The 55,814-nt window shown below is 38.1% G+C and carries 63 protein-coding genes, 1 tRNA gene and 1 rRNA gene (1 of these 65 running past the window's edge); 35 read left to right on the top strand and 30 right to left on the bottom strand.

Translation table 11 applies throughout. The features are described 5' to 3' along the window. A protein-coding gene (locus tag EM808_RS09655) for an NAD(P)/FAD-dependent oxidoreductase (RefSeq protein ID WP_127738007.1) crosses the window boundary here: on the bottom strand, nucleotides 1–924 show its 5' portion. The gene continues 141 nt to the left of window position 1, outside the view; the window shows 924 of its 1,065 coding nt (coding positions 1–924); the start codon lies at nucleotides 922–924; its stop codon lies off the left edge, out of view. A 214-nt stretch (nucleotides 925–1,138) separates the two neighbouring features. On the opposite strand from EM808_RS09655, the gene EM808_RS09650 reads away from it, so the two are divergent. Then, on the top strand, nucleotides 1,139–1,378 hold the full coding sequence (locus tag EM808_RS09650; RefSeq protein WP_127738006.1) for a YuzB family protein: 240 nt from the start codon (nucleotides 1,139–1,141) through the stop codon (nucleotides 1,376–1,378). A gap of 40 nt (nucleotides 1,379–1,418) precedes the next feature. Here the strand turns inward: EM808_RS09650 and EM808_RS09645 are convergent, their stop codons facing one another. Further along, on the bottom strand, nucleotides 1,419–2,099 hold the full coding sequence (locus EM808_RS09645; RefSeq protein WP_127738005.1) for a DUF2225 domain-containing protein: 681 nt from the start codon (nucleotides 2,097–2,099) through the stop codon (nucleotides 1,419–1,421). 226 nt (nucleotides 2,100–2,325) lie between these two features. Between EM808_RS09645 and EM808_RS09640 the strand changes: the two genes are divergently transcribed. Continuing rightward, on the top strand, nucleotides 2,326–2,691 hold the full coding sequence (locus tag EM808_RS09640) for a HesB/IscA family protein (RefSeq protein ID WP_127738004.1): 366 nt from the start codon (nucleotides 2,326–2,328) through the stop codon (nucleotides 2,689–2,691). Between the two features lie 41 nt (nucleotides 2,692–2,732). Here the strand turns inward: EM808_RS09640 and EM808_RS09635 are convergent, their stop codons facing one another. Continuing rightward, on the bottom strand, nucleotides 2,733–3,731 hold the full coding sequence (locus tag EM808_RS09635) for an NAD(P)/FAD-dependent oxidoreductase (protein WP_127738003.1): 999 nt from the start codon (nucleotides 3,729–3,731) through the stop codon (nucleotides 2,733–2,735). Between the two features lie 330 nt (nucleotides 3,732–4,061). Here EM808_RS09635 and EM808_RS09630 point away from each other — a divergent pair, with 330 nt between their 5' ends. Further along, a complete protein-coding gene (locus EM808_RS09630; RefSeq protein WP_127738002.1) occupies nucleotides 4,062–4,754 on the top strand; it encodes a 3D domain-containing protein in 693 nt (230 codons plus the stop codon). A gap of 37 nt (nucleotides 4,755–4,791) precedes the next feature. Here EM808_RS09630 and EM808_RS09625 read toward each other — a convergent pair whose 3' ends face one another. Next, nucleotides 4,792–5,268 carry a divergent PAP2 family protein gene (locus tag EM808_RS09625; RefSeq protein ID WP_127738001.1) on the bottom strand — a complete coding sequence of 159 codons (477 nt, stop codon included), beginning with the start codon at nucleotides 5,266–5,268 and terminating at the stop codon, nucleotides 4,792–4,794. A 291-nt stretch (nucleotides 5,269–5,559) separates the two neighbouring features. Between EM808_RS09625 and EM808_RS09620 the strand changes: the two genes are divergently transcribed. Then, the gene (locus EM808_RS09620; protein ID WP_127738000.1) at nucleotides 5,560–7,062 is read left to right on the top strand and encodes a leucyl aminopeptidase; all 1,503 of its coding nucleotides are present in this window, start codon (nucleotides 5,560–5,562) and stop codon (nucleotides 7,060–7,062) included. Between the two features lie 53 nt (nucleotides 7,063–7,115). Here the strand turns inward: EM808_RS09620 and EM808_RS09615 are convergent, their stop codons facing one another. From EM808_RS09615 to EM808_RS09605, 3 genes are read right to left on the bottom strand one after another with little or no spacing between them, the layout of a single operon-like run. Continuing rightward, the gene (locus tag EM808_RS09615; RefSeq protein ID WP_127737999.1) at nucleotides 7,116–8,150 is read right to left on the bottom strand and encodes an alpha/beta fold hydrolase; all 1,035 of its coding nucleotides are present in this window, start codon (nucleotides 8,148–8,150) and stop codon (nucleotides 7,116–7,118) included. Between the two features lie 2 nt (nucleotides 8,151–8,152). Further along, the gene (locus tag EM808_RS09610) at nucleotides 8,153–8,671 is read right to left on the bottom strand and encodes a hypothetical protein (RefSeq protein WP_127737998.1); all 519 of its coding nucleotides are present in this window, start codon (nucleotides 8,669–8,671) and stop codon (nucleotides 8,153–8,155) included. 56 nt (nucleotides 8,672–8,727) lie between these two features. After that, complete coding sequence (locus EM808_RS09605) at nucleotides 8,728–9,495, bottom strand: SDR family oxidoreductase (protein WP_127737997.1); 768 nt, start codon at nucleotides 9,493–9,495, stop codon at nucleotides 8,728–8,730. A gap of 207 nt (nucleotides 9,496–9,702) precedes the next feature. On the opposite strand from EM808_RS09605, the gene EM808_RS09600 reads away from it, so the two are divergent. Then, a complete protein-coding gene (locus EM808_RS09600) occupies nucleotides 9,703–9,900 on the top strand; it encodes a hypothetical protein (protein ID WP_127737996.1) in 198 nt (65 codons plus the stop codon). Nucleotides 9,901–9,943: 43 nt separating this feature from the next. On the opposite strand, the gene EM808_RS09595 is transcribed toward EM808_RS09600, so the two are convergent. Then, on the bottom strand, nucleotides 9,944–10,324 hold the full coding sequence (locus EM808_RS09595) for a hypothetical protein (protein ID WP_127737995.1): 381 nt from the start codon (nucleotides 10,322–10,324) through the stop codon (nucleotides 9,944–9,946). Between the two features lie 151 nt (nucleotides 10,325–10,475). Next, nucleotides 10,476–10,655 carry an asparagine synthase gene (locus tag EM808_RS09590; RefSeq protein WP_127737994.1) on the bottom strand — a complete coding sequence of 60 codons (180 nt, stop codon included), beginning with the start codon at nucleotides 10,653–10,655 and terminating at the stop codon, nucleotides 10,476–10,478. A 311-nt stretch (nucleotides 10,656–10,966) separates the two neighbouring features. Here EM808_RS09590 and EM808_RS09585 point away from each other — a divergent pair, with 311 nt between their 5' ends. Next, a complete protein-coding gene (locus EM808_RS09585; RefSeq protein ID WP_127737993.1) occupies nucleotides 10,967–11,521 on the top strand; it encodes a DUF5366 family protein in 555 nt (184 codons plus the stop codon). Between the two features lie 125 nt (nucleotides 11,522–11,646). Here EM808_RS09585 and EM808_RS09580 read toward each other — a convergent pair whose 3' ends face one another. Then, entirely contained in the window at nucleotides 11,647–13,506 is a 1,860-nt protein-coding gene (locus tag EM808_RS09580; RefSeq protein ID WP_127737992.1) for a transglycosylase domain-containing protein, read from the bottom strand. 219 nt (nucleotides 13,507–13,725) lie between these two features. Here EM808_RS09580 and kapD point away from each other — a divergent pair, with 219 nt between their 5' ends. Next, entirely contained in the window at nucleotides 13,726–14,346 is a 621-nt protein-coding gene (kapD, locus tag EM808_RS09575; RefSeq protein ID WP_127737991.1) for a 3'-5' exonuclease KapD, read from the top strand. Nucleotides 14,347–14,408: 62 nt separating this feature from the next. Here kapD and kapB read toward each other — a convergent pair whose 3' ends face one another. After that, nucleotides 14,409–14,789: a kinase-associated lipoprotein KapB gene (kapB, locus tag EM808_RS09570; RefSeq protein ID WP_127737990.1), complete on the bottom strand. Its 381-nt coding sequence runs from the start codon at nucleotides 14,787–14,789 to the stop codon at nucleotides 14,409–14,411. Nucleotides 14,790–14,922: 133 nt separating this feature from the next. On the opposite strand from kapB, the gene EM808_RS09565 reads away from it, so the two are divergent. After that, a complete protein-coding gene (locus EM808_RS09565) occupies nucleotides 14,923–15,435 on the top strand; it encodes a superoxide dismutase family protein (RefSeq protein ID WP_127737989.1) in 513 nt (170 codons plus the stop codon). Between the two features lie 57 nt (nucleotides 15,436–15,492). Here the strand turns inward: EM808_RS09565 and EM808_RS09560 are convergent, their stop codons facing one another. Next, entirely contained in the window at nucleotides 15,493–16,749 is a 1,257-nt protein-coding gene (locus EM808_RS09560; RefSeq protein ID WP_225314795.1) for an Nramp family divalent metal transporter, read from the bottom strand. 259 nt (nucleotides 16,750–17,008) lie between these two features. Here EM808_RS09560 and EM808_RS09555 point away from each other — a divergent pair, with 259 nt between their 5' ends. The 4 genes from EM808_RS09555 to yugI all read left to right on the top strand — a co-directional run bounded on the left by EM808_RS09555 (nucleotide 17,009) and on the right by yugI (nucleotide 19,596). After that, nucleotides 17,009–17,269 carry a DUF1871 family protein gene (locus EM808_RS09555; protein WP_127737987.1) on the top strand — a complete coding sequence of 87 codons (261 nt, stop codon included), beginning with the start codon at nucleotides 17,009–17,011 and terminating at the stop codon, nucleotides 17,267–17,269. 42 nt (nucleotides 17,270–17,311) lie between these two features. After that, complete coding sequence (locus tag EM808_RS09550; protein WP_127737986.1) at nucleotides 17,312–17,812, top strand: Lrp/AsnC family transcriptional regulator; 501 nt, start codon at nucleotides 17,312–17,314, stop codon at nucleotides 17,810–17,812. Continuing rightward, complete coding sequence (locus tag EM808_RS09545; protein ID WP_127737985.1) at nucleotides 17,812–18,984, top strand: aminotransferase; 1,173 nt, start codon at nucleotides 17,812–17,814, stop codon at nucleotides 18,982–18,984. The genes EM808_RS09550 and EM808_RS09545 overlap by 1 nt, the downstream gene beginning before the upstream one ends. 201 nt (nucleotides 18,985–19,185) lie before the next feature. Next, on the top strand, nucleotides 19,186–19,596 hold the full coding sequence (gene yugI, locus EM808_RS09540) for a S1 domain-containing post-transcriptional regulator GSP13 (protein ID WP_127737984.1): 411 nt from the start codon (nucleotides 19,186–19,188) through the stop codon (nucleotides 19,594–19,596). 39 nt (nucleotides 19,597–19,635) lie between these two features. On the opposite strand, the gene EM808_RS09535 is transcribed toward yugI, so the two are convergent. Next, nucleotides 19,636–19,869, bottom strand: coding sequence for a DUF378 domain-containing protein (locus EM808_RS09535; protein ID WP_127737983.1), 234 nt, complete (start codon nucleotides 19,867–19,869; stop codon nucleotides 19,636–19,638). A gap of 247 nt (nucleotides 19,870–20,116) precedes the next feature. Between EM808_RS09535 and EM808_RS09530 the strand changes: the two genes are divergently transcribed. The 3 genes from EM808_RS09530 (at nucleotide 20,117) to EM808_RS09520 (ending at nucleotide 23,312) form a co-directional block, all read left to right on the top strand. Continuing rightward, nucleotides 20,117–21,280: an iron-containing alcohol dehydrogenase gene (locus tag EM808_RS09530; RefSeq protein WP_127737982.1), complete on the top strand. Its 1,164-nt coding sequence runs from the start codon at nucleotides 20,117–20,119 to the stop codon at nucleotides 21,278–21,280. Between the two features lie 210 nt (nucleotides 21,281–21,490). Beyond that, nucleotides 21,491–22,840, top strand: coding sequence for a glucose-6-phosphate isomerase (locus EM808_RS09525; protein ID WP_127737981.1), 1,350 nt, complete (start codon nucleotides 21,491–21,493; stop codon nucleotides 22,838–22,840). 139 nt (nucleotides 22,841–22,979) lie between these two features. After that, a complete protein-coding gene (locus EM808_RS09520; protein ID WP_127737980.1) occupies nucleotides 22,980–23,312 on the top strand; it encodes a four-helix bundle copper-binding protein in 333 nt (110 codons plus the stop codon). A gap of 49 nt (nucleotides 23,313–23,361) precedes the next feature. Here EM808_RS09520 and EM808_RS09515 read toward each other — a convergent pair whose 3' ends face one another. After that, nucleotides 23,362–24,360: a potassium channel family protein gene (locus EM808_RS09515; protein ID WP_127737979.1), complete on the bottom strand. Its 999-nt coding sequence runs from the start codon at nucleotides 24,358–24,360 to the stop codon at nucleotides 23,362–23,364. Between the two features lie 94 nt (nucleotides 24,361–24,454). Beyond that, the gene (locus EM808_RS09510) at nucleotides 24,455–25,333 is read right to left on the bottom strand and encodes a TetR/AcrR family transcriptional regulator (RefSeq protein ID WP_127737978.1); all 879 of its coding nucleotides are present in this window, start codon (nucleotides 25,331–25,333) and stop codon (nucleotides 24,455–24,457) included. A 373-nt stretch (nucleotides 25,334–25,706) separates the two neighbouring features. On the opposite strand from EM808_RS09510, the gene EM808_RS09505 reads away from it, so the two are divergent. Genes EM808_RS09505 through EM808_RS09490 form a run of 4 tightly spaced genes read left to right on the top strand, consistent with a single transcriptional unit; the run spans nucleotide 25,707 to nucleotide 29,286 of the window. After that, nucleotides 25,707–26,447, top strand: a complete 741-nt coding sequence (locus EM808_RS09505; protein ID WP_127737977.1) for a GTP cyclohydrolase II — start codon at nucleotides 25,707–25,709, stop codon at nucleotides 26,445–26,447. A gap of 11 nt (nucleotides 26,448–26,458) precedes the next feature. Next, the gene (ribD, locus tag EM808_RS09500; protein WP_182102010.1) at nucleotides 26,459–27,553 is read left to right on the top strand and encodes a bifunctional diaminohydroxyphosphoribosylaminopyrimidine deaminase/5-amino-6-(5-phosphoribosylamino)uracil reductase RibD; all 1,095 of its coding nucleotides are present in this window, start codon (nucleotides 26,459–26,461) and stop codon (nucleotides 27,551–27,553) included. Between the two features lie 35 nt (nucleotides 27,554–27,588). Then, nucleotides 27,589–28,692 carry an FAD-dependent monooxygenase gene (locus EM808_RS09495; protein ID WP_127737976.1) on the top strand — a complete coding sequence of 368 codons (1,104 nt, stop codon included), beginning with the start codon at nucleotides 27,589–27,591 and terminating at the stop codon, nucleotides 28,690–28,692. 18 nt (nucleotides 28,693–28,710) lie between these two features. After that, nucleotides 28,711–29,286: a 5' nucleotidase, NT5C type gene (locus EM808_RS09490; protein ID WP_127737975.1), complete on the top strand. Its 576-nt coding sequence runs from the start codon at nucleotides 28,711–28,713 to the stop codon at nucleotides 29,284–29,286. A gap of 41 nt (nucleotides 29,287–29,327) precedes the next feature. Here EM808_RS09490 and EM808_RS09485 read toward each other — a convergent pair whose 3' ends face one another. From EM808_RS09485 to EM808_RS09475, 3 genes are read right to left on the bottom strand one after another with little or no spacing between them, the layout of a single operon-like run. Continuing rightward, complete coding sequence (locus EM808_RS09485) at nucleotides 29,328–29,804, bottom strand: Lrp/AsnC family transcriptional regulator (RefSeq protein ID WP_127737974.1); 477 nt, start codon at nucleotides 29,802–29,804, stop codon at nucleotides 29,328–29,330. A gap of 16 nt (nucleotides 29,805–29,820) precedes the next feature. Then, entirely contained in the window at nucleotides 29,821–30,360 is a 540-nt protein-coding gene (locus EM808_RS09480; RefSeq protein ID WP_127737973.1) for a chromate transporter, read from the bottom strand. Between the two features lie 2 nt (nucleotides 30,361–30,362). After that, nucleotides 30,363–30,932 carry a chromate transporter gene (locus tag EM808_RS09475; RefSeq protein WP_127737972.1) on the bottom strand — a complete coding sequence of 190 codons (570 nt, stop codon included), beginning with the start codon at nucleotides 30,930–30,932 and terminating at the stop codon, nucleotides 30,363–30,365. 380 nt (nucleotides 30,933–31,312) lie between these two features. On the opposite strand from EM808_RS09475, the gene ade reads away from it, so the two are divergent. After that, nucleotides 31,313–33,046 (top strand): adenine deaminase, encoded by a 1,734-nt coding sequence (gene ade / locus EM808_RS09470; RefSeq protein ID WP_127737971.1) that lies wholly within the window; start codon nucleotides 31,313–31,315, stop codon nucleotides 33,044–33,046. Between the two features lie 595 nt (nucleotides 33,047–33,641). Here the strand turns inward: ade and EM808_RS09465 are convergent. Further along, nucleotides 33,642–33,962 carry an 8-amino-7-oxononanoate synthase gene (locus EM808_RS09465; protein ID WP_127737970.1) on the bottom strand — a complete coding sequence of 107 codons (321 nt, stop codon included), beginning with the start codon at nucleotides 33,960–33,962 and terminating at the stop codon, nucleotides 33,642–33,644. Nucleotides 33,963–33,977: 15 nt separating this feature from the next. After that, on the bottom strand, nucleotides 33,978–34,883 hold the full coding sequence (locus tag EM808_RS09460) for an HD-GYP domain-containing protein (RefSeq protein ID WP_127737969.1): 906 nt from the start codon (nucleotides 34,881–34,883) through the stop codon (nucleotides 33,978–33,980). Nucleotides 34,884–35,221: 338 nt separating this feature from the next. Here EM808_RS09460 and EM808_RS09455 point away from each other — a divergent pair, with 338 nt between their 5' ends. From EM808_RS09455 to EM808_RS09440, 4 genes are read left to right on the top strand one after another with little or no spacing between them, the layout of a single operon-like run. Continuing rightward, nucleotides 35,222–35,833, top strand: coding sequence for a flavin reductase family protein (locus EM808_RS09455; protein ID WP_127737968.1), 612 nt, complete (start codon nucleotides 35,222–35,224; stop codon nucleotides 35,831–35,833). A 34-nt stretch (nucleotides 35,834–35,867) separates the two neighbouring features. Next, nucleotides 35,868–36,473 carry an alpha/beta hydrolase gene (locus tag EM808_RS09450; protein WP_127737967.1) on the top strand — a complete coding sequence of 202 codons (606 nt, stop codon included), beginning with the start codon at nucleotides 35,868–35,870 and terminating at the stop codon, nucleotides 36,471–36,473. 26 nt (nucleotides 36,474–36,499) lie between these two features. Next, nucleotides 36,500–37,213 (top strand): pirin family protein, encoded by a 714-nt coding sequence (locus EM808_RS09445; RefSeq protein WP_127737966.1) that lies wholly within the window; start codon nucleotides 36,500–36,502, stop codon nucleotides 37,211–37,213. After that, entirely contained in the window at nucleotides 37,213–37,482 is a 270-nt protein-coding gene (locus tag EM808_RS09440; RefSeq protein WP_127737965.1) for a hypothetical protein, read from the top strand. The genes EM808_RS09445 and EM808_RS09440 overlap by 1 nt, the downstream gene beginning before the upstream one ends. 67 nt (nucleotides 37,483–37,549) lie before the next feature. On the opposite strand, the gene gsiB is transcribed toward EM808_RS09440, so the two are convergent. Next, nucleotides 37,550–37,921: a glucose starvation-inducible protein GsiB gene (gsiB, locus tag EM808_RS09435; RefSeq protein ID WP_127737964.1), complete on the bottom strand. Its 372-nt coding sequence runs from the start codon at nucleotides 37,919–37,921 to the stop codon at nucleotides 37,550–37,552. 154 nt (nucleotides 37,922–38,075) lie between these two features. Here gsiB and EM808_RS09430 point away from each other — a divergent pair, with 154 nt between their 5' ends. The 6 genes from EM808_RS09430 to EM808_RS09405 all read left to right on the top strand — a co-directional run bounded on the left by EM808_RS09430 (nucleotide 38,076) and on the right by EM808_RS09405 (nucleotide 44,239). Then, complete coding sequence (locus EM808_RS09430) at nucleotides 38,076–38,453, top strand: type III secretion system effector protein (protein WP_127737963.1); 378 nt, start codon at nucleotides 38,076–38,078, stop codon at nucleotides 38,451–38,453. 169 nt (nucleotides 38,454–38,622) lie between these two features. Then, nucleotides 38,623–39,594: a glycosyltransferase family 2 protein gene (locus tag EM808_RS09425; RefSeq protein WP_127737962.1), complete on the top strand. Its 972-nt coding sequence runs from the start codon at nucleotides 38,623–38,625 to the stop codon at nucleotides 39,592–39,594. Then, a complete protein-coding gene (locus tag EM808_RS09420; RefSeq protein WP_127737961.1) occupies nucleotides 39,591–40,019 on the top strand; it encodes a GtrA family protein in 429 nt (142 codons plus the stop codon). Before EM808_RS09425 ends, EM808_RS09420 begins: the two co-directional genes overlap by 4 nt. Continuing rightward, a complete protein-coding gene (locus EM808_RS09415) occupies nucleotides 40,016–42,163 on the top strand; it encodes a glycosyltransferase family 39 protein (RefSeq protein ID WP_127737960.1) in 2,148 nt (715 codons plus the stop codon). The genes EM808_RS09420 and EM808_RS09415 overlap by 4 nt, the downstream gene beginning before the upstream one ends. A gap of 162 nt (nucleotides 42,164–42,325) precedes the next feature. Then, entirely contained in the window at nucleotides 42,326–42,997 is a 672-nt protein-coding gene (locus tag EM808_RS09410; protein WP_127737959.1) for a response regulator transcription factor, read from the top strand. 12 nt (nucleotides 42,998–43,009) lie between these two features. Then, entirely contained in the window at nucleotides 43,010–44,239 is a 1,230-nt protein-coding gene (locus tag EM808_RS09405; RefSeq protein ID WP_127737958.1) for a sensor histidine kinase, read from the top strand. Between the two features lie 33 nt (nucleotides 44,240–44,272). Here the strand turns inward: EM808_RS09405 and EM808_RS09400 are convergent, their stop codons facing one another. Both EM808_RS09400 and EM808_RS09395 read right to left on the bottom strand, forming a co-directional pair. Further along, the gene (locus EM808_RS09400) at nucleotides 44,273–45,016 is read right to left on the bottom strand and encodes an NADPH-dependent oxidoreductase (RefSeq protein ID WP_127737957.1); all 744 of its coding nucleotides are present in this window, start codon (nucleotides 45,014–45,016) and stop codon (nucleotides 44,273–44,275) included. A 161-nt stretch (nucleotides 45,017–45,177) separates the two neighbouring features. After that, the gene (locus EM808_RS09395) at nucleotides 45,178–45,960 is read right to left on the bottom strand and encodes an SDR family oxidoreductase (RefSeq protein WP_127737956.1); all 783 of its coding nucleotides are present in this window, start codon (nucleotides 45,958–45,960) and stop codon (nucleotides 45,178–45,180) included. A 144-nt stretch (nucleotides 45,961–46,104) separates the two neighbouring features. On the opposite strand from EM808_RS09395, the gene EM808_RS09390 reads away from it, so the two are divergent. Both EM808_RS09390 and EM808_RS09385 read left to right on the top strand, forming a co-directional pair. Continuing rightward, on the top strand, nucleotides 46,105–47,103 hold the full coding sequence (locus EM808_RS09390; RefSeq protein ID WP_127738340.1) for a zinc-dependent alcohol dehydrogenase family protein: 999 nt from the start codon (nucleotides 46,105–46,107) through the stop codon (nucleotides 47,101–47,103). A 264-nt stretch (nucleotides 47,104–47,367) separates the two neighbouring features. Next, nucleotides 47,368–49,086: an ATP-binding protein gene (locus tag EM808_RS09385; protein ID WP_164849618.1), complete on the top strand. Its 1,719-nt coding sequence runs from the start codon at nucleotides 47,368–47,370 to the stop codon at nucleotides 49,084–49,086. Nucleotides 49,087–49,124: 38 nt separating this feature from the next. Here EM808_RS09385 and EM808_RS09380 read toward each other — a convergent pair whose 3' ends face one another. Then, nucleotides 49,125–49,451, bottom strand: a complete 327-nt coding sequence (locus EM808_RS09380; protein ID WP_127737954.1) for a FlxA-like family protein — start codon at nucleotides 49,449–49,451, stop codon at nucleotides 49,125–49,127. A gap of 167 nt (nucleotides 49,452–49,618) precedes the next feature. On the opposite strand from EM808_RS09380, the gene tlp reads away from it, so the two are divergent. Both tlp and EM808_RS09370 read left to right on the top strand, forming a co-directional pair. Then, the gene (gene tlp, locus EM808_RS09375) at nucleotides 49,619–49,852 is read left to right on the top strand and encodes a small acid-soluble spore protein Tlp (RefSeq protein WP_127737953.1); all 234 of its coding nucleotides are present in this window, start codon (nucleotides 49,619–49,621) and stop codon (nucleotides 49,850–49,852) included. Nucleotides 49,853–49,966: 114 nt separating this feature from the next. Further along, nucleotides 49,967–50,401 (top strand): VOC family protein, encoded by a 435-nt coding sequence (locus tag EM808_RS09370; RefSeq protein WP_127737952.1) that lies wholly within the window; start codon nucleotides 49,967–49,969, stop codon nucleotides 50,399–50,401. Between the two features lie 58 nt (nucleotides 50,402–50,459). Here the strand turns inward: EM808_RS09370 and EM808_RS09365 are convergent, their stop codons facing one another. The 6 genes from EM808_RS09365 to EM808_RS09340 all read right to left on the bottom strand — a co-directional run bounded on the left by EM808_RS09365 (nucleotide 50,460) and on the right by EM808_RS09340 (nucleotide 55,071). Further along, complete coding sequence (locus EM808_RS09365) at nucleotides 50,460–50,660, bottom strand: ChaB family protein (RefSeq protein ID WP_127737951.1); 201 nt, start codon at nucleotides 50,658–50,660, stop codon at nucleotides 50,460–50,462. A gap of 14 nt (nucleotides 50,661–50,674) precedes the next feature. Further along, nucleotides 50,675–51,460 carry an SDR family NAD(P)-dependent oxidoreductase gene (locus EM808_RS09360; protein ID WP_127737950.1) on the bottom strand — a complete coding sequence of 262 codons (786 nt, stop codon included), beginning with the start codon at nucleotides 51,458–51,460 and terminating at the stop codon, nucleotides 50,675–50,677. 118 nt (nucleotides 51,461–51,578) lie between these two features. Then, a complete protein-coding gene (nspC, locus tag EM808_RS09355) occupies nucleotides 51,579–52,718 on the bottom strand; it encodes a carboxynorspermidine decarboxylase (RefSeq protein WP_127737949.1) in 1,140 nt (379 codons plus the stop codon). Between the two features lie 10 nt (nucleotides 52,719–52,728). After that, nucleotides 52,729–53,928, bottom strand: a complete 1,200-nt coding sequence (locus EM808_RS09350) for a saccharopine dehydrogenase family protein (RefSeq protein ID WP_127737948.1) — start codon at nucleotides 53,926–53,928, stop codon at nucleotides 52,729–52,731. A 258-nt stretch (nucleotides 53,929–54,186) separates the two neighbouring features. Then, nucleotides 54,187–54,262, bottom strand: a tRNA-Ala gene (locus EM808_RS09345). A gap of 116 nt (nucleotides 54,263–54,378) precedes the next feature. After that, on the bottom strand, nucleotides 54,379–55,071 hold the full coding sequence (locus tag EM808_RS09340; protein WP_182102008.1) for an MgtC/SapB family protein: 693 nt from the start codon (nucleotides 55,069–55,071) through the stop codon (nucleotides 54,379–54,381). 633 nt (nucleotides 55,072–55,704) lie between these two features. Between EM808_RS09340 and EM808_RS09335 the strand changes: the two genes are divergently transcribed. Further along, nucleotides 55,705–55,814 (top strand): 16S ribosomal RNA (locus EM808_RS09335); the annotation flags it as partial.

Genomic DNA, 55,814 nt, shown 5'->3' with positions numbered 1-55,814 from the left:
TGGGGGTAAGGAGGGCGGCTTTGCTCCTTTCCAACGGGCAATAAGAACTGCTGCGACTTGCTCCGCCTGTTTTTCCGCTAGCTGTGCACTCGGTGGCAGATTAAGGCTGGCACAGTCTCCAACCACAAATATCTTGTCATCAGCAGGCAAGTGATGAAGGTTTGTCAATATAATTCGTCCCTTTTTGTCCTTCTCTACTGTAAGGTCAGCAACAATTTTGCTTGGCATAACGCCAGCAGTCCATACAATGCAATCAAAGGGGAGAGGGTCTTCCTTATTAAATACAGTATTTTCTTCAATTAATGTTATATTTGAGTTTTTGTGAAGTTTTACATGGTGGTCCTTAAACCACTTCTCAACATAAGCGCTCACCTTTGGCGGATAGGAGGAAAGAATGGTGCTTCCTCGATCAAACAAGGTAATATTCAAGTCTGGCCTATTTTCTGCTAATTCTGAAGCGAGTTCTACACCACTTAACCCACCGCCGATAATTGCCACTTTTGCTCCTGCTGCCAAGTTATTAAGCTCTGTATACGTTTTTTGTGTTTTGCTTTTTGTTTGAATGCTATGTGTAAACTCAGCGGCTCCCGTAATACCATGAAAATTATCTTCACAGCCTAAGCCGATAACTAAATCATCATATTCCATACTTTCTCCATTAACTAGGTTCACTGCATTTACTGATCTGTCAATACTGGCTACTTCTGCATTTAGAATGGATACTTGGGGATGCTTTGGAAAGGGGACCCTAATATGCTCATCTGAGACGGTTCCTGCTGCAAGAGCATAGAATTCTGTTTTCAAAAAATGGTAAGGGGCTTTATCAATAAGGATGACCATTATATTATATGGTAGATTAGAAATCAGCCGTGACAGGAGCGTCATACCACCATAGCCGCCGCCTAGAATAATTAGTTTTTTCATATAACCTCCCCATTAGTACGTATTATGTTTGTATTTGAACAAAGGGCTGCATGTAACAGGGCATGCTTGCTTGAAGTTTAGTTGTCATTCTTTAAGAGTATATTATGAGGAATAGGCAGTTTATTCTTAAATGAACAAGAAATAAGAAACATAGTAATGCTTGATAAATAAAACAAAAAAAGTTAGTATATGTTTTATTGAAGAGGTGATTACATTGTTTAAACCAATTATTGAATTTTGTTTAAGCAATCTAGCATCCGGTTCAGAGGAGGCAAAGCTGCTCCTAGAACAGGATGATAAACTGGATGTTATAGATTATGGCTGTTTAGGCATGTGCGGACAATGCGGAGAAGCATTATTCGCATTGGTAGATGGAGAAATAGTAACAGGTGAAACATCTAAGGAGCTTGTAGAAAATGTGTACAAGCATATTGAAGAAAATCCGATGTTTTAAATATAGTAAGCATAAAAGGCAGGCGTGAATCGCCTGCCTTTTATGCTTGTTGTAATTCTCGAATTTTATGCCAGCCATCTTTTGCTAGACTGATAATTTTTGTCTCAACCGTTCTGCTTTGCTGTTCAATTACCTTTGAAAAGTATTTGACAGCTTGCTCTATTTTTTGTGTTCTTCTGGAAAGCTCACCAGCCAAGTATAGCGTTTTCAATTCAGAAACTTGTGTACCAAGAAAATCTCCAGTAGAGTAAGAAAGTTCATATTCAGATAGAGCGAGCTGCATAAAGCGTGTTTCCTGATTTCTATCCTCCAGCAATCGATAAAGCCATGCCAGTCGTATGTATAGCCCTGCAATCGCTATATGTCTGTCATTTCTCAACACACCTGCATAGGCAGCAAGCTTGTACGTTTTGATACTGTCACCTATTGTCCTAGTTTCTCCGAAGTTTTGCGGCACCCAGTTGTTCGAGATATTTTTAATTAGAATGGCTTTTTCCGCTTCCTTTAAACGAATTTCTGCTTCGTCTGAATAGGCAAATCCGCATTGTGGACAAACATTAACATAATACAATGTTGGATTATGCTCTTCATAAAATGGAAAAAAGTCAGAATCAAAGCCTTTCGCTTTAATGAATCTAGAGCGCATTTTTTTTGTTGTAAAATGGGCAGTACATAAAGGACATATGCACTTTTTGTCATAAAGAGGTCCAATGGTCGTCATTTTCTCATACCTCTCGAAAAAAATAGTTATATTATACTATCATTATACATGTTTTTGAGATTAAATACCTATTCAGGGTTTGTATTTTTTTTAAAAAACATGACCTTTCGATTAAAGGTATTGCAATTATTTGGTATGTTTTTAGCGAGTTGCACAAGTTGAGTAGTTGTGTTTTGAGGTATATAATATAGAGAAAGGCTACACTAACGAAATGGAGGATATATTCATGACAGAAGAAGTATTGCATTTAACGGAAGCGGCAGCATTACAAATAAAAGAAATGATGAAGGAAAATGAGGAAGAAGGCTCTTTCCTAAGAGTAGCGATTAAAGGTGGAGGCTGCAGCGGTTTATCATATGGAATGGGCTTTGCACCAGAAAAAGAAGATAATGACTACTTGACAGAACAGCACGGCATACAAGTTATTGTTGATAATAACGATACAGCCATCTTAAAAGGAACAAAAATTGATTTCAAACAATCCTTAATGGGCGGCGGTTTCACAATCGACAACCCAAACGCAATTGCATCTTGCGGTTGCGGTTCGTCCTTCCGCACGGCAGTAAATGCAGGTACTCCAGAAGAGTGCTAAAATATTTAAAGCCTTTTCCGAAATTCGGAAAAGGCTTTTTCTTATTCATCCTTAAACATAGATGTACTGTGAAGCGGCTGTACTCTTGCTTTTGGATCAAGATATGATTTTGCGTTGTTTACTGCAGTTGGTGCTTCGCCAAAGCCTGATGCAATCAGCTTAACTTTGCCGTCATATGTGCAGATGTCGCCAGCTGCATATATTCCTGGAATATTTGTTTCCATCTTGCTGTTAACTACAATAGAATTCTTTTCAATTGCCAAGTCCCACTGTTTAATAGGTCCAAGTGAAGAAACGAATCCGTAGTTGACGATAACTGCATCAACATCAATCACTTCTTTTTCCTGTGTTTGCACATTTTCAAGCACAACTTGTTTAATTGCTTCTTCTCCAATAAGCTCTGAAGGAATATAAGGAGTTTTAATTTGCACACTTGAGTTCTTCAAGTTTTCCACACTGTGTTCGTGTGCACGGAATTTATCTCTTCTGTGTGCAAGGTATACAGTATCAGCAATAGGCTCAAGCATCATTGCCCAGTCTACCGCGGAATCCCCGCCGCCAAATACCATTACTTTTTTGCCTGCAAAATGATTTAGGTCATTGATGAAGTAATGCAGGTTTTTGCCTTCAAAATTCTTTGCCTGCTCTAATTCAAGCTTGCGCGGTTGAAAAGCACCGTTTCCAGCAGTGATAACCACGGTTTTAGTGAAGTGAACTTCTTTGTCTGTAGTTAATTTAAACACACCGTCAGCCTGTTTTTCCAAGTCTTGAACAGATTGCTCTAATACAATTGCCTGCTCAAACTTATCCATTTGTGCCTGTAGGTTATCAACAAGCTCTTGTGCACGGACTTTTGGGAAGCCGGCAATGTCGTATATATATTTTTCAGGATAAAGTGCAGTGAGCTGTCCGCCTAAATGAGGAAGACTTTCGATGATTTTTACGGTAGCTTGTCTCATTCCTCCGTAAAACGCAGTAAACATCCCTACTGGCCCACCGCCAATAACCGTTATGTCATAAATTGTTTGGTCCTCTTTCAATGAAGATACCCTCCTACATAAAGTTAAAATTCTAATCAATATCATATCATAATTGATATTATTTCTCACTTTTTTGATTTTATATCTTCTCTTAAAATATGTAAAACATCCAATAAATGCTTATAAATAGAGCATATGCAGGGAACGATGCGAGTAAGCTGCAAGCTTTAATAGCAGCATAAACGCTAAAAATATGCTTTATTCCAGAAAAAAACAGCTTTTTTATAACAATTTTTGTTAATTTACTAGGAAAAAAGCTTCTCTTTTAAACTATTTGTGAATAATTGTCTCTATTTTGGGAAATGAATAGTTTTGGAGGAGTTGAATTATATGACAAATAAAAAAATTCTTAGAAGGGTCGGAATGACCTTCCTTTTCGTTGCAGCACTATTAACAACATTTCAATCCATTTCAGGCGTACAAGCAAGTTCATTCCATCTATCAAATAATGAGGAAACAAAAGAAGATAACTATCTCAACCATACATTTAAACAAATTGGCGTTGGTTTCAAAAACTTGAAGGAAGCCTTTGCTGATACGACGCAAATATCTTCTAGCACAGAGGTGGAAGGAAACCCGCCATTGCTTGAAGATAGAGATTGGTCTCAATACCAAAAAAGGCAAGTTGTGGCTACTGGCTATACAGCTGGTTATGAATCGACAGGAAAAAATCCTAATCATCCGTCATTTGGCATTACATACTCTGGAGTGAAAGTAAAACGAGATTTATACAGCACAATTGCTGCTGACATAAGTGTTTTCCCGATTGGAACAGTGCTTTTTATTCCTGACTATGGTTTTGGGGTAGTAGCAGATACTGGCTCTGCGATAAAAGGAAATAAGCTTGACTTATATTATGAAACAGTCGATGATGTCTACAGCCAATGGGGCAAGAAAACAGTTGACGTATACGTAGTTGAAATGGGTAAAGGAAAATTGACAGAGGATACTTTAACAGCCTTTAATGAAGCAAAGGCCATGCAGGTTTTCCGTTCGCAATATACTAGTGCTGAAAGTAAATAAAAAAAGGCTCCACAAGATAATCTTGTGGAGCTTTTTTTTATCGGAAGATTAAATCAAGTAGAAGTGTCAGTGCAATTCCGGTAAGACCTCCAAAGAATACTTCAATCGGTTTATGTCCAAGAAGCTCCTTCAGCTGTTTTCTTTTCTGCTGCTCAGGTTTTTGCTGCCAGTCCTTTGCATCCTCCACAAATTTATTGAAATCATTCACAAGTTGATTAAGAACAATAGCTTGTTCTCCAGCTTGCCTTCTTACCCCTGTTGCATCAAACATAGTGATGATTGCGAAAATAGCAGAAACTGCGAAAATCGGTGAATCAGCACCAGTTTCCATGGCTACCCCTGTGGCCAGTGCCGTTACTGCAGCCGAATGAGAACTAGGCATTCCTCCTGTACTTGTTAGCAGCGACCAATCAATTTTTTTTGTAACAAAAAAAGTAATAGGAACCTTTACGAATTGAGCGAAGAAAATTGCTGCAAGACTTGCTAAAAAAGGAAAGTTAATAAGCAGTTCCAAAAAAATCACCTCAAGGTTATGTATTTCTATAAAATAAAACATTACCCTTATTGCAGCAAATTAATCTTTTCATTAAGTAATACTTGTCATCACTATAATAAAAGACCGCAATTATGGAAATAGTGTTAATTGAAAGAAAATCACTTTATTACTATTATAACATAACCAAAATGATGAAGTTCTACTTAAAAAAAGCAATTTTCTGATAGTGAAAAACTAATTAGCTATACGAAATATCTAACGGTCCGCTATAATAGAGAAGGAATAGAAGAATGGAGGAATTAAAAAGTAATGTTTACATTAAAACAAGAATGGAATTTTGCAGATAAATTAGAATGTATAGTAATCGGATTGTTTGAGAAATCTATTAAACTGGAAGGCCAATTAGCGGAATTGGACGAAGCCTTTGACGGTGAGCTGACAAATTTATTGAAGGAAAGCGATCTTTCCGCGAAGAAAAAACAAATACATATCGTTCATACGTTTGGTAAGATTGGTGCCAAAAGAATCGTTTTTGCAGGATTGGGAAAACAAAAGGAGTTATCCTTCCATGATTTGCAAGAAGTTTACGGTGCTGTTTTTCAAGAGTTGTCGAAATGGAAGTATCAACAAGCTGCTGTTCTGTTGAACTCTTTCAGCAATGATGCCCTTGACTCGCTTGATGCTGCACATGCATTAGCAGAAGCATTTGCATTATCTACATATGAATATACAGGCTATAAGCAAAAATCAAATGAGCCAGAAAAAAAGATAGAGGAAATCATTCTATACAGTGAAACAGATGAGGAAGAAGTTCGTGCTGCTGCAAATGTAGGCTATACATATGGAAACGGAACAAATTCGGCAAGAACACTTGTCAATTTGCCAGGTAATATGCTGACTGCAACGGATATGGCTGCATATGCAGAAAAGCTCGGTGGAAAATATGGATTTGAAGTCGAAATACTGGAGAAAGAGGATATGCTTAAGCTTGGCATGGGAGCAATTCTTGCTGTAAACCAAGGCTCGACAGAACCTCCTAAGATGATTGTTCTGAAATATCAAGGAAAAGAAGAATGGACAGATGTTATCGGTCTTGTCGGGAAAGGAATTACCTTTGACACTGGTGGCTATTCAATCAAGACGAAGGACGGCATTGTTGGGATGAAGACAGATATGGGCGGTGCTGCAGCAGTTCTTGGCGCAATGGAGATTGTTGGAGAGCTTAAGCCAGAACAGAACGTTGTGGCTGTTATTGCTTCAACAGACAATATGATAAGCGGATCTGCCTTTAAACCGGATGATGTCATTACATCTATGAGTGGAAAAACAATTGAAGTGTTGAACACCGATGCTGAGGGCCGATTAGTGCTGGCAGATGCTGTTACTTATGCGAAGCATCATGGCGCAAACTATCTTGTTGATGTTGCGACATTAACAGGCGGTGTCATTGTCGCACTTGGGATGGAAACGACAGGTGCAATGACAAATGATGAATTGCTGTTTGAACAAGTACTTGAGGCATCGTATGAAGCCGGAGAACCTATCTGGAGATTGCCGATTTTTGAAAGCCATAAAAAAAGAGTAAGAAATAGTCCAGTGGCAGACTTAAATAATTCTCCCGGAAGAGAAGGACATGCAATTGTTGCGGGTGCTTTCATTGGAGAATTTGCAGAAGGCACACCATGGGTACATTTGGATATTGCAGGTACATCCTATACGAATAAAAATTCAGAGCTGCAAAAAGCGGGTGCTACAGGCGTCATGACAAGAACGTTAGCATTATTGGTCGAAAGATTTGGCCAAGAAGATTAAACAAAAAAGAAGCTGTGCTCATAAGGCACAGCTTCTTTTTATTCAAGGGGGGATTAATGAGAGTCCGCTCCATCTATCTCAATGCAATGGTTATAAAGCCATTCTTCCATTGGATAAGGCATGTTTTTGTTAGCAACTAACGATGCATGACCACCTTCAAACAAAACGAATGTCTTATCCTCACTGCCAACGACGTCCATGATGGGCTCACATAGGGTGCTTGGGACAAGTGGATCATATTTAGTGGAAAAAACAAGCAGGTTACAAGTAATATTTTTAAAGTCGACAGGCTCTCCGTTAATTTCCAAGCCGCCTTCCACGATTTTGTTATCACGAATATAGTCATTCATAAGCTGCTTGAAAGCCTTGCCTGGAAGCGGGATATGATCAAGGGTCCATTTATTCATCCTTAGCCATTTCTCACGGTATTTTGGGTCACCGACTCTGTGCAGCAATGCCAAATAGTGGCTGTAGGACACAGGTGCAGCAATCATTCTAGTTCCATATTTAATAAAGTCTGGCGGAACCATGGAAATGGCATCGGTAAATTCTTCCATTTCTATTTCGCCGTTACGGAGTGCTGTAAGCCATTTATCATACATAGGGAAACTAGAAAAATCAATTGGTGATACAGCTAATATAAGGTTTTTTATTTTCTCCTTCGTAACTGCAGCAAAAACAGCTGCAATTGTTCCACCGAGGCAAAAGCCAATGACCGTCATTTCATCTGTGCCGGCATGGCGCAGTGCGCGCTGGTAGCCTTTATCAATATATTTTATAATATAGTCATCAATTGAGGTGTCGCGATCTTCAAAGCCAGGAATGCCAAAGTCAATTAAATAGGTGTCATATCCTGCATTTGTAAAGGACTCAATCAAGCTGATTGATGGAGCCAAGTCTAAAATATATGCCTTATTAACAATAGAATAAATAAGGAAAATGGGTTCTTTGAATTTTTTTTGCGAAGCTGGATAATACCAAAGGGTTGTTTTGTTTTTCTTCCAAATAGGGTACTTTTCGGAGAGGCCGACTGGTATATCTTCCTCCGTAAGTGCCCCGAAAAATTGGGAAAATCGTTTAATTACCATAATTAATTCACCTTATACGGGTCATCAGAGGATGCTTCTGTCAAATAAAACTGTTCTTTTTGCTCGGCCATTTTCTGTTTAACATCCAGCATTCCTTGTTGAAGGGACGCTATTTCTTCCTCTTGTTTGGCGATTTCCTCACTTAAAATTAGCGAAATCGGTTCAGAATTTGTTTCATCGCTAGAAGCAATCTTTTCAACAAGCTCCTTCATTTCTTGCAGCATTCTTGTCATTTGATAAATCTGGTCCTCAATATTATCAATTTTTTCTTCTGATTGAATTATTAGCTGTGTAGCATTGGATAAATCCGTTTTTGTTGGGAAATTCAAAATGGTAGCCGTCTGTTCTGTATATTTTTGAACTGTTTTAATTTTTTTGGCAAGCGCTTTTGGTTGTGATTTAGCTAGTTCAATTAAGGAATAATTATTGAGCTGATTTTGAATCATATTGTTGATTTGGAATTGAAGAAAAGTTCCTCCTCGCTTCAGTAAATCATATACATCTAAGGTAACCTGACCCATAAAAAACATCCTTTCTTCATTGTTCACTATTTTTTTTATTTGTTGCTAAGTTTCTCTTAAAGCATTGTTGACATGCCACCATCTATGGCAATTGTCTGTCCAGTAATATAGTCAGAACCAGAACCTGCTAATAAAAGAGTCAGTCCTCTTAAGTCTTTTGAATCACCAGCTCTATGTGCTGGTATCTTCATCAAAAGCTGTTTTTCGTGTTTCTCTAAGACAGATGTTATCTTTGTTGGGAAAAAGCCAGGCGCAATTGCATTTACTTGAATATTATAAGGAGCGAGCTTAACTGCCAGTTCTTTTGTTAATGTGATAATGGCACCCTTGCTTGTGTTATAAGCAATGGCGTCTAAAAAGAGTGGGTGTGTGCCGAATAAAGCAGTTACGGAGGAGATATTGATAATTTTTCCTGACTTTTGCTCAAGCATTTTTTTGGCAGCAGCTTGTGAAAATAAGAAAGCTCCCTTTACATTAACATCCATGACTTTGTCCCATTTATCCTCAGGATAATCTAATGTAGGAGCTATCCAGGAAGTTCCGCTATTATTAATAAGGATATCAATCGAGCCAAACTGTTCCTCGGTTTTTTCAATTACTTCTTCTATTTCCTTTTGATTTGCTACATCACAAGCAAGTGCGATTGCTTGAATTCCCTTTGCTTTAAGAAATTCTACTGTTTCACTGCAGTTTTCAAGCTTTCTCGAACAAATAACAATATTGGCACCAGCTTCTCCTAAGCATGTTGCCATTTCCTTTCCTAACCCTCTTCCACCACCTGTAACGATAGCCGTCTTTCCTGTAAGATCGAATAACTCATTCATCTATATGATTATCCTCCTGTAGTTAAAGATTTCCTTATAGTATAAACAAGCAGTGGGTGAAAGGTGCTTAAAATAATGAATCCCCCCAAGCCTATAACTTAGGGGAATTTCCTTGTGTAAGGCTGGTGCCCAGTCCAAAAAAGGGACAGATGCATATGTAATAGAGTAAGGATAAATAGAACACAAGAAGAGGAGGCAATGCAACATATGTATGGATATAGACATCCTCATGACTCGAGAATATTTTTTGGCGCACCGTTAGTTGGTGGTTTAATAGGCGGATTAGTTGGTGGAGCAGTAGGCGGAGCTTTAGTAAGACCAAGACCTTATTTTTATGGGCCACCAGTCCCTTATGGTCCAGTTCCTTATGGCCCAGGCCCGTACGGACCATACCCTTATTACTAAGAAGTTATCTCCCGCATTCTTTGTATGCGGGGTTTTTTCTTTTTTAAAGCTCGCTCCAGCGCAGCTTTAACGTTAAATAACAGCAAGGAGGGGCATTTTTATTATCAAAATCCAATGTAATTCCGTCAGGGTTATATTTTACCTTTGGGAGATGTGAAATACCGCTTGTTCGCAGTAATTCGTTAACAGCATTTGTGTTGGAGGATTGTGCTGCTTGCATGACCCGTCTTGCATAATCCTTTGATTGAAATCTTGTCATAAGAGTCCTTGCATCTGTTAGCAATATCAAGCTATTTTGAGCGCTCTTCACAAACTGGTCTGGCTTTACTTCTGGCAGCTGGCGAAATGGATATGGGTAGTACAAATATGGGTGAATAGGTATTGGTGAAAAGGGGTAACAGCGATGAGAATGTTGTCTAAACATAATATTCACTCCGATCACTTTTAAGTAGTGGATATTTAATCGTATTCTTCCCCTGTTTTTCATATGAACAATTTAAGCACTTTTCTACACTTTGGAGAAATAAAAAAGCATTAGGCGAAAAAACGACATTTCGCACTAATGCTTGGAATTTTTACTTATTACGGTGCTCCACTAAATCAATAGCTCCTAATACAATATGTGCCAAGCCAAAGCCAAACACAGTATTAGAAATCATGGAATCGATTCTGCGATTTTGTTTCATTACAATACCAGCTGTTGTTACTGCAGTACCTAAAACAGTTGGAATTAAGCCTTCACGAATATTTTCCATTTAGTTTCACCCCGGTTCAAGTTTGTCCCTAACTGGACAATAATAATATGCTCTTCTTTGTATGTTGTTAGCCTTGTAATTTGTTGGTACATATTACAATAAGCTTAATTGCTGTTGTTTGAATCATTTTGATGGAAACACGGAGGCATGATTCTCCCAAAAAGTAGGGGGTATAAATGTTTTTATTAGGAAAAAAATAGAAGTGAGGCAATCGTTTTTCTATAGAGTTTTGCACAATAATGACTTTTTTACTACAATAAACACAGTGTGATTAAGATAATGTTTAGTATAAGGAGATAAAAAGGGAATAGATGAATACTTATTTAACAAGTTACTTTCCGCTTTTTTCAATAAGTTTTTTTAGTTTATCATTTGCTATCCGTATTCAATCAAGTATTATTGATGTTTTTAAGAGGCTGGGCATGTATGAAGGCCTGCTGGAGTTTTTTTCAGAAACAGGGATAAGGCTCGCACTATTGCTGTTTTTTTGTGTTTTTATTTTTATGGCCTTATCTGCACTGAAACTTATTGCAGATACTTTGAATGGATTATCGTTATTATTTTTTTCCATTGATTCAAAAGGTGAAAGCTTGATCAAAACAAGGAAAGGAAGCCTAATTTATTTTTGCGGAAGCATTCTGTCTCTTTTTGGTGTTTACAGCTATGCACTTTTGATTGGAATTTTTGTTGTGACAACGCTTGTTTATTTCGTCTATTTTGTTAATTCAGCGAGCAGTAGCCTCAGTTTTAGTGGCATTGTATTTTATATCTTTTTTCAAGTATTGACATGGGCAGTCATGATAACCGGATTCATTTTGTTATGTATCAAGCTTTACAATGCTATTATTGGAAGCCTGCCCATTTAAGATGGATACACTGAAATGTAGGAGATTTTTTCACGGGGTGAGAACAGAAAGGCTTCGGTGCTTTTAGCGCCGAAGCCTTTCTACGTTCTAATTCTAATACCCAAATGTCCAGGAACAAAGGATTTTTATGGCATCATTATCTTTTTCCAAATGGACAAATGAGGTGCTTTGCTTTCAATGCTCTTCAGGTTTGTTGGTGTATCATTTCCTACCCAGACGCCGACGGTGATATCCTTGGATAATCCGACCATCCAGTAGTCTTTATAATCATTAGTAGTACCTGTTTTGCCCCCGAGATAAGCAGATGGAAAGCTTGCCTTTTTGGCTGTTCCGGCAGTGACTGTTTTTTGGAGCAGTGCTCTCATTTTGTCGTTTGTGTCTGAATTCCAAACTTTTTCTTCTTTTTCTTCCCATTTAAATAGCAGTTTACCGTCAAGATCTGTAACAGAGGTAATAGCATGAGAGCTTTCGAAGTTGCCGTCGTTACCAAAAACCGTGTAAGCATTCGTTAACTCTAATGGTGACATTCCTGTCGTGAATCCGCCGATTGCAGAGGACAAATGAATATCCTTTTCTGTTACCTTCTTAAATGGAAAATGAGCTAAGTAGCCAAATGCAGTCTCTATCCCAATTTCATCAACAAGCCTGACAGCAGGCGTATTATAGGAGTGAATAAAAGCCTGCTCTAATGTCACATTGCCATATCCTCGTCCACTGTAATTTTGCGGACAATAGCCATCCTTACAAAAATCGTCTGCATTCACAAGACTCGAGATATTCTTGCCAGTTTCCTGAAGATAAGGTCCGTACACAAGCAGTGGCTTAATGGCAGATCCCGGCTGGCGATATGCCTGATAACTTCGGTTAAATTCGTATTTTTGATACTTTTTTCCGCCAGCAAGTGCGCTGATTGTATGGCTGTTATGGTTGATGACAACAGCAGCTCCATCTGCATCTATGGAGCTAAGTGAGCTTTTAACAGCATTGACAGCTTTAGCCTGCAGCTTGCGATCTAAACCCGTTTGAATAACAATCCCTTGCTCAAGAACATTTTGGACCTCTGCATCAAGTTTTTTGCTAAGTATCTCTGTTTCCTGTTCATCTGCATGTTTTATTTTTTCTGCATAACCTGTTTTTACGGAAACAAGTGCTCTTAATTCATCCTCTACATATGTGACATAATCAGGATAAAGGTCTGTTTTCTTTTGAAGGCGGAGCGTGATTTTTTCTTGGGACATTTGCTCTGATTCCTTTGCGGAAATCTTACCTTCCTTCTTCATTAACTGAATCAACCGAGCTTGTCTTTTTTTCGTTTGCTCAAAATGCTTAATTGGATCATAGATTGTTGGGTTGTTAGGTATGCTTGCCAAAAAAGTAAGCTCTGCTTTTGACAGGTCGCTAGCCTTGCTGCTGAAATAATAATTTGCTGCTGCTTCTAGGCCATATATGTTATTAGCAAAATAAACAGCATTAATATATTGTGTCAGGATTTCTTCCTTTGTCCATTTTCTTTCTAATTCGTAGGCATAAAGCAGTTCCTTCAGTTTTCGGTTGTATGTCTTGTCGTAGGACTGAAACATATTCCTTGCTAGCTGTTGTGTGATGGTGCTTCCGCCTTGTTCAATTGAATCTGATTCTGCATTAGTCAGTATTGCTCTGCCGATAGCTGGAAGATCAAACCCGACATGGTCATAAAAATGTTGATCCTCAGACAATATGAACAAGTCCCTCACATATTGGGGAATTTCCTCTTTTGGCACAATTTTTCTTATTCCTGTAGAAGGGTTGATTTCTGAAATGATTTTTCCGTCATTATCGGTTATATAGCTTGACTGAGCAAGCTTCATGGAAGCCAGCGGAATACTGTCATCTAAAAATTGATGAAAGCTTACATATTTCTTTTTTTCTGCTGTTGTCATATAAAGGACAGCAACTAAACTAAGCAGCATTAAAAGTGTAAAGATAATTCCGAGTTTTCTTCTCATTTCTTTTCCCTCATTATCAAGATGTTAATAAAAGCATAAAGGATTTTTTGCATGTATGCATGAAGTATTTTGCAAAAAAACGGGATAAAATATTATCATTTAAGTTAATAAAAAAATAAATAGAAAATTTTAAAGCTTCGTGAATATTCTGTTATAATAGAAGAAAAGGCTTTTATAAAATTTAGTCGACCGGATATTCTGAAGAAAGAAGGTGAAAAGATGGAGAAGCAGCAACAGCATTTATTTATAGACTTTGAATTTACAATGCCAGAAAGAAACACTAAATATAAAGGGTTTCAGCCGGAAATTATTGAAGTCGGCATCGTTGCTGTCGTAAATGACAAGATAAGAGAAACCTTTTCTGCCTATGTGGCTCCTAATAAATTTCCCATTCTTTCAGAGCGATGTAAGTCCTTCTTACATATTACGCAGGAGCAAGTCGATAACGGAATTACATTCTTGGGCTTGCTCGAAAAAATCACGGAGATGGGCAGTGGCTATTCAAATATTGTGGTAACATGGGGCAATATGGACATGAAGGTGCTTAAAAACAATTGCAGCATGGCAGGAGCGGCATTTCCTCATTTCTGTAGTGAAGTTGATCTGTCCATGGAGTACAAAAGGTTTTTTGGAGACCAAAACCAGACAGGGCTGTGGAAAGCAGTGCGGGAATATGGCAGTGAAGGGACAGGAAAACACCATCGAGCCTTGGATGATGCCCTTACAACCTTTGATATTTTTAAATTCGTCGAAAAAGACAAAAGGTATTTAGGAAATACAGAAACGACGACAATCGGTGATTTGATTGATTTATCCCAGTTTTATAATAAATTTGCGTAAAAAAAGGATTGACAGCTAAGTTTTACTAGTTGCCACCCTTTTATTTTTTTTGTTTTTTTAGATTATACTCGGTTATACTCCGTTTCAAGTATTTCAAGATTTTTCAGGCTTTTTTCCGCAAATGCTGAATGATCCTCCGTAAGTTCTGATCGCATTTTATCGATAGCTTGTAAAAGTGATGTCCTGTAATCAGGTATTTCCTCTTCATATAGTTTTACCATTGGCTTAGGCGTGTTCATTTGCTCTCTGAATGAAAGTGCCTTCCTTTCATGAAAAAAGACACCCTCTGCCTGCTTTGGGTTGTGTAAATCACCTTGCATAGGGTGCTTAAGCACTGCTAATACTCGAACCAAATAGCTATTGCTGCGAATATCTGTAATTTCACCGATGTATTTTCCTGTTTTATAAATGGCGGTAACCTTATTACCAACTGCTAGATCCATTTCATAAGCCTCCTAGTACAATCTTTCTTAAATAGTACCATATCCACTAGTTATGTTAGAAATAGAAGAACCGGCATAATTTGATTATTTCTACAAATAATACTCCTATTATCGATATTGGAGGAGTTCGTAAATGAAAAAAATCATTCCTATGATAGCGGCACTTCTTATTATTGCAGGTTGTGCGACAGGAGATGTATCTAAGGTAGATGTGGAAATGTTTAATGATGTCGGTGATTCCTTAGGTACAATCAATATAGAGGAGCAAACATCAGGAGTGATGCTCACGGTGAATTTAAAGGGGTTAACACCTGGAGTGCATGGTATTCACATTCATGAAATAGGAAAATGTGAGGCTCCTGAGTTTCAGAGCGCTGGCAATCACTTAAATCCTGAGGACAAAGAGCATGGCTTGCTTCACCCAAAAGGAGCTCACGCTGGGGACCTTCCCAATATTATTGTTGAGGCAGATGGTTCTGTAAAGGCAGAGTTAATGGCACCGCAGGTTACACTGCGAGATGCGAAAAATTCATTATTTACACCAAAGGGAACTTCTATCGTTATAACAGAACAACCAGATGATGGAATGACACAGCCGGCTGGAGATTCTGGGAACAGAGTTTCATGTGGAGAAATAAAAAAATAGTCAAAAAAAGCATGGAACTGAATTGGTTCACATGCTTTTTTGTATTTGTAGTGATCCTTAGAAAAAAGTATCGTAAAGCAAGAATAAGTTTAATAGCACGATAACTGTCGCAATAATCCAAGAGAGAACAGTTATTATCCTTGTATTTCGCAAACTGCCCATAATTCGTTTACTGCTAGTAAACATAATTAGTGGGATTAAAGCAAAACCAATACCAAAGGACAGGATAACCTGGCTTAATACTAATGCTGAAGTTGGGTTAACCCCTGAAGCAATGATGATGATCGGCGGAATAATGGTAATCAGCCTTCTCACATAAATCGGAATTCGGAAATTGATAAAGCCCTGCATAATCACATCGCCAGACATTGTACCAACGGAAGAGCTGGATAAGCCTGCAATTAAAAGTCCTAAACCGAACAATATGGCAGATAACGGACTAACTAATTGCTCAAAATGCGTGAAGGCAACATCAAGATCATTAACAACAAAGCCATTTGCATGGAATAATGCACTTGCAACGATTAGCATAGCAGCATTGATAAAACCTGCAATCAACATGGCAATAAGGATATCAAAGAACTCAAAACGGAAGATCATTTTCTTTTCTTGATCCGTTCTGCCGACAATTCGCTTTTGAGTTAAGGCAGAGTGTAAATAGATTGCATGTGGCATAACGGTTGCCCCAAGTATCCCTGCAGCAAGCAGTACACTGTCAGTACCCTTGAACTGTGGTGTAAATAAACCATGCATGACAGACTGTAAATCCGGTTTAGCAAAAAACATTTGTGCAATAAAAGATAAGACAACGATAAAAAGCATCGCTGTAATTCCAGCCTCAAGGGAGCGGTAGCCTCTTCTTTGCAGCTCCAATATAGCAAAGCTGCCGATTGCAGCAATGATGCTGGATTCAAGCATTGGGATGCCGAAAAGTAAATAAATACCAAGTGCAGCACCAATGAATTCGGCTAAATCGGTAGCGATAATGACTAGTTCACCTTGAATCCATAAGCCGATGCTGACGGGTTTAGGGAATTCCTCTCTCGCTACTTCGGCGAGGTTTTTTCCTGTAGCAATACCTAACTTTGCAGATAATGATTGAATGATTAAGGCCATAATATTAGAAAACAAGATAACCCATAATAATAAATAACCGTATTGGGAGCCTGCAGCGATATTTGTAGCAAAATTACCCGGATCAATATAGGCAATGGCAGCGATAAAGGCAGGACCAAGAAACGGCAGAAACTTTTTAATTCCTTTAGGACCATTTAAAACAGAATCTACATGAGAAGCCTGTTTACTTCTTTCCAATTTGTTCACCTGATTTCTTTTGGTTTTTTCCTATACGATAAAATGTTTCCTTAACGCAACTTTATCTTAGAATATTCCTCGTTTTCTATTTTGTCAATGATTCTGCAATAAAATGTATGAAGTAAATAATGGGGCTAATTGGTCTGTGCTGGTTCTTAAAATCCACAGCAAAAAATTAGCCCATTTTGGTTGTTATCGTGTTAACGGCACATATTTTGTGATAAAATATGGACAGCAAAATAGGAATAAAGGTGAAAGTATGGATAACCAAGAAGTGAACGTAGAGCTTGTAATGCTTTTGGATGAATGGGATCCCTTCAAAATCGGGAAGGGAAATTATGATACCGAAATTGCAGATTGTGTCTATGCTGTCCATAAAATTGACAATGTAGAGGAACTTGCAGCAAAAATTCAGAAGATATACGAGTTTTCCTTCGAAGAAACGATTCCGATGGAAAATTGTCTTTCTATTTCAGCAAAGCTATTGCTTACAAAGGAAAGCGGTTCTTGTGCCCTTTAATCTGGGGAAAATTTTTTCACTCAAAATTTTGGAGGGATATAAATGAAGTTGACAGAAAAAGAAATTGAAGTGGCAGAAATTTTAGAAAAAAACGCCCGTATTACAGATGAAGATATCTCTAAAATGATTGAGGAAGATTTGCAGACGACTAAAGAAATTGTAGCAAAATTGGAAGATATGAAAGTAGTTGTCCGCTATACAAGCATTGTGGACTGGTCAAAAGTGGAGGGGCATGAAGGCGTTACCGCAATGATCGATGTTAAGGTGACACCAAAGCGTGGAGTTGGATTTGACGAGGTTGCACAAAGAATTTACCGCTTTAAAGAAGTGAAATCATTATACTTAATGTCAGGGACATACGATTTGTCTGTTATTATTGAAGGGAAATCAATGAACGATGTGGCTAGATTCGTGTCAGAAAAGCTGTCCACATTGGATTCAGTCTTGTCAACGACAACTCATTTCATCCTTAAGCAATACAAGCATGATGGGACAATTTTTGAACCGAATAATGATGATAAAAGGATAGTGGTGTCACCGTGATGAATCAGACAAAAAGCTATATTGCCGACAAAGTTGCGGAAATGAAGCCTTCGGGCATAAGGAGATTTTTTGATTTGGCTTCCAACATGGAGGGAGTCATCTCACTTGGCGTTGGGGAGCCAGACTTTGTAACATCATGGTCTGCAAGGGAAGCCGCCATCCTCTCCTTGGAGCAAGGCTATACTTCCTATACGGCAAATCCAGGTATGCTGGAGCTGAGAGAGGAAATATCCTCTTATATGAACAGAAGATTTCATGTTGAGTATAATCCTAAATCAGAAATTATTGTTACAGTTGGTGCAAGTCAAGCAATTGATATTGCTTTAAGAGCAATCTTAAATCCAGATGAGGAAGTTATTGTGCTTGAGCCATGCTTTGTTGCCTATGCACCGCTCGTTACCTTGGCAGGAGGCAACCCCGTTCCTGTCCAAACATTAAAGGAAAATGAATTTAAGGTTCTTCCTGAACAGCTTGAAGCTGTAATAACAGCTAAAACAAAAGCAATCATGATTTGTTCGCCTAGCAATCCGACAGGCTCTCTTTTGTCTGCATCTGAATTAGAGGCAATCGCAAATGTTGCTAAAAAGCATGATTTGCTGATAATTTCAGATGAGATTTATGCAGAGCTATGCTATGACGAGGAATACACAAGTATGGCTGCAATAAACGAAATGTGGGACAGAACATTGCTCATTTCCGGTTTTTCTAAAGGATTTGCCATGACTGGTTGGAGGCTTGGCTTTGTGTGTGCACCAGAGGAATTAACGCAGGCTATGCTTAAAATCCATCAATACAGTTTAATGTGTGCACCTACAATGGCACAGTTTGCAGGACTTGAGGCACTAAAATCTGGCAGCAATGATGTCGAGGACATGAGAAAAAGCTATCGCCGCAGACGAAATCTTGTTGTGCAGTCATTAAACGATATGGGCTTAAGCTGCCATATTCCTGGCGGAGCGTTCTATGCATTCCCTGACATTACAGCAACAGGCTTAACATCAGAGCAATTTGCAGAGAAGCTATTAATGGAAGAAAAAGTAGCAGTCGTACCAGGAAATGTTTTCGGAGAGAGTGGAGAAGGCCATATTCGTTGCTCCTATGCATCCTCATTAGAACAACTGCAAGAAGCTTTGAAGAGAATGAAGGATTTTACAGATAGATACAGACAATAATGGTCCGTTCATTAGAACGGTCCTTTTTTTGTTTGGAAACATTCTGCTAGCATTTATTAAGTAATATTTGTGAAAACTTAAAATGTCTTGATTAAACACAGCGATATAAAAATACTTTTTGTATTAACGTATCTTTTGTGATATAATTTTATAATGCATATTAAAGGAAAAATTAATATATAAAATACTAGGAGTGTTCTCATGTCAGATAAAATCGAAGTTGGAAGTGTATTAACAGGAAAGGTAACTGGAATTCAGCCATACGGCGCTTTCGTTTCTCTAGACGAAAACCAACAAGGGCTTGTTCATATTTCAGAAGTAACACATGGCTATGTTAAGGATATCAATGAATTCCTTAAAGTTGGCGACGAAGTTAAAGTGAAAGTTCTATCTGTTGATGGAAATGCAGGAAAAATCGGATTATCTATCCGTGCTACTGAAGAAGCACCAGCAGCTCCAGCAGATGCTGAAAAAACAAAAAAACCTCGCGCTAAGCGCCAAGCAGCTCCTGTTACTGTTGATGCAGACAGCAGCCAAGGCTTCAATACACTTAAAGACAAATTGCAAGAGTGGATTGATCAATCAAACCGTAGCGATTTAATTAAGAAATAATAAAAAAAAGCAGGATGCTCACGCATTCTGCTTTTTTTGTTATTTAATTGATCTTGGTTCAGGTTCACGAGATACTTCAGCACTAGGCTTGAATAGGAGTCCTAAATTGATTAAGCCTGCAAGTCCAACCAATCCATAGATGATTCTAGATAATGCAGATTCTTGCCCGCCGAAAATGGCTGCTACTAAATCAAATTGAAAAAATCCAATTAGTCCCCAATTTATTGCTCCTATAATCGTCAACACTAATGCTGTTCTTTGAATACCACTCATGTTCATTTCCTCCTTGTATTGGATTCCTTATTATCTTTTGCAAAGCAATTGCATTTATGCATTAGCTATTCTGCATTTTTTCTTTTTTTTGGGTAAGATAATGTTTGGTAAGTAACTTGGCAAATGTCAGTTCATTTCTTTTGATTTTCGAATTAATTTAGTAAATAATAAGTAGTGTCCTCCTGCTGATTTCTTCATTTTAGGAACAAAAGGAGCATTAATATTGATTATAGGAGGAAAAGTGAGCATGAATAATTTCACATTTTATAACCCGACAAAATTGATTTTTGGGAAGGGCCAATTATCGCAGCTCGCGGATCAACTTGCTCCGTACGGAAATAAAATCCTTCTCGTTTATGGTGGAGGAAGCATTAAACGCAGCGGCCTTTATGACCAAGTTGTTGGCATCTTAAAAGAAAATAATAAAGAAGTTTTTGAACTGTCAGGAGTAGAGCCAAACCCTCGTTTAACAACTGTTCAAAGAGGCGTAGATATCTGCAAGACAGAAGGAATTGATTTTATTTTAGCTGTTGGCGGCGGAAGTGTTATTGATTGTACAAAAGCTATTTCTGTCGGCGCTAAATATGATGGAGATCCATGGGATATTGTGACAAGAAAAGCAATACCAACACAAGCAGTGCCATTTGGAACAGTATTAACACTTGCTGCTACAGGCTCTGAGATGAACTCAGGTTCTGTTATTACTAATTGGGAAACACAAGAAAAGTATGGCTGGGGAAGCCCATTAACATTCCCTGTTTTCTCTATTCTTGATCCAGAGAATACATATACAGTGCCAAAAAACCAAACGATTTATGGAATTGTAGATATGATGTCACATGTTCTTGAGCATTATTTCCATTTAGAAGAGAACACACAATTCCAAGATTATATGTGTGAATCCTTGCTGAAAACAGTGATGGAAACAGGTCCTAAACTTGTTGAGGACTTGGAGAATTTTGAATATCGTTCAACAATCCTATATTCCGGCACAATGGCATTAAACGGCATGCTTAACATGGGTTACCAAGGAGATTGGGCAACACATAATATCGAGCATGCGGTGTCAGCTGTTTATGATATTCCGCACGGAGGAGGACTTGCCATTCTTTTCCCTAACTGGATGAAGCATAACTTGAATGTGAAGCCTTCAAGATTCAAACAGCTTGCTGTAAGAGTGTTTGGAGTGGACCCAGAAGGTAAAACAGATGAGGAAGCTGGATTGGAAGGCATCGAAAAGCTAAGAGAATTCTGGAACAGCATCGGTGCACCATCAACGCTTGCAGATTATGATATCGATGACAGCAAGCTTGAGCTAATGGTTGACAGAGCAATGGCAAGAGGAGAATTCGGACGCTTTAATTTATTGAAGGCAGAAGACGTTCGCGCTATTTACAAAGCATCCTTGTAAGACGTGCTTAGCTTCTATTGATCATAATATACTATTGGGTCCCAGCTAATTTATCAAGCTGGGACCTAATAGGTAATAGTGACTAAAAGATGAATATCGGAAAAAAAGTCTGTTTGTATCCGCTTCCAAAACAATCTCATTCTTGATTAGTTTGGACACATTGTATAAAGTGAAAGAGGATACAAAAATAAATATAATGGAGGATCATTTATGACACACGTTCGTTTTGATTACTCAAAGGCATTAAGCTTTTTTGGAGAACATGAAATTACATACTTATCTGATGCGGTTAAAGTTGCTCATCATTCCTTACATGAAAAAACGGGAGCAGGAAGCGACTTCTTAGGCTGGATCGATCTTCCTGTTGATTATGATAAAGAAGAATTTTCCCGTATTTTAAAATCATCACAAAAAATCCAAAACGATTCTGAAGTTCTGCTTGTAATCGGAATTGGTGGCTCTTATCTTGGAGCACGTGCAGCAATCGAAATGCTGAACCACAGCTTCCATAATGCTTTATCTAAGGATAAAAGAAAAACTCCACAAATCATCTTCATCGGAAAAGACATCAGCTCTACATATATGAGCGATGTTATTGATTTCTTAGGTGATAAGGATTTCTCTATTAACGTTATTTCTAAATCTGGTACAACAACAGAGCCAGCAATTGCATTCCGTATTTTCCGCAAGCTATTGGAAGAGAAATACGGTGCAGAGGAAGCTAAATCAAGAATTTATGCAACAACTGACAAAGCGCGCGGTGCATTAAAAACACTTGCTACTGAAGAAGGCTTTGAAACGTTTGTTATTCCTGATGATGTTGGCGGACGCTATTCTGTACTTACAGCGGTGGGCTTGCTTCCAATCGCAGTTAGTGGTGCAGATATTGAGAAAATGATGAAGGGTGCAGCAGCTGCTCGCGAAGACTTCAGCTCTTCAGAATTAAGTGAAAATGCTGCATACCAATATGCTGCAGTACGTAATGTTCTTTACAATAAAGGCAAAACAATTGAAATGCTTATCAACTATGAGCCAGGACTTCAATATTTCTCTGAGTGGTGGAAACAGCTGTTTGGTGAAAGTGAAGGAAAAGACCAAAAAGGTATTTATCCGTCTTCCGCTAACTTCTCAACTGATTTGCACTCATTAGGGCAATATGTTCAAGAAGGTCGCCGCGATATTTTTGAAACAGTTGTTAAAGTGGACAAGCCTCGTCATGAATTAACGATTGAAGCAGCAGAAAACGATCTTGATGGCTTGAACTACCTTGCAGGTAAAACTGTTGACTTTGTGAATAACAAGGCATTTGAAGGTACGCTTCTTGCACATACAGATGGCGGTGTGCCAAATCTAATCGTTACAATTCCTGAAATGGATGAATACACTTTCGGTTACTTAGTGTACTTCTTCGAGAAAGCATGCGCAATCAGCGGATACCTTCTTGGAGTTAACCCATTCGACCAACCAGGTGTTGAAGCATATAAAGTTAATATGTTCGCATTGCTTGGCAAACCAGGCTTCGAAGAGAAAAAAGCAGAACTTGAGAGCCGTTTGAAATAAGAGATTAATCACATGAAAAGGACAATCCATTTAAAGGATTGTCCTTTTCGTTTCCAGCATTTTATATTTTCATGTTTTTAGGAAGGGAATTAAGGATAAATAACTACTATAATTCATAATTGTTTTAGGAGGGATATGAATGTTAGTAGAACAGGATCAGACATTAATAAGGGCATTACAGGAATGTATGATAGCAACTAATCACTGCTTGAATGAATGTCTTGCTGAAGATGAATCAAATATGATGATAGATTGTATTCGCTTAGACCGGGAATGCATGGAGTTTTGTTCCAACCTAGAACAAGCAATTATCCGCCAATCTCCATATGCGAAAGAACTAGCCGAGCTTTGCCTGAAGGTTTGTGAAGCATGTGCCCAGGAATGCCAAAAGCATGATCATAAGCATTGCCAATATTGTGCAGAAATTTGCTTGCAATGTATGGAAGCATGCAAAACATACTTAAAGAAGTAATTTCATGCATAACAGCGCTAATTTTTAGAGCGCTGTTTTTTCATGCAAACTAAAATCCGGCTATCAGGATAAGCTCATCTTTTTCTTCCACCATAAAGGATGCCCCTGGCTTAATATAAGACTGACTGCCTCTTTTTACCCCTAATAAAAGTTTGTCATCAAGAAGAAGATACGAACTGAGGGCAGCGAAATCAAGCCTTTCCTCGTTCTTCCATTCCCCAAGTGGGACAATTTGTAATCTTTTATCTTTGAAATTCCCTAACAAATCAAGGAAGGCAATCATTGTATCTTGTGAATTTAGACTGCTGTGCATGACAAAGCTTGACAGTCGATTTGTTTGAATAATTTCATCAGCACCGGCGCGATGTGCATTCGTTACTTGCTCTACAGTCAAAATTTCAATAATACAAGGAACTGCAGGGTTTAACCCTTTTATGGCGAGCAATGTCAAAATGGAATTCATATCAGCATACATTTCGTCTTTACTTTGGTCAGCAGTAATAATGACTTTGCTAGCTTTCCAAATATTAGCGCGAAGAAGTGTTGCATCAATATTTGGGTTCCCTTGAATAAAATGGAGCGACTCAGGGCTTGGATTTTGAGAGAGCGATTCATCAACAAGCGTAATGACAGCTTTTTTTCCATCCTTAGAGATGGATTGAATCAGCGCCTTAGAACGTTCATTCCATCCGATAATAACAATGTGATCCTGTCCTTTATAAGCTGATTTTCCTTCCATAAAGGCATTTTGTCTGGCTACTGCTGCTGTTGCCAATGTCACTAAGTACGTTGATAAAAAACCTGCTCCAGTAAGAATAAGCAGCATGCCTGTCACTCTTCCTATTATTGTAGTAGGAGTGTAATCCCCATATCCGACTGTGGATGCTGTGATAATTGCCCACCATACTCCTTCAAAAAAGGATGGGAAGTTGTCAGGCTCTACTATCGTAATAACCATTCCGAAAAATAAGATAATGGAAACTGCAATAGTTAGAATTCTGATACTGATCGGAAGACGTAGAAATGCGGTGAGTACAGTGTTCGGCAAAATATTTCACTCCATCTTAAAATGTATATATTTCATTATGGACGAAATAAAAATCTTTCATAATTAAATGAAAGATTTTTATTGTAATGCCTGTTCACTTAGTAAAGGGAGAAATGCAATAATGCCTTTTGATTTTCTCAATTGATTCTTGCAGCTCGTCATGTCCTGCAAGGTTTGAAAGCATTCCTTGGATAATAGGATTACGAGGGGAGTCTGTTTTAATTTCCGATTCCAGTACGTCCAATGTAATTTCAATTGATTCTTTATCTGAATATCCTTCGGCTTTTTTGCGGATTTGATTAAGGATATCGATTGCTTTTTCCGTATTTGCTGCCATAAAATCGATTTTCGGCTTATGCAGTAATTTGTGTATATTGGCTTCTGTGAAGATAGGGGTTTCGCCCGATATCCCAGCCACGATTGAGTCCATTCTTCTCCATAAATATTGAGACAGATTCATTGCACTCATGTCAATCTGTCCATGAAGCAGAAGCCTCAAAAATGACTGCAACAGTCCTTCATACATGATTTGTAAATCCAAGTGAAAGCGACTTGTTTTTTCTCCGTATAATTCAAGTAAGTAATCTAAAGAAAATTCTCTAATATCTGTCTGCATTTGGATTATTAATTGCTTAATGGAATCATTTAGCGGAATTGCTTGCTCGCGTGTTTGCATGATAATGAAATCTTTATGTTTTAAAGCATGTACAAAAAAGGCTGATGTTTGTTCAACCAGCTTATCCTTTGCTGTAATGTCTTTATGTTTGATGCTGTCAAATAGCTCTACTAATTCCTTGTAATAATAATCGAGGATAGCAAATAATAATGTATCCTTCGACTTAAAATATATATAAAAAGCACCTTTGGATATTCCGCAATCATTTGCTATTTCTTGAATGGAGGTGGAGGAATATCCTTTTTGCGCGAAAAGCTTCAGCGCAGAGTCTATTATTTTTTTTTCTTTCTCTTTCAAACGAAGCGCCTCCTATTCTTTTATAAGGAAGAGTTGGAAAAGTGAATAAAAGTATAAAATTCCTATCGAGATTTTACTATTAAACCATACAACTGAAAATAAGTAAAAAGATAGCTGGTTCTTTCTATTGTACCATTTGTCCCTTCTTATTTTAGAGTAAAAAAAAGTTGTTTGTACAAAAAAAGATATTCCTTTATGATAATAATTATCACTTTCTGTACGATAAGAGACCAAGAGTCGAAAAAATAGGTAAATTAATTACTTGACGCTATCTTCTTGTATATATATACTTACTTACATATAGTAAGTGGTTTGTTTAAAAATCATTAAATGATGCAAATTAAGATGGATGAATTTCAAAGGAGACTTAAATATGAAAAAAGAAGTAATTGATCTTCTTCAAAATAAAATGAACATGATACCTTTCAAGGAAGACAAAAAATTATGCTTAGTTGGGCCTGTTAAGCTGCCCGTTCAGCTTGAGGATAAAGTGGTAACATTCCAATGGTATACATGGCTTGCGATCACCGAGCAACAATCAAAAGAGGAGCTTCTTAAGAGCTTGCCTTCATTAAATCTGGCTGAGTACCAGCAGTCATCAGTACTAGTATATGGAGACTTTGAACATATAGATGAAACGCTAATCCGCATGCACAGTATTTGCCATACAGGGGATATATTTGGAAGCAAACGCTGTGATTGTGGGTATCAGCTGCACCAGTCAATGAAAATGATTGTTGATAATGGCAGCGGAGCACTTTTCTACTTGGCAAACCATGAAGGTCGAGGAATTGGTCTATTCACTAAGTCATTAGCGTATCTGCTTCAACAGGAAGGCATGGATACTGTAGAGGCAAATCATGCCCTTGATTTTGCTGATGATACAAGAAGCTATGAAGAGCCAATCAGTGTTCTGCAAGCATTGCGTACAAAGCCTGTTAAATTAATTACTAATAACCCGAAAAAGCTGGAAGCATTGAAAAAGCTCGGATTAACTGCAGAAGAAAATGTTCCTCTTTGGGGAGACAGATCAGAATTTAATGAGAAGTATTTAGATACAAAGGTAATGAAATCCGGACATATTCCATTACAAGAAGAAATTGTGACTTTTTGAGGAGCAGAATGATGATAAAAACTGATCATGATTTTATGAAAATGGCTTTGGACCTTGCAGAAACTGCAAAGGGGAAAACAAATCCGAACCCAGTAGTCGGTGCAATCTTAGTTAAGGATGGCGTTATTGTCGGTTCTGGTCTGCACAGGAAAGCAGGTGAGCCCCATGCAGAGGTTCATGCCTTCAAGATGGCTGGCGAACATGCGAAAGACGCGACTCTTTATGTTACATTGGAGCCATGCTCGCATTACGGGAAAACACCACCATGTGCGAATTTAGTGAAGGACTCTGGTGTGAAGAGAGTTGTAGTTGCAGCACAGGATCCGAATCCTTCTGTCGCTGGTAAGGGCATTGGCATTATCAAGAATGCTGGTATTGAAGTGGAGGTTGGTGTGCTTGAGGAGGAGGCAAAAAAGCTAAATGAGCGCTTTATGCACAATATGATCACACAAACTCCATTTGTTATCTCTAAGGTTGCCATGACATTAGACGGCAAAATTGCCGCATATACAGGTCACAGTCAATGGATTACAGGGGAGGAAGCGAGGAAAGAGGTCCATTATCTTCGCAATGAAGTGGATGCGATCCTTGTCGGTGTAGGAACGGTATTAGCTGACAATCCAAGATTAACGACTCGACTAGACCAGCCTGCCAAAAATCCAATTCGAATTATTTTAGACAGCAAGCTGCGAACACCAATTGATGCAAATGTGGCAGATTGCTCTGAAGCTCAAACGATCATTGTTACAGGACTAGATATCAATCATGAAAAGGCTTCGGCATTAAAAGAGAAAGGCGTTAAAATCATTCAGGTGTCTGATGATGGAAGGCTTGATCTGAAGGAAGCAATGAAGAGGCTGTATGAAGAGGGGATAACAGATATCCTGCTTGAAGGTGGCAGTGAAGTGAATGCAAGCTTCATGAGAGATGGGCTCATTCAAAAATACATTGTTTACATTGCACCAAAGATTTTAGGCGGAAAATCCTCCTATACTCCTTTTAGAGGGGAAGACGTGGAAACAGTCGATGAGGCTGTGCAATTGAGGTTTGAAACAGTAGAAAAGGTAGGAGAAGACTTAAAGGTTTTCGCATACCCGGCTGGTTAACCAGCAGTGAAAGATTAAGGGAAGAGGATGGGGAAATGACAGTTCTGAATGCAGAGGTTTGTATTGTAGGTGCAGGTCCTGGTGGGGCAATGCTGGCTTATTTGTTGAGTAAAGCAGGAGTCTCGACTATCCTGCTTGAACGGCATCATGATGTGGATAAAGAATTTCGAGGAGAGCACTTAAATGAGGAGGGAGAGCAGGTCCTCAAAAGTGCTGGGCTCTTTTCCAAATTGAAGAAAAAAGGCATTCTTTGCATGAGCCAAGTTGATTATATAGCAGATGGTAAAGTAGTCAAAAGCATCCATCCCCATCCAGAAGTCGGACATACTGGCATACATGTTCCACAAAAGCATCTGCTGAAGCTGCTGTTGGAGGAATCATCAAGGAACGCTGCGTTTAGACTGGAAATGGATAGTGCTGTTAAGGAGCTAATCCAGACTGAAACGGGAGATTATTCTGGTGTAATCGCGTTAATTAACGGTGTTGAAACCGTTATCAACAGCAAAATCATTATTGGCGCAGATGGAAGATTTTCAACGATAAGAAAAAAAGGGGATTTCCCTGTTGAGGCAATTAAGCACGGCTATGATTTGCTTTGGGCAAAAATTCCTGCACCATCTAATTGGGAACCTGCCATTAAGATGGCGCTAGTCCAGGGCAGCCAGCTTGCCCTTTTCACACAATTCGGAGGGTTTATCCAAATTGGCTGGAATATAGAGGAGGGAAGTTTTCCTGCACTTCGTAAAGGATCCTTCTCGCATTTTACGGACCAGCTTTTATCTGCATTTCCAGAGCTTGAGGAGTCAGTGCATTCGCATATTAAGGAATGGAAGGATTTCGTACTTTTGAAGGTGGAAAGCTCTAAAAGCAAAACATGGATCAATAATAATGTGATTTTATTAGGAGATGCAGCCCATACAATGAGTCCAACTGGAGCATTTGGTCTTAACAGTTCCTTAAAGGATGCAGAGGTGCTTGCGGAACTATTAGAACGAATTCTTCTCCAGAATGAATCGATGGATTTATTAAAGATATACGAGGCTGTCCGGAAAACAGAGGTAGAAAAGGTACAGGAAGAGCAGCTTCGCAGAGAAGCGACCTTTAAGGACCATTTTCCCGCAGCTGTAGTTGTTAATTGATTGGAAGGGAAGCATATAATGAGGTTCGGTTTTGATATTGATGATACATTAATTAGTTTACGTGAGCATGCCTTTCATTTATATAATAAAAAGCTGCATAAGGATGTGCATGTCGATCATTTTCATGCACTAAAAACAGTAGAAATACATGAACCGTTTGGTCTAGATGGTGAAGAGGGTAAAAATATGTGGAACTCTTTAAGTGAAGAGATATATTTCACAGATTGTCCCCCATATCCAAGTGCAGTTGAATTTCTGCAAAAGCTGACTGCTAATGGACATGAAGTTTATTATATTACAGCAAGAAACAAGGTGTTTGCAGAACGTACAAAGGAATGGATGAAAGCACAGGGCTTTCCTGTTAAGGATGATCACTTTTTCTGCGGGATGGCTGATCATGAGAAAATAGATGTTATCCAAAATCTTGGGCTTGATTACTATATGGATGATAAGCCTGCTGTTTTGGATACACTTGCAGAAACTGGTGTTCAACTGCTAGTGAAGGACCAATCGTATAATAAGAATCTTTCCTATGATAGAGTATACAGTTGGGCAGATGTTTGGGAATATCTTAAACTAGCAGAAGGCAAATGAAAAAAGCAGGAATAAATCCCCTGCTTTTTTCATTTGCCTTTTTATAGCTTCATTCCCATCCTGCTCTTATACCTTTTTATGAGCATTTGGCAATCGACACTGACAACACCTTGGATAGCGTATAATTTATTCGTTAAAAATTGCTCCATTTCATGATTGTCTGCAAAAATTCCGTGCATATGTAATTTACTTGGCCCTGTCATATGATAGAGGCTGCTTATAGCGGCTTCATTTGCTAATAATTCAGCTACCTCCTCAAGATGCTTTGGTTCCACATCAATATTAAAGAAAGCAGACACCGTCTTGCCGATTTTTACAGGATTAATAACAGCTGTGAACTTTTCAATTATGCCATTCTCCACCATTGCATTGATTCGCATTTGCACTGCTACCCTTGATATTCCAACTTCTTTTCCGATATCTGTGTAGGAAATCCTGCCATTATCATGCAATAATGACAATATTGCATGATCAATCTGATCTAATTTACTTGGCGTCAGTTCATGTCCATTTGTCATTTAGGTCTGTTCCTTTCTAATTTAAATGGGGTACAACAATGCCGCCATATGCAAAGGCTAAGATAATAACAATAGCAGGGTGAATCTTAAATTTCTGCAGTAAGGCAAAGGAAATCACCGCGATAGCAGCTGTTTGAATCCATCCTAAAGAAATATAGGAGTCTTGCAGCATTTCAAATGTAAGGATTATCATTAATGCCGCAATGACAGGCTGAACTAAAAGTGCCATTCCTTTCACTATTTTTGAATCACGATGCTTACTCATGATATTAGCAAGAAAAATAAGGGCAGCAGCAGATGGTACAACAGTTGCTACTAAAGCTACGATAAAGCCCCACCATCCGCCAATTCCAAACCCGACATATGCGGCTATTTTTGTTGCGATTGGACCGGGAAGAGCATTACCAAGTGCTAGCATATTGGAGAAATCGGCATTTGAAAGCCAATTATAGCGATTAACAATCTCTTCATACATGAGAGGAATGGAAGCTGGTCCGCCACCATAGCCAAAAATATTAGATAATAGGAAACTTAAAAAGATGCTGATTAATATCATATTTACATGCCTCTTTCTTTTTTATGGAAAATACGATCTTTAAGGTTGAAATGAAATGCTCCATAAGTTAAAAATATTAAAACGACAATTGCAGGATGAATGGAAATGTATTGCAGTAAAAACAGACAAATTAATGTTAAAGCTACACCAACATATATTCCTAACCCTTTGATTGCCTTTTCCGCAAACTCATATGCCATCAAGCCAAGCATAACGGCAATAACAGGAATGACGGCAGACACCATGCTTGTAATGACTGCTGAATGGCTAACAACGTTGATGAATGAAATCAATATGACCATTGCCAGACATGTCGGTAAAATATGGGCAAGTACTGATACAATAGCTCCCAAAATACCTTTTTGTCGATAACCAAGATATGCTGCCATTTTGGTCGCAATTGGCCCTGGTAAAGTGTTGGCAATCGCCAGAATTTCACCGAATTCATCATTATCAAGCCATTTAAATTTTGTCACGGCTTCATAACGGATAAGAGGTATAACGGAAGGCCCCCCTCCAAAACCAAGTATGCCAGACCGGCACATTGCAATAATTATTTCTTTATAAACCATCTGCTTTTCCCCCTTCTGTATTAAACGGACATTATGTAATCGATAAATGCGTGATTAATATCTTTTCGTAAATATAATAACATAATTGCTGTTATTTGAATTAAATAATATAAAAAAATATAACAATATGAAAATGTGATAATGCGTTATACCCCGCGAAAAAGAGTTTGAAACTTGCTTCGAACTATAATACAATAGTAAAAATAATTTCAAAACGGTATGAAATACCATTTCTCCTCTAGTTTGAACAATTAAACCCAGCACATACTCTTCCATACCATTTGCAAATCATTTCCCCATAAAAACACGTTAATGATGGAAAGTAACAAAGATACATATAGGAATAAGCAAGTGAAAATAAGAAGGGGGCATAAAAACGTATGAGCAGTAAATATGAAAAGAGACTAAAAATAGCAGCGAAAAGGGAGAAGGCAGACCTTGTCATAAAGAATGCTTCTATAGTAAATGTATTTACAGGAGAATTGATGGAGGGAGATATAGCAATATCCGATGACTCGATTGCAGGAATTGGCGATTACGAAGGAAAGAGTTCCATTGATGCAAAAGGAAAGTTCATTATTCCTGGATTGATTGATGGCCATGTTCATATTGAAAGCAGCATGCTCACACCACAGGAATTTGCAAAGGTTCTACTGCTGCACGGTGTCACAACTGCGATTACAGATCCCCATGAAATAGCCAATGTTGCCGGAACGAAGGGAATACAATATATGTTGGACCAATCAGAAGGCTTGCCACTTGATATTCGTGTTATGCTTCCTTCTTGTGTGCCTGCCGTGCCGAATGACAGTAACGGGGCCGCTTTGTATGCAGATGACTTGGCTCCATTCTTCAAGCATGAGCGTGTCCTTGGTTTAGCAGAGGTAATGGATTTTCCGTCAGTCTATAACACCAGCACTGATATGGTCAGTAAGCTTCTCCTCACAAAGATGAGCAATGGAATAATAGACGGTCATGCTGCCGGAATAGATCGAGAGAGCTTAAATGTCTACAGTGCTGCCGGTATACGGAACGATCATGAAGCAACGACTCTAAAAGAAGGCAAGGACAGGCTGGATTTAGGGATGTACCTAATGATAAGGGAAGGTACAGTCGCTAAAGATTTAAAAGCATTATTGCCAGTCGTTACAGAAAAAAACGCCCGCAGATGCCTGTTTGTTACAGATGATAAACTGATCGATGATTTATTACATGAGGGCAGTGTAGACCATTGCGTTCGTTTAGCCATAAAGGAAGGACTAAATCCCATTACAGCCATTCAAATGGCGACAATTAATACTGCTGAATGCTACAAGCAGGAAGGAATCGGTGCTGTGTCACCAGGCTTTAAAGCAGATTTCTTAATTGTTGACAGTCTTGAGGATCTCTCCATAAAGCAAGTTTATAAAGATGGAAAATGTATTGTGGAAGACGGCAACCTGAAATTAGAGCAGTTCAAAGAGCAGACATACGAAGCTTCCACACTTCCCGCATTAAATTATGCACCATTTAAGCTAGAAGAGTTGCAGCTGCCACTTCAATCCGATGGCTGCCATGTAATTGGAGTTATACCAAACAGTATTGTGACAGAGCATTTAATAGAGAAGGTACAGGTAAAGGACGGAATTTTTCAGCCTTCTATTGAAGAAGATTTACTAAAGCTGGTTGTAGTAGAGAGGCATCATCGTACTGGAAATATTGGACGTGGAATTGTAAAGGGCTTTGGCTTCCAAAAAGGAGCAATTGCCACTAGCATTTCCCATGATTCACATAATATCGTAGCAGTTGGCACAAATGATGAGGATATAATGCTTGCGATCGAGGAGTTAAAAAATATTAATGGAGGCATCACTGCAGTCGCCGAAGGACAATTAATTGCTTCCCTACCATTACCGATAGCAGGTCTTATATCAGATCAAAGCTATGAAACATTGTACCAGCAAATGAATGCACTCAATAAACAAGTAAAGCAACTTGGAGGGAAAAGCAGCTTTAATCCATTTCTGACTCTTTCCTTTTTATCCTTGTCTGTTATTCCTACATTAAAACTTACGGATAAAGGGCTGTTTGACTTCAGCCAATTTGCGTATATAGATATAGAAGCAAATAAGTAAGTAGAAACGAACATCATCAAGATGTTCGTTTTTTTTGCTTTTAAACAAAAAAAGGATCCAGCTTTTTTTAAAGCTGGATCAAAAAAATATATTTTAAGAGGGGAAACTCTTAACATAAATTTATTCTACTAGGTAATTATGAATAAATAATGAACAAACCATTAAAAAATAAAAAATATAGTAATTGCTTCTTTTCCGATTAAAAAAAATAAAAGTTTTCACTCAATAGAGAAAAAGACCTATTAACAAAAGAAATGGCTAGGCCGATATATTTGGTAAGAAGCACCATTGCAAGCTAAATATAGGTACAGATGTTTATTTAACAAAAAAATGGGTCATATTAATAATAAATACAGACATAATGAAAGCGTTTTCGTATATAATGGATGTAAGCTAATCATTAATTCTGGTCTCACTTACTAATAAGGGGTGGATGGCATGGAAGAACAAGCGAATTTTTTTACTGGATTGAAATGGGGCGTCTTACTTAGCGTACCACTGTGGATTTCCTTTTTTGGATGGATAAAACTACTTTATCACTTTGTTTAAATTAAATAAAAAAGGACTTCGGGTTTTTCCCGAAGTCCTTTTTGGTTTATGCTTGTGGTATTGGCGGATCAATTCCAATAACAGGTACTCCGTCAACAGTCAGCCAAATATAATAATGATCGAACTCTTTACCAGTAATTTTTTCAATTTTAGCAATGATTTTTTCTTGTGCATCAAAAGTGCGTTTTGCTGTTTGTTCACCAAGCGGAATATTCTTCATTCCTAATAGGTCAGCAATTTGTCGTGCTTGATCATATGTTACTTCCACATATTTATCATATTCTGGCAAATAAGCTGCTTCCGCAGGCTTTACCTGCAAAGAAACGATTAATATGATTGCCAGTAAGCTCCAAATTAATTTTTTCATTATGTCTTCTCCTCTTCAATATTTTTCTATTTTATCTTTTAATGCTATAAAAGCATCAACCACAAGTGGATGATACATTGTACCCCTGTTCCTAATGATTTCCTCGAAGGCTTCCTCTTTCGATTTCCCCTTTTTATAAACCCTGTCCGTTGTCATCGCGTCAAAAGAATCAACAACAGCAATAATAGCAGCTTCAATCGCAATCTCGTCGCCCTTTAACCCTTTCGGATAACCTTTGCCATCATACCGCTCATGATGCTGCTCTACAATTAAACCAATATCTGCAAAAAAGGGAATCTTTGTTTCTGCTAATAATTCACGTCCAAATGTAGTATGTAGCTTCATAATTTCCCATTCATCGTCTGTGAGCTTGCTAGGTTTTTGCAGTATATTTAAAGGAACTTTGACTTTTCCAAGATCATGGAAAAATGCGGCAAGATTTAAACGTGTGGTTCGTTTTGTACTAAGACCGAGTGCATCACCAACAAACAATGAATAGTCCTTTATTCGCTCACAATGATCTCTTGTGTAACCGTCCTTTTCCTCAATAGAAATGGTTAACTCCATCAACTCTTTAGAAAGTTGGCTATAGTGATGGAACACTGGCTGGCTTGTAACATAAATAAACTCTGTTTCTTCTTCTGCATGGAAAATAGTATATTCCTTAATTGGACTTTCATAAAAGGATTGTCCGGCTTTAAGTACAATGGAAATTTCATCCCTATGATAAACTAGCTTGCCAGAAACAATAAAAAAATACTCCAGCCCTTCCCAGCCTTCTTCAGGACCCATTGCCCAGCTTGATCCAGGCTGCAGTTTATGATGTATTACTTCCGTCCCGTCACCCGCTGCAAGTAAAGAAAGCTGTAAGCCCTTAAAATGTACTGTTTCTATAAACTCTCCTTCATTTAAAATTCCCACACTATTTCCCTCTCTCTTTTAACAATAGAAGCTATTTTTCTAGACTCTAAGAATATACCTTATTTTATCTAAAATATAGTGTAATTGTAATAGGTAAAAGTTATTAAATTAGGTCTAAATGAGTAGTTTTTCTGATGGAAACAGAGTAAAAATTATACAAATTAATGATAGCAAAATATAATAGGAAAAAATAGTGTAATTTTCTTTATTTTTACTAGAATAAACGACTCATTCTTGACAGAAGGTATTTATAAGTAGTATGATTATCTCGAATTCAAGATAAAATAAAAAATTAAGAAAAATAAAGTTTTCTGCTTGTCAAAGAATGGAGGAATCGTATGTTAACAATTGATCCAAGTACGCTTTCTGCTAAGGAAGTGTATAAGTTCTTTATCGGAAGCGTTATTCCTAGACCGATTGCGTTTGTCACTTCTAAAGGGAGCAGTGGTGTTATAAACGGCGCACCGTTCAGCTTCTTTAATATTGTATCCTCTGATCCTCCGATTTTGTCTGTTGCTGTTCAAAGAAAGGATGGCAAACAAAAGGATACAGCGAGAAATATCTGTGAGAACAATGAATTTGTTATCCATATTTGCGATGAAGACAATATTGGAGCAATTAATGAAACTGCTGCAAATCTTCCTCCAGATGAAAGTGAGCTTGAGCTTGCGAAAATGACGCTTGCAGAAAGTTCTGTCATATCTGTATCAGGAATCAAGGAGGCAAAAATACGGATAGAATGTAAACTCGAGCAAATCGTAGAAATTAAGGATGACAATGGTGTTATAACATGTGATTTGATTTTGGGCAGAGCTGTCTGCTTCCATATTGAGGAGTCTTTATATAAGGATGGAAGAATTAATCCACATCTTTTGAAGCCTGTCAGCAGACTTGCAGGAAATGACTACAGCAAGCTTGGAGAGCTGTTCACCATTACTAGACCAAAATAAAAAGACATTATCATGTCTTAGATAGGAGATAAATATGAAGCATATCTTTAAAAAAGGTACAAACGAGCAAATGCCAACATTATTACTACTCCATGGAACTGGAGGTACAGAAACAGACTTGCTGCCACTTGCAGAATTAATTAGTCCACAATCATCGGTACTTAGCGTAAGAGGAAATGTATTAGAAAATGGTATGCCCCGTTTTTTCCGCCGGTTAGCAGAAGGGGTTTTTGATATAGAGGATTTGAAGGAGCGGACAAAGGAGCTTCATGACTTTCTTGACAGCAGTGCAGATGAGTACGGCTTTGACCGTAATAATATTATAGCGGTCGGCTATTCAAATGGAGCAAACATTGCAGCAAGTATCCTATTCCATTATGCAAACAGTTTAAAAGGTGCGATTCTCCACCATCCAATGGTTCCGTTAAGAGGTATGGAATTGCCTGATTTAAATGAGGTTCCTGTTTTTATTTCTGCAGGCACTAACGACCCAATTTGCCCGCGCAGTGAATCAGAGGAGCTGAAAGAGCTGCTCGAAGGAGCTGGTGCAAGTGTTCAGGTGCATTGGGAGAATTACGGTCATCAATTGACTAGATCAGAAGTCGATGCAGCAGCCGTTTGGTTAGCAGGTAAAAAATAATCCAAGGGGATAAGAGGTGTATTAAAATGATTAACGTGTTTAAGAAAGAGGACGGACATTCTGCAAGCAATGACTGGGTAGAAAGTCATTTTAGCTTTTCGTTTGGAAATTATTATGATTCGGACAATGTTCGTTTTGGTCCGATGCGTGTATTAAATGATGATACGATTCAGCCTAATAAAGGATTTGGAATACATCCACATAGAGAGGCTGAAGTTGTGTCGATTGCGATTACAGGACAGCTTAAGCATGAAGATAGCCTTGGAAACAGTGGTGTCATTGAATTTGGCCAGGTGCAGCGAATGACAGCAGGAACAGGAATCCTTCATTCCGAAATAAATCCATCTGAAACAGAGCCGGGGAGATTCTTACAGCTTTGGTTCTTCCCAGATACAAAACAGCTTCCTCCGTCCTATGAAGATGTAAAATTCGATGTAAAACAGTTAACAAACCAGCTCTTGCCAGTGGTAGCTCCTTCTGCAAGTACTGGAGTAGCAATGATACATCAAGATGTAACAATCTATTTATCCAAGCTGGAGCAAGGTAAGTCACTTGACTTCAATCAGGAAGAGGACAGGAGAATTCTTGTGTATGTGATTAGTGGAGCGGCATATCTGAACAACGAACACCTCATTGGGAAACAAGACTCAGCTCGCATTACAAATCTCTCTTCCTTGGATATTAAAGCAGAGGAAGACTGCTTTTTCATGCTGATTGATTTACCAGGAGGGGATCTTTAATGCTGATGATTCGCCACGCTATTGGAAGCAGACTGTTTTTACAAACGGAGGATTACACTATCACACCAGAGGGTGAAAAATGGTTAATTACTGCTGGTGCCAAGCAAGAGGAGCTAGATAACTTATTGGCTTTCAAAGAGGAATTAAATTTATTTGTTGTTGGGGAAAACGAAAAAACCTGGTATTACTCATCAGATGCCGAAGTAGAAAAAACAGATACGGGTAATATTCAGATTATTGCAGACCATAAGACAATATATCCGGTATAAAGAAATAAACCCAAATGCAAAAGCATTTGGGTTTATTCTTAGTTGCAAATTTGTTATAATTCTAATATTAGTTGTTGTTATTTGTGGAGTTGCCGCCTTTTCGACCAATTTCTTGATAAAATTCTTTATCATGATTATCGGAAGTGGCTTCTCCGCCTTTTTTGCCGATTTCTTGATAGAATTCTTTATCATGATTATCGGAAGTAGCCTCTCCGCCCTTTTTCCCGATTTCTTGATAGAATTCTTTATCATGATTATCGGAAGTGGCTTCTCCGCCCTTTTTCCCGATTTCTTGATAAAAGTCTTTATCATGATTTTTGGAAGTGGCTTCTCCGCCTTTTTGTCCAATTTCTTGATAAAATTCCTTATCGTGATTTTTTGAAGTTGCTTGTCCACCTTTTTTACCTGCTTCTTCTCGACTCATTTTGTTGTCTGCCATGTTAATCACTCCTTAGAATTTTTAGTTAATAAATTGTACATTGGTTATATAGCCGATTTCACCATCTATAAACATATTAGTCTAAAATATTTTTACGGAAATGTTTGGTAATAATTTATTTATACAAATTATATAGACATTACTTAAAGGGGAAATGATTAAATTTATGATTACAATCGATAAATTTATGGAAGTTGTAGCAAAGGCAGAACAGCTTGGCTGCAAGGTCGTTTATAACGAAGATAAGAAAATTAGCTTTAATGCAAATATGTATATAACAATTCCTTTCTTAATTACATTGGAAAATACATACGCACTGGCACATGAAATTGGCCATGTAATGGATTATGTTAATGGAGATTTAGATTATGATAAATGGTTGAATGACTGGTCTTACAGGGTGAATGCTGAAATGAGTGCATGGGTAAATGCCTATAAGCTGCTTAATGAGCTTGGAGTATCTTTAGACCAATGGCAAGCACATGTGGACAGCAAATTAAGAAATTATTTTATATTGCCTGAGGTTATTTAACACACAAAAAAGGCTTTATGCATGGAAAAACAGCATGCATAGAGCCTTTTTTTTATTTCTAGATATTGTTAATAAGTTAAGGATTAATTAAGAAACGTTCGCTAGAATCAAGCTATTCCATTCGGACCATCTTTCAAAGTTGCGATTTATAGAAAGGAAGAGTGATTTCATGACGAACGAAAAAGTAGATTATTCTATTGTTATTCCTGTTTATAACGAGGAAGAAGTAATTGAACATACGTATGAAAGACTTAAAACAGTGATGCAAAGTGCAGATGGAAATTATGAACTGCTGTTCATCAATGATGGGTCCAGAGACAAATCTGTGGATATATTGCTGCAGCTAAGTGAGCAGGACAAAACTATTAAGATTGTTGATTTCTCCAGAAACTTCGGTCACCAAATTGCGATTACAGCTGGAATGGACTATGCATCAGGGAATGCCATTGTCATCATTGATGCAGATCTCCAAGACCCGCCAGAGCTTATTCTCGAAATGATTCAAAAGTGGAAGGAAGGCTATGATGTTGTATATGCAAAACGCACGGCGAGAAAGGGAGAAACCTTCTTTAAGAAACAGACTGCATCAGCATTCTACAGAACATTACGGGCTATGACAGAAATTGATATTCCAATTGATACAGGAGATTTTCGTCTGATTGACCGAAAAGTGTGTGATCAAATGAATAATATTCACGAAAAAAACCGTTTTGTTAGAGGACTTGTTAGCTGGGTCGGGTTTAAGCAAACGGCTGTAGAGTATGAGAGGGATGAAAGATTTGCCGGTGAAACGAAATATCCGTTAAAAAGGATGCTTAAATTATCACTAGATGGAATAACATCCTTCTCTTATAAGCCATTGAAGCTAGCCAACTATTTAGGTGCTTTTCTTTCGGTAATAGGCTTTGTGTATATGCTGATTGTCCTTTATCAAAAGCTGTTTACGACTACGACTGTTACGGGATGGTCATCAATAATTGTTATTCAGCTGTTCTTTAGCGGGATTACGCTAATGATGCTAGGTGTTATTGGTGAGTATATCGGACGTATATATGACGAAGCAAAAAACAGGCCGCTTTATATCGTCAAGGACATTTATCAGCATGAACAGGCATCAGCTAAACCGTTTGTGCTGAAATGAAGAAGTGGCTGGTTTTTATTAAGTTTGGCCTTGTAGGGTCCATAAATACAATCATTGATTTCATTGTCTATGCGATTGTAACAGGTGTTGGCGCAAATTTTCTCGTGGCTCAAATCCTTTCCTATTCATGCGGAGTATTAAACAGTTATTTTGTGAACAGAACATGGACCTTTAAACAGACAAAGAGGGCAAGTATAGGTGAGTTTCTGCGATTTTTAGCTGTTAATGTGGTGACATTATCCATCACCTTGTACCTGCTTGATTTGTTTTATTCAAAGCAAGGCATGAACTTGTTCTTAAGTAAATTTTTAGTGACGGCAATTGGGACAATCGTTAATTTTATTGGAACGAAAATGCTAGTTTTTACAAAGGAAAAAACGGAGCTAACCAAAATACAAGATAAAAAAGAATGGAGAAAAATATGAAAAATTGGACAAAGGGAAGAGTTGATATCCTTTTAATCGCTATATTGCTGTTTTCTGCTGGATTAAACTTCTATAATCTGCAGAATGCTGGCACGAATTCTTATTATTCTGTAGCTGTGAAAAGTATGTTGACAAGCTTCCATAACTTTTTCTTTGTATCCTTCGATCCAGCCGGATTTATTACCGTTGATAAACCTCCAGTTGCATTATGGATTCAAGCGATTTTTGCCAAGATTTTTGGCTTCAATGACTTCGTACTTCTTTTGCCTGAGGCATTGGCAGGGATCGTTTCTGTATGGCTGTTATATATCATGGTTAAACCGAAATTCGGCAGAGCAGCAGCTCTTATTTCTAGTTTAGTACTGGCATGCTCCCCGATTTTTGTAGCTGTAGTCAGAACGAATAATGTTGACAGTATTTTGATTGTCACATTAATGACGGCAGCCTGGGCGTTAATGAAAGCTGTTGAAAAGCAAAAGCTTGGTTGGCTGCTATTAAGTTTTGCTCTTGTAGGTGTTGGCTTTAATGTGAAAATGCTGCAAGCATATATGGTATTGCCTGCATTTGCATTCTATTATTTCTTTGCAACTAGAGAGATAAAAATCTGGAAAAAAATCATTCATTTAGCGGCATCAACGCTACTTCTTCTTGTTATATCATTGTCGTGGGCACTTGCCGTCGATATGACTCCTGAAAGCGAAAGACCGTATATGGGCGGAAGTGAAACAAATTCAGTGTTAGAGCTTGCCTTCGGGTATAACGGCCTATCGCGATTAACTGGTCAAGATTCTGGCATGGGAGGCGGTGGAAGTGCACAAGCTCCGCAAGCTCAGACACAAACGCAAACAGATGACACTAGTACATCAGCAAACAGCAGTTCGAGTACAAGTGAGGAAGGGCTTCCGTCTATGCCTAGTGGTGGGCAGCAAGGCGACGGTGGCAGTTCAAGTCAATCTGGTATGTTTAATACAGGGGAAGCAGGACCGCTTCGTTTATTCCAAAGTGAGTTGTCTGGACAAATCAGCTGGCTGCTTCCATTGGTATTATTTGCAATCATAGGGCTAGTCGTGTCCTTCATTAAAACAAGAAAGTATACAATAAAGCATCATTTTGCAGCATTCTGGTTCATCTGGCTTGCACCTATGTTCGTATTCTTTAGCATCGCATTGTTCTACCATCATTATTACTTGAGTATGATGGGGCCTGCCATTGCCGCACTTGTCGGTATCGGCTTTACGACATTATGGGATTTCTATAAGGAAGAAAAGGGATGGGAAAGCTGGCTGCTTCCTGTTGGCATACTTGTCACTTTCTTTTTCGAGGCGTTAATTGTTTATCAAAACAGCTCGTCTGTATCGATCATTTGGATGTGGGTTGGCATCATATTAGGTGTTGTCCTGTTCATGCTTTTGATTGCTGGAAAATCAAGTGCGACTATTAAGGAGACAATTGCTGTGATAAGTATATTGGCATTATTAGTACTGCCAATATATTGGACAGCTATTACTATCACAAAGACTGGCAATGAGTCTACACCAACTGCTGGACCGACTAGCGGAATGGGCGGACCAGGAGGCGGTGGCGGAGGCATGGGTGCCTTTGGAGGTAATATGCAGCAAGGCGAAATGCCAAGCGGTATACCGTCGGGCAATATGCCAAGTGATGCTGGAGATGCACCATCTGGTTTCCCTGGTAGAGATGCAAATGATGATAGCAGTGATGGAATGGGCCGCATGGGCGGCGGCGGAGGAGATATGGAAAGCATTGACTCCGGCTTAATGTCTTATTTGGAAGACAACTATAATGGCGAGAAATTCTTCCTTGCTGTACAGAGAGCTCAATCGGCTTACTCCATCATGCTGAACACAGACTATGCTGTAATGGCAATGGGTGGTTTTGGCGGCTCTGATCCTGCTCCGACAGTAGAAGAGCTCGAAAAAATGGCAGAAGCAGGAGAAATTAAGTACTTCTTACTATCCGGACAAGGAATGGGAGGAAATAGTGAAGTTACAGAGTGGATACAGGAAAACTGTGTGGAGGTACCGAGCAGTGAGTATTCCTCAGATACAACAGACACTACTGACAGCACTGCTGCATCAGATATGAGAGGCATGGGCCAAACCTTGTATGAGTACCAAAAGTAATAAAAAGAAAAGCGATTCGTCAAAGCGAATCGCTTTCTCTCTTTCAAATAGAGCCAAAAACAAGATGATAGTATTTATTTATACTTGGGCTTATGTTATAAATAATGCTAATGAATCAGCTTAGCAAATGCCAAACTTAAAAGCCAAAGGAGATATAATACGATGAAATTACTAGTTGTGGAGGATAATAAGCCATTATTAGAATCCATAAAAGGGATATTGGAGAAGGAATATTCTGTGGATACTGCAGATAATGGCGAAGACGGATTATTTTTTGCACAGCAAAACATATATGATTTAATCGTCTTGGATGTCATGCTACCATATATGAATGGCTTTGAAATTGTGCAAATACTGCGCAAGGAAAAGGTCAATACACCCGTACTTTTTTTAACAGCAAAGGATTCGCTTGAGGACAGGGTTAAAGGCTTAGAATTCGGCGGAGACGATTATTTAGTCAAACCGTTCCAGGCTCCTGAGCTAGAGGCAAGAATTAAAGCACTGCTTAGAAGAAGCGGAGCATTAGATATAGATGCAGGGCTTAAGTATGATGAAATATTGCTGACTGGAAAAGAAAATGATGTGCTTGTGAAAGGTGTTCCAATTAAATTAACGGTCAAGCAATATGAATTGCTGGAGTATTTAATCCAAAACACAGGGAAAATTCTAACGAAGGAACAGATATTTGACCGTATTTGGGGATTTGACTCTGATACGACAATCGCCATAGTGGAAGTATTCATTCATCAGCTTCGCAAAAAATTAGAAGATTTTGCTTATCATAAAGATATTCAAACTGTTCGAGGTGTTGGATATATTTTGAAGAAAGCATAAGGGGATACACCTATGTTCCAAAAGACAAGAATTAAGTTAACCTTTCTTAATTCGCTTGTATTCATATTATTGATGGTCGTCCTTGGTGTGATGATTTATCATTACACAGAAAAGCAAATATATAAGGATATAAATAAATCACTGGAAGAAGCGGTGGAATCCGTTAGTCATCCAGATCAAAGGGAAGTCGGAAGGGGTCCAGTGGGCGATCCGCAAATCTCCCTCATTAAATGGACAGAAGATAAAGAGATAGATTCGATATCCCAAAACATCATAAATTATGCAAGTGAGTTCGAGAATTTTTATCCAAAGGATTACGATAGGATTGTTGAGAAACAGACAGTCAGCGGCTACAGTTATAACACTATTGCTGTCAAAGTTAAGATGGAGGATGGAACAAAGGAAACCTTTCAGTTTATTCGCAGCACCAATCCGGAAAAATCAATGCTGAACAGATTGATTATCATTATGACTTTAGGTGTGCTTGCGGGTAGCATTTTCGCAATACTAGCTGGTTATTTCCTTGCGGGGCGAGCATTAGTACCAATTCAAAAATCATGGGAATCACAGCAGCAATTCGTTTCAGATGCTTCTCATGAGCTAAGAACGCCGTTAGCTGTTATTCAATCAAGAACAGATCTTCTGTTCCAGGAACCTGATGCCACCATTCAGGAAAAGGCGATTGACATCTCTGTTATCTCGAAAGAGACACGAAGACTGAATAAGCTTGTTACCAGTTTATTAACACTTGCAAGGTCTGATTCAAATCAGATGGAAATATCGAAGCAAGAATTTGCCTTAGATGTTCTTATTCAAGAAGTAATTGACCAGTATGCAGATATAGCAGAGTTCCAAGGGAAAAGGATATATACAGATACAATTACACCAATCAAGCTGATTGGTGACAAAGAGCGAATACACCAGTTGCTTGTCATACTCGTTGATAATAGCATGAAGTTTACGGATGAAGGTGGCACAATTGCAATAAATGCCGCTGCTAAGGCTCATACAATTGAATTAGAGGTAAAAGACAACGGAATTGGTATTCCAAAGCAGGACATTTCAAAAATATTCAACCGTTTCTATCAAGTCGAACAATCACGGACAGATATAGAAGGAACTGGCTTAGGCTTGTCCATCGCAAAGTGGATTATCGACAAGCATTCAGGCACGATAAGAGTGGACAGTGAGCTGGAAAAAGGCACACGCTTTGAAATCACCTTTCCGAAGCTTGGACAGTAAAGAAAACATCCTCCGATTAAGGAGGATGTTTTTTTATTCCTTCAAATCCTTTGCATGAAAGCCTTGTTTTTGCAGCACTGGTCCAATGCTCGGATAATATGGCTGCTTATAAAAGTTGGCAACCCTGTTTGTCCAATTTGCTTGTTCACTGCCGCGTTCTTGTAAGTACTTCTTAAATACTTCATTATATTCCTTTAATGCATCTGTTTGGTCATTATGATAGGTTTCATTATGAACATAAGCCTCTTTAGGAAGTCTTGGCTTAACACCAGGATCTTCAGCAGGAAAACCGATGCATAAACCAGAAATAGGCACTACATACTTAGGAAGCTGTAAAAACTCAATCACTTCTGGAGCATTCCTTCTGATACCTCCGATTGGAACAGTACCTAATCCGAGTGATTCAGCAGCTGTTATTGCATTTGCCAAAGCAATTCCTGCATCTGTTGCTCCAACTAGTAGCAGGTCTGATTGATCTGCTGCACCGAAAGTAGAGTTTTCCAGGTTAGCTGAAAGCTCTGTTCGGTGGAAGTCCATACAGAAGACTAAAAATACAGGTGCTTCATTAATATGCTTTTGATTACCGCAAAGCTCTGCTAGTTTTTCCTTTCTTTTAGGATCCTCTACTACTATGACAGTTACATGCTGCCCGTTTATCCAGGATGGTGCAGCTTGTGCAGAATCCAAGATAGCATGAAGCATTTCATTTGGTACTCTTTTATTTTCATATTTACGGTAAGAACGATGTTGTGTTAATGTTTTTATTACTTCATTCATTTAATTAACCTCCTGTACCCGAATATTCACTTGAAAGAAAACCTTCTCCCAAGCAGTCAGTAATGACATTGTAGCATAATTGACAGGAAATCCTCCTCTCATATGTTTTACAAATAAAAAGGCTAAGGATGCAGAGTAAATGCAAACTTAGCCAATGATTATTAAAGCAGTGATTCAGCGCCATCGATATAAATTTCTGTTCCAGTAATATGACTGGAGGCATCAGAGCTCAGGAAGAGGACAAGATCTGCAACCTGTTTTGGCTCGCCAGATTTTTGTGCAAGCGGCTGACTTCCCTCAGGATATTCTACTGGGATAGCAATTTCCTTCAGTTTTTCCTCTTCACGGAATGTGTTCTCTTCAATATTTGTATCAATTGCTCCAGGACAGATGATATTTACCCTTATTTTATACTTGGCGAGCTCCAATGCGGCCATTTTACCAAATGCAACTTGACCGGCTTTGGAAGTGCTGTATGCGGACATACCAAAACTGGAGTATGTTCTGTTACCGTTAATGCTGCTGGTAATAATGATGCTTCCGCCATTTTTTTTCAAATGAGGAACGGCGTATTTTATTGTGAGGAAGGTACCTTTAAGATTGATTTGCATTGTTTTGTCCCAATCCTCTGGAGCGAGATGTTCAATCGGTGAGACTCTTCCATTGATTCCTGCATTTGCAAACACAATATCAAGATGTCCCCATTTGTTGATAATAAAATCAATCGCAGTGCTCATAGAACAAGGATCTGCTATATTTGCTTCTAATATAAGGGCTTCACCGCCAAGCTCCTTAATTTCTTTATCAACAGCTTCTAAATTTTCAGGGATTAAGTCGAGCAGTGCTACTTTTGCACCGCTTTTCACTAGAGAAATTGCGGCTGCATGCCCAATTCCAGATGCCGCACCTGTAATTAATGCCACTTTGTTTGACAAATCACTCATAATAATTCCTCCTAAAATTGTTTTTATTAAGCTAGCAAGTACTTCCTTAATAACCTTTTTACTTGAAATTAAAACCAATACAGAAAGAGTACCTCTCCCTTTTAATTTTCTGTAAAATAAAAGGGAGAGGAGAGGTAATAAATGATGAAAGCAATGATTGTAGATTCATATGGTAATTCTTCTGTATTTCGTGAAGTAGAAATGGAAAAGCCCAGTATTAAACCTGGCTATGTAATTATTAAAGTACTGGCTTCAAGTGTAAATCCAATTGATACAAAGATTAGAGCAGGGGCAGTTCCAGCTGCTTCCCCGGAGCTGCCTGCTGTTCTTCATGGTGATGTTGCAGGAATTGTGGAAGAAGTAGGCGAAGGTGTCGAAAGCTTTAAGGTTGGCGATGAAGTTTTTGGCTGTGCCGGCGGTTTTAAAGGGACAGGCGGGGCCTTAGCAGAATTTATGCTTGCTGATGTACGATTATTAGCGCGAAAACCTAAAAATATTACGATGCAGCAAGCAGCATGTTTGCCATTAGTTAGCATAACTGCTTGGGATGCGCTTTTTGTAAAAGGAAATTTGGCTGCAAATCAAAATATATTAATTCATGGCGGTACAGGCGGTGTCGGTCATATTGCAATACAGCTTGCAAAGTGGAAGGGTGCTAACGTTTATACAACTGTTTCCACAGAGGAAAAAGCCAATATAGCAAAGTCATTAGGCGCAGACACAGTAATTGACTATAAAACTGAAACAGTTGAAGAGTATGTAGAAAAATATACTGGAGGAAATGGATTTCAGACTGTGTTTGACACTGTTGGTGGAAAGAATTTAGATACATCCTTTCAGGCAGCAGCAACCCATGGCACAGTCCTTGCCATTGCCGCAAGATCAACACATGATTTGTCACCAATGCATGCAAAAGGTCTATCCTTACATGTTACCTTTATGCTTTTAAAAATATTGGACGAAACAAAAAGGGTGGAACATGGAGTTATTCTTCAAAAAATTGCAGAGATTGTAGAAGCAGGAAAGCTTAAGCCGTTAGTTGATGAAAAGGATTTTTCATTTGAAGAGGCTGGCAGGTCGCATGAATACTTGGAAACAGGTAAGGCGATTGGCAAAATATCATTGATTAATAAATGGCAATGAGAAAAGGAAACAAATGCGGCTGGGCGAACCAAGCCATATTTGTTTCCTTTTTGTCTGTGAAATTTTCCTGAAAAAAAATCAGACTTTTTACTCAAACGAACCAATTCATAGTAAAATAAGGTGAATACTTGAATAGGGGAAAAACAGTGACTATGAATTATTACCATACAGCTTTGATTACTAGTATGAAAATGGCAAATTTGCGATTGGAAAGCTGTAATCATTTGACTATACAGCATGCGGATTGGACAGGAGGGATCTAGGATGGAATTTATATTATTGATGATGGTAGCATTAATTCCACTCATTATTTCCCTGACAGTCCTGTTTTTTTCAAAAACTAGATTAGCTATAGCACTTTCCCTCTTTTTAGGGATGTTATCCTTTTGGCAAATGGATGTTGCTACCCTTTATGCAGATGAAGTGCTTTCCCTTAAGTGGATTGATACACTTTTTCGTATTTTCAGAGGTGGTTCCATTTTCATCATGCCAATAATGTATTACTTCTCCTATTATTTAGTACGAAAAAATGATGAGTTAAGAAAATACAGATGGCTTATTAACAAAGGAGTGCTTGTTACATTCCTTCTATATACTGTTATAGTCTACATTATTAACTTTATTGATTTTGGGATTGAATCGTATAAATGGAGAGATGACCAGCTATTGTCTCCTTCTCACCTGTTGCCAGTATATGGAGTTGGAAATGTGTTTTTTATGGTCAATATTGTATTAGGCTATCTTAATACATTCCTGCTGCTATTTATTACAACAAAAATAAGGGACATTGCAGATAAAAAATTTTATGTAAAGCTGGTAACTGCAGCTATTCTTATATTTATTAACGGTAACTTAAGTGGTTTTGCTTTTATACCGCTGTATTACTCAAGCTTTAATTCAATTTTTGCTGCCATCATATTATTTATTGGTTTTTTTCAAATGCAGTCATACAAGATAAATGCAATGAATGGAGAAGTGCTGAAGCAAAGTGAGCAGCTAGAGGCAATCATGAATATAAACCCGAATTATCTTCTAGTAATGGATGGAGAGACAATCATTAAAGTAAATGATTCCTTATGTGAGCTATTAAAAAGGGACAGCAGTGATCTTCTTGGCAAACCTTATTCTTGTATAACGAACGAGATTAGTATGGAAACGTTAAAGCCACAAAAATACTTGGATGTAAACGGGGATAAACATTATATATTATGGGGCAGAAAAGAGCTTAACTTCAATAATGAAGGTAGGCGTACCATTTACTTCGGAATGGATATAACAGAGCAAAAAAGAAATGAACAGTTGATCATTTCCTCTGAAAAGCTGAAAGTGGTTGGTGAAATGGCTGCGAGTGTTGCCCATGAAATAAGAAACCCATTAACAACTATACGAGGCTTTATCCAGCTTCTGAAAGAAAAAAGCAATAAAACAGGCTACGAAGATATACTATTAGAAGAAATAGATCGTATCAATCATGTGCTAAAGGAATTGCTCATCCTTGGCAAACCCGAAGCAATCGCAGCTGCAAGAAATGAGTCTTTAAGGAGTCAACCATTCGCTGAACTGCAAAATATTAAGCTTCTCTTTCAGGCGTTAGCAATTGAACAGAACAAGGAAATCATCCTTGAGGACAGACAAAATTACCCCACCTTTGTTACGATGGAAAAATCACATTTTAAGCAGGTAATTATAAATGTGTTGAAAAATAGTCTTGAAGCAATACCTAGTGGCAGCGGAAAAGTAAAGATGATTATAGACTGTAAAGCAGACTCTGTCAGAATTCGGGTGATAGATAATGGAGAAGGCATCAACAAAGAGCTTCTCAACCGAATTTGGGAGCCTTATTATACAAGTAAAGAAAAAGGCAATGGGATTGGCTTGACCGTCTGCAATAGACTATTGCAGGATAATGATGGTCAGATGTTCGTTAAAAGCAAGGAAGGGTTAGGTACGTGTATAACAATAACACTTCCTACTATAGGTTAATGGAAAAGGAAAGACATTTTATGTTTTTCCTTTTTTTGTTAGCTGACATTTTTCTTTGCGAATAAAGCATATGCTTCCTTGCTTATAGACAGTGTATCCTGTTGCTTTGTAGCAGTCGATGAAGCTGTTGATGATGACTGCAACGAAGTTAATTGTTCATCTATTTTCGTAATTTGCTGTTTGATTGTTTTTACCTGCTGTTCCTTTGTTTCTGTTGAGAGCTGTTGATTTTGCTCAAGCCTGCTAAGCTGCCTCTCCAATTGCTGCTTCTTGCTCTCAAGGGAAGATTCGTTATTATTACTTGTTGAGGATTTTGCAGTAGTATTTAAATACGTGCTGCTTGTTGAGACATTCTGTATACCCATTTTGCTGCTTCCTTTCTGTTGAATGTATGATTAAAGTATAGGTGTGCAACCTGAATTTTCCCTTAATAAATGAGAAAGATTCGTTTAAATACATTTTTCACCTGTGTATAAAAAAATAAGAAATAAACAAAATACTATAGTATTTTAAATTACAGGAGGAAAAATCCATGACAAATAATCGTCCAAATCCAGATAACAGAGAAGATAATGTAGAAAAGCTGCAAGATATGATTGAAAATACATTAGACAATATCGAAAAATCAGAAGAGACAATGGCAAATGCATCAGCTGATGAAAGAGCTAATATAGAAGCTAAAAACAGTAGAAGAGAAGAATCGATTAATGCATTCCGAGAAGAAGCTAAAGATGAAGCTGCTAATCGTGAAAATGGTTACCAATAAACAGTAACTTTTAGACCTCTAATCTTTTAGAGGTCTAATTTAATGATGGTATAGAGGGAATTTGCTACTAAAGAGAGAATATTAGAGTTTATTAAGAGTAGAAGGAGTGGGATCATGATTAAATCGATGTATCCATATTTCGTATTAAACGGAAATGGTAGAGAAGCAGTGGAATTTTATAAGAACGCACTCAATGCTGAAGTAATTAGTGTTCAGCTTTTTGGTGATATGCCCCAAGATTCTGAAAAGCCATTGCCAGAAGAGGCGAAAAATCGTGTGTTAAATGCACAACTGAAAGTTGGAAACATAGACTTGATGCTTTCAGACAATTTTCCGGGAATGCCATATTCGGTAGGGACTAATGTGACTACTGCTATCATTTTGGAGGATCCGGAGGACACAAAAAGAGTATTTGCGGCCTTAGAAGAGGGCGGTAAGGTAAAGATGCCGCTTCAGGAAACATTTTGGAGCCCTTTATATGGGCAAGTGGAGGATAAATACGGATTTGAATGGCAAGTGTCCACAGAAGGGAAGCTTACAAACAGCTAATATCAATAAAAAGACATCAGCCTAAATAGCGTTTAGCTGATGTCTTCATGTTATTATGTTAATCCTTAGCTGTCCAATTCCCGTCATTATCCTTGTGGTATTTATTTTTTACTGCGCTCCATGCCACTTTAAAAGCAGTTTCTTCTTTATGATATTCATCCAAGGCAGAATTAAATGCTTCTTTAAAAATTTCCTGAGCGTGATGTGGCAAGTTATCCTGTACCGATTCAGGCAAATCCTTCACATTTTTATATGGCATCTATTGCTCCTCCTTTACCCTTTAATTAATGATTCGGCACTATCTACATATACTTCCGTGCCTGTTAGGTGGGAAGCTTCATCAGAAGCTAAAAACAGGAATAGGTTTGCTACTTCCTCTGATTTTCCAGCCTCTTGCTTTAAAGGTATCCCGTTTTCCGGAATATCAAATGGGAAGTTTATTTCATTCACGATCTCTGACTCCTGCAGAGATTCAAAAATATTGGTATCGATAGTACCAGGGCAAATAGAATTGACTCGTATTTTGTGTTGTGCCAGCTCAATTGCTGCCATTTTTGCAAATGCTGCAATTGCTGCTTTAGAGGAACTGTAAGCAGAGAATCCTTCTTGGGCAAAACGGCGATTCCCACTAACAGAGCTGGTAATGGTGATTGTACCACCATTATCTTTCAAATAGGGAATAGCTTGTTTGACGGTTTCGAATGTTCCAATTACATTATTTTGAATGGTAGCAGCCCAATCCTTTGTTGAAAACTGCTCAATAGGAGATACTGTTCCGACAATACCTGCATTAGCAAAAAGAGTAGTTATTGTACCCCATTTTTTAGCTGTTTGTGCCATTGCATCAGCTACTTGTTTTTCATTAGTTATATCTGCTTGACAAAATATCGCTTCTCCACCTAATTCAGTAATTTCTTTTATGACAGCTTTGCCTCTTTCTGCATTTCTATCAATAATAGTAATTTTTGCCCCTTCTTGTGCTAAGCGAATGGCAGAGGCTTTTCCAATTCCGGAAGCACCGCCTGTTATGACAGCTATTTTATTCTCCATTCGGTTCATTTTTCTGTCACTCCTATACGTTACTAGTTTTTTGTTATTATCTTTTTCCACTTACCCTTTTCATAGAGGAATATGCATGAAAAAACCCCTTCTCTAAATTAGAGAAGGGGTTTTTTTCTTATGATAGGCGGTTACTGTAATCCTCAAACTTAAATTGTCTTACGACTTTAATTCCTTCTTCGTCATTGTATGACACAATAGAAGGGAGATTTACACCATTAAACATATGATTTTTCACCATTGTATAATGAGCCATATCGCAGAACACAATTTTATCACCAGGCTTTAATGGCTCTTTAAAGGAGTAGTCACCGATGACATCTCCTGAAAGGCAAGTCATTCCACCAAGTCTGTATGTGTATTCATGTTCACCAGGCATTCCAGCACCGATGATATTAGGTCTGTATGGCATCTCAAGAACATCAGGCATATGGCATGTAGCTGAAGTATCAAGAATAGCCAAATCCATTCCATTTTTCATAACGTCAAGAACAGTACTCACAAGATAGCCGGTATTTAAAGCAATTGCTTCACCAGGCTCAAGATAAACTTCGACATCATATTTTTCTTTTAAGTAAAGTATGCATTCAATTAATGTTTCGATATCATAATCTGGTCTTGTAATATGATGACCACCGCCAAGATTCAGCCACTTGACCTTTTTAATATGTTCGCCAAACTTCTCGTCAACTACTTTAAGTGTTCTCTTTAAAGTGTCGGAGTTTTGCTCACACATTGTATGGAAGTGAAGGCCATCAATTTCATCAAGACGATCAGCATCGAAATTATCCAGTGTAACACCGAATCTTGAATACGGAGCACATGGGTTATAGAGTTCTGTTTCAATCTCAGAGTACTCTGGATTAATACGAATTCCGACATCAATTTTCTTGTCAGCATTTTTTACTTTATCTTTAAAACGGTCCCATTGTGCAAAGGAATTGAAAACAATATGGTCCGTGTAGATCATCAGTTCATCGAACTCGCTGTCCATATATGCTGGTGCATAAGAATGAACCTCTTTTCCCATCTTTTCAAAACCTAATCTAGCTTCAAACAAAGAGCTTGAAGTTACTCCTGTAAGGTACTTTGAAACAAGTGGAAATACAGAGTGCATCGAAAATCCTTTTAATGCAAGGAGAATCTTAGCACCAGTTTTTTCTTGAACATAGTTCAATGTCTCCAAGTTTTTCTTAAGAAGACGCTCGTCCACTACATAACTAGGAGATGGTACTTTATCAAATTCAATGTTTTTCATTTCTTTCCTCTCAATCTATAAGAGTTGGAGAGAAGTTCTCCTGCCATGGCAATCCGTGTTTGTTCAATGCATCCATGAATGGATCTGGATCGAATTCTTCCACATTGTATACGCCTGGCTTTTTCCATTGTCCTTTAATGATAAGCATTGCACCGATCATTGCTGGAACACCTGTTGTATAAGAAATTGCTTGTGAGCCAACCTCTCTGTAGCATTCTTGGTGGTCACATACATTGTATACATAGTAAGTTTTTGGCTTACCGTCTTTAATTCCTTGGATGATACAGCCAATGTTAGTTTTTCCTTTCGTTCTAGGTCCAAGAGAAGCAGGATCTGGAAGCAATTCTTTCAAGAACTGCAAAGGAATGATTTCTTTGCCTTCATAGTTAATAGGCTCGATAGATGTCATGCCGACATTTTCAAGAACTTTAAGGTGGTTCAAGTAGTTGTCAGAGAAGGTCATCCAGAAACGGATTCTTTTCACGCCTTTAATGTTAACAGCTAAAGATTCTAATTCTTCATGATATAGAAGATAGATGTTTTTTGGTCCAACTTCTGCCAAATCATATTCTCTCTTCTCAGAAAGTGGTGCAGTCTCTACCCACTCACCGTTTTCGAAATAACGGCCATTTGCTGTAATTTCACGAATATTAATTTCTGGGTTGAAGTTTGTAGCGAATGGATACCCGTGATCACCGCCATTAGCATCAACGATATCAATATAGTGAATCTCATCAAAATGATGCTTTTGTGCATAAGCAGTAAATACACCAGTTACTCCTGGATCAAATCCGCTGCCTAAAAGTGCAGTTAAGCCAGCTTCTTCAAATTTTTGTTTATAATCCCATTGCCATTTATATTCGAACTTAGCAGTTTCTGGTGGCTCATAGTTAGCTGTATCCAGGTAGTGAACTCCAGTTGCAAGACATGCATCCATGATTGTTAAGTCTTGGTATGGCAATGCCACGTTAATTACTACATCTGGCTTGAAGCTATTGATTAATTCAATTACTTCTTCTGTCTTATCTGCATCGACTTGAGCAATAGAAACCTTCGTTTTGCCACCGTCTAATTTATTTTTAAGCGCTTCACATTTTGAAAGTGTTCTGCTTGCAATACAAATTTCTTCAAATACATCAGGTACTTGGCAGCATTTATGTGCAACAACACTTGCCACACCGCCAGCACCAATAATTAATGCCTTACCCAAAATGAAAAACCTCCTTTAACTAACTATATTGAAAAAATTCAATAAGCATGATTATACAGAATGTACGACAAATAATCCATAAAATCCGACAAAATATAAATATTTTTTACACTTATTATGTTGGAAATTTTTGATATTGATTAGTGTGTGATTAATAGGGATGGATATACTTGTAGAAACATAAAAAGACGCAAAAAAAGACATTTGCATGGAATGCTTTATAAGCAACCAAACAAATGCCTTTGAAATTATGTATATTGGTGGAGACTATCGGGATCGAACCGACGACCTCTTGCATGCCATGCAAGCGCTCTCCCAGCTGAGCTAAGCCCCCATATTTGATGTTAATTTATATTATACATGCAAATAGCAAGAATGCAATAAATAAAACAAATAAGATAAAGGGCTAAAGAAGAGGAGGACAAACCATCATCTTTAGCCTAGGAACGGTTAGTTCAAGCTTTCTATCTCAATTTCCCTAACGCCACTAATACCTGAGATATCTTTATAAAATTCAGTCAGCTCTCTTTTTTGATCAACAATCAGGATCAAGTTAATAGAATGTTCACCTGTTTCTAAGTCTTTTATGCGTAAGTTTTTAATCCCAGCCTTCAATTGGCGGATAGAATCAATGATTGTTGTAACATCCTCTTTTTCTGTTGCCTTGAGCTTTACTTTAATTTCTTTTTCACGTAACTGTCTAGGACCAATAAGACTCATAATGAAAGGAACAAACTTTACACTCACTAATAGTAGAGTAACGCCTGCGAGTGCTTCTAAATAATACCCTGCACCCACTGCAATGCCAATACCGCCGGCCCCCCAGATAAGAGCCGCGGTTGTTAGACCTGATATACTGTCATTTCCTCGACGAAGAATAACGCCAGCACCTAAAAACCCAATACCAGATACTATTTGAGCAGGGAGGCGAAGGGGATCCATTGTTATGTTTACATGGTCACTTCCAGGAAACTTGTAGGCAGATTCTATTGAAACAATTGTCAACAGGCAGCTGACAATGCTGATAACAAGACTTGTTTTCAAGCCGACAGGTTTTCTTTTTATTTCTCTTTCTAATCCGATTATTAAGCCAAGTCCTGTAGATATTCCTAATTTTATTAAGAAGTCGATGTCGATAAGCATAATACCTCCTGTGAAAGTCTTTCTTAAATAAATATGTAATGGAAAGTTCTTTTATTTATGTTTTTGCTTCGTTATGTATTTTTAGGTAGTAGGCATAATTGGATGTATTACTATTAGATTAATCGGTCCATTAGGTAGCCTATATATAACCAATAATAAGGATTTAGAAACATGGAATGAAGGAAAGGATTTTCTATATCTTCATATAGTAAGGTTGGAATTGCAATCGATAGTTGCATTTTATTTATTAGTATTTCTTATTAATATAAATAAAATCTTATTACTTTCTTTGTTACAGTATTTGTTAGGAAATGAAGCTTGAGAAAGAAAAATTGATTAGTTTAATAAAAAAACAAAAAAAGCTATTGCTTAATAAATTTCTACATGGTATATTATATCTCGTCCTCAACAAAAGAGTTTAAACGAAATAAAAAACTTTGAAAAGTTGTTGACACTAACTAATTGATATGGTAAATTGATAAAGTCGCTTCTGAAACAAGCGGTAACAATTAGAAAAATTGCTCTTTGAAAACTGAACAAACAAACGTCAACAATAATCGTTTTTATAACTTTCGTTATAGAAACAAAACAAGTAACAAAAGCTAGAGTTTAGCAATGAGCTAATCTTACTCTTTATCGGAGAGTTTGATCCTGGCTCAGGACGAACGCTGGCGGCGTGCCTAATACATGCAAGTCGAGCGGACTTAAAAAGCTTGCTTTTTAAGTTAGCGGCGGACGGGTGA

The sequence above is a fragment of the Niallia taxi genome (assembly GCF_004005475.1).
In the GTDB taxonomy this organism is placed as follows: Bacteria; Bacillota; Bacilli; order Bacillales; family Cytobacillaceae; genus Niallia; species Niallia taxi.
This window is presented reverse-complemented; position numbering and strand designations above follow the sequence as displayed.

Bases quoted from the DNA above. Each gene is read 5' to 3' on its own strand.
- EM808_RS09645 (WP_127738005.1), bottom strand. From the start codon at position 2,099: ATGACGACCATTGGACCTCTTTATGACAAAAAGTGCATATGTCCTTTA.
- EM808_RS09640 (WP_127738004.1), top strand. From the start codon at position 2,326: ATGACAGAAGAAGTATTGCATTTAACGGAAGCGGCAGCATTACAAATA.
- EM808_RS09630 (WP_127738002.1), top strand. From the start codon at position 4,062: ATGACAAATAAAAAAATTCTTAGAAGGGTCGGAATGACCTTCCTTTTC.
- EM808_RS09620 (WP_127738000.1), top strand. From the start codon at position 5,560: ATGTTTACATTAAAACAAGAATGGAATTTTGCAGATAAATTAGAATGT.
- EM808_RS09615 (WP_127737999.1), bottom strand. From the start codon at position 8,150: ATGGTAATTAAACGATTTTCCCAATTTTTCGGGGCACTTACGGAGGAA.
- EM808_RS09610 (WP_127737998.1), bottom strand. From the start codon at position 8,671: ATGGGTCAGGTTACCTTAGATGTATATGATTTACTGAAGCGAGGAGGA.
- EM808_RS09605 (WP_127737997.1), bottom strand. From the start codon at position 9,495: ATGAATGAGTTATTCGATCTTACAGGAAAGACGGCTATCGTTACAGGT.
- EM808_RS09600 (WP_127737996.1), top strand. From the start codon at position 9,703: ATGTATGGATATAGACATCCTCATGACTCGAGAATATTTTTTGGCGCA.
- EM808_RS09595 (WP_127737995.1), bottom strand. From the start codon at position 10,324: ATGTTTAGACAACATTCTCATCGCTGTTACCCCTTTTCACCAATACCT.
- EM808_RS09590 (WP_127737994.1), bottom strand. From the start codon at position 10,655: ATGGAAAATATTCGTGAAGGCTTAATTCCAACTGTTTTAGGTACTGCA.
- EM808_RS09585 (WP_127737993.1), top strand. From the start codon at position 10,967: ATGAATACTTATTTAACAAGTTACTTTCCGCTTTTTTCAATAAGTTTT.
- EM808_RS09580 (WP_127737992.1), bottom strand. From the start codon at position 13,506: ATGAGAAGAAAACTCGGAATTATCTTTACACTTTTAATGCTGCTTAGT.
- kapD (WP_127737991.1), top strand. From the start codon at position 13,726: ATGGAGAAGCAGCAACAGCATTTATTTATAGACTTTGAATTTACAATG.
- kapB (WP_127737990.1), bottom strand. From the start codon at position 14,789: ATGGATCTAGCAGTTGGTAATAAGGTTACCGCCATTTATAAAACAGGA.
- EM808_RS09565 (WP_127737989.1), top strand. From the start codon at position 14,923: ATGAAAAAAATCATTCCTATGATAGCGGCACTTCTTATTATTGCAGGT.
- EM808_RS09555 (WP_127737987.1), top strand. From the start codon at position 17,009: ATGGATAACCAAGAAGTGAACGTAGAGCTTGTAATGCTTTTGGATGAA.
- EM808_RS09550 (WP_127737986.1), top strand. From the start codon at position 17,312: ATGAAGTTGACAGAAAAAGAAATTGAAGTGGCAGAAATTTTAGAAAAA.
- EM808_RS09545 (WP_127737985.1), top strand. From the start codon at position 17,812: ATGAATCAGACAAAAAGCTATATTGCCGACAAAGTTGCGGAAATGAAG.
- yugI (WP_127737984.1), top strand. From the start codon at position 19,186: ATGTCAGATAAAATCGAAGTTGGAAGTGTATTAACAGGAAAGGTAACT.
- EM808_RS09535 (WP_127737983.1), bottom strand. From the start codon at position 19,869: ATGAGTGGTATTCAAAGAACAGCATTAGTGTTGACGATTATAGGAGCA.
- EM808_RS09530 (WP_127737982.1), top strand. From the start codon at position 20,117: ATGAATAATTTCACATTTTATAACCCGACAAAATTGATTTTTGGGAAG.
- EM808_RS09525 (WP_127737981.1), top strand. From the start codon at position 21,491: ATGACACACGTTCGTTTTGATTACTCAAAGGCATTAAGCTTTTTTGGA.
- EM808_RS09520 (WP_127737980.1), top strand. From the start codon at position 22,980: ATGTTAGTAGAACAGGATCAGACATTAATAAGGGCATTACAGGAATGT.
- EM808_RS09505 (WP_127737977.1), top strand. From the start codon at position 25,707: ATGAAAAAAGAAGTAATTGATCTTCTTCAAAATAAAATGAACATGATA.
- ribD (WP_182102010.1), top strand. From the start codon at position 26,459: ATGATAAAAACTGATCATGATTTTATGAAAATGGCTTTGGACCTTGCA.
- EM808_RS09495 (WP_127737976.1), top strand. From the start codon at position 27,589: ATGACAGTTCTGAATGCAGAGGTTTGTATTGTAGGTGCAGGTCCTGGT.
- EM808_RS09490 (WP_127737975.1), top strand. From the start codon at position 28,711: ATGAGGTTCGGTTTTGATATTGATGATACATTAATTAGTTTACGTGAG.
- EM808_RS09485 (WP_127737974.1), bottom strand. From the start codon at position 29,804: ATGACAAATGGACATGAACTGACGCCAAGTAAATTAGATCAGATTGAT.
- EM808_RS09480 (WP_127737973.1), bottom strand. From the start codon at position 30,360: ATGATATTAATCAGCATCTTTTTAAGTTTCCTATTATCTAATATTTTT.
- EM808_RS09475 (WP_127737972.1), bottom strand. From the start codon at position 30,932: ATGGTTTATAAAGAAATAATTATTGCAATGTGCCGGTCTGGCATACTT.
- ade (WP_127737971.1), top strand. From the start codon at position 31,313: ATGAGCAGTAAATATGAAAAGAGACTAAAAATAGCAGCGAAAAGGGAG.
- EM808_RS09465 (WP_127737970.1), bottom strand. From the start codon at position 33,962: ATGAAAAAATTAATTTGGAGCTTACTGGCAATCATATTAATCGTTTCT.
- EM808_RS09455 (WP_127737968.1), top strand. From the start codon at position 35,222: ATGTTAACAATTGATCCAAGTACGCTTTCTGCTAAGGAAGTGTATAAG.
- EM808_RS09450 (WP_127737967.1), top strand. From the start codon at position 35,868: ATGAAGCATATCTTTAAAAAAGGTACAAACGAGCAAATGCCAACATTA.
- EM808_RS09445 (WP_127737966.1), top strand. From the start codon at position 36,500: ATGATTAACGTGTTTAAGAAAGAGGACGGACATTCTGCAAGCAATGAC.
- EM808_RS09440 (WP_127737965.1), top strand. From the start codon at position 37,213: ATGCTGATGATTCGCCACGCTATTGGAAGCAGACTGTTTTTACAAACG.
- gsiB (WP_127737964.1), bottom strand. From the start codon at position 37,921: ATGGCAGACAACAAAATGAGTCGAGAAGAAGCAGGTAAAAAAGGTGGA.
- EM808_RS09430 (WP_127737963.1), top strand. From the start codon at position 38,076: ATGATTAAATTTATGATTACAATCGATAAATTTATGGAAGTTGTAGCA.
- EM808_RS09425 (WP_127737962.1), top strand. From the start codon at position 38,623: ATGACGAACGAAAAAGTAGATTATTCTATTGTTATTCCTGTTTATAAC.
- EM808_RS09420 (WP_127737961.1), top strand. From the start codon at position 39,591: ATGAAGAAGTGGCTGGTTTTTATTAAGTTTGGCCTTGTAGGGTCCATA.
- EM808_RS09415 (WP_127737960.1), top strand. From the start codon at position 40,016: ATGAAAAATTGGACAAAGGGAAGAGTTGATATCCTTTTAATCGCTATA.
- EM808_RS09410 (WP_127737959.1), top strand. From the start codon at position 42,326: ATGAAATTACTAGTTGTGGAGGATAATAAGCCATTATTAGAATCCATA.
- EM808_RS09405 (WP_127737958.1), top strand. From the start codon at position 43,010: ATGTTCCAAAAGACAAGAATTAAGTTAACCTTTCTTAATTCGCTTGTA.
- EM808_RS09400 (WP_127737957.1), bottom strand. From the start codon at position 45,016: ATGAATGAAGTAATAAAAACATTAACACAACATCGTTCTTACCGTAAA.
- EM808_RS09395 (WP_127737956.1), bottom strand. From the start codon at position 45,960: ATGAGTGATTTGTCAAACAAAGTGGCATTAATTACAGGTGCGGCATCT.
- EM808_RS09390 (WP_127738340.1), top strand. From the start codon at position 46,105: ATGAAAGCAATGATTGTAGATTCATATGGTAATTCTTCTGTATTTCGT.
- EM808_RS09385 (WP_164849618.1), top strand. From the start codon at position 47,368: ATGGAATTTATATTATTGATGATGGTAGCATTAATTCCACTCATTATT.
- EM808_RS09380 (WP_127737954.1), bottom strand. From the start codon at position 49,451: ATGGGTATACAGAATGTCTCAACAAGCAGCACGTATTTAAATACTACT.
- tlp (WP_127737953.1), top strand. From the start codon at position 49,619: ATGACAAATAATCGTCCAAATCCAGATAACAGAGAAGATAATGTAGAA.
- EM808_RS09370 (WP_127737952.1), top strand. From the start codon at position 49,967: ATGATTAAATCGATGTATCCATATTTCGTATTAAACGGAAATGGTAGA.
- EM808_RS09365 (WP_127737951.1), bottom strand. From the start codon at position 50,660: ATGCCATATAAAAATGTGAAGGATTTGCCTGAATCGGTACAGGATAAC.
- EM808_RS09360 (WP_127737950.1), bottom strand. From the start codon at position 51,460: ATGAACCGAATGGAGAATAAAATAGCTGTCATAACAGGCGGTGCTTCC.
- nspC (WP_127737949.1), bottom strand. From the start codon at position 52,718: ATGAAAAACATTGAATTTGATAAAGTACCATCTCCTAGTTATGTAGTG.
- EM808_RS09340 (WP_182102008.1), bottom strand. From the start codon at position 55,071: ATGCTTATCGACATCGACTTCTTAATAAAATTAGGAATATCTACAGGA.